We start from the raw sequence: 57,671 nt of genomic DNA on the forward strand, positions 1-57,671 counted from the left end.
GCATAGCTTTTTCTCCATCTGATAAGGAGTGAATGGAACTTCCTACCCTTAATTTAGGGAACGCCTTTTTTACAATCACTGGTTCTAAACTGTGAAAGGCTAATTGAACCCCTGCCACCCTTGTAACGAAAGCAACATCTACCCGGTCATTGATGATTATTTTTGATAGGGGAATATCTGTAGATAACAGGTCAACCGCTTCAAAAAGTTCTCTGGCTGTTTTTTGCTTTTCCCTTAAGTGAATCGACGTTACATAGGGGTATATATCGATTAAAATCTCTCGTAACTGCTCGATTGGCATTTTACCGTTCGAAATAATATGTAACTCTTTAGTTTTCGTTAAAATTCGCGTCACCCCTTAAGAAGATTCCGCTAATTGAAATAAGTGAAAAACAAAAAAACCACTTTCCATATATGAAAGTGGTTTGGTCATTTGAAATGAAATACATGCGTACTCAAATATCCCGTTTTCCACTTCCCTACGCTGGTATTAACCAGATCAGGTTCATAGAGTCCCGAAGTAGTACTTCAATCTCAGCCCTTTAAAAAGGCACCTCTAGCGGATGATTTATTCTCAATATTTATTTGTAATTATTACCTGCATGTTTAATATTAACACCAGTGTTTGAAATGTCAAATAATTTTCTAAATTAAATCTCAATTAAATTCAATATTTATGTTTTGCGACTTACCTAATTCTTTATGGTTTTGATCAAGCACATCACTAGTTTGAATGTCTATCCATTTTATTTCGGGAGTTGATTTTTTAACTATAAAACCAAGTGCTCCTTGCTTTGAGCCTTTTGGCTCCATTTCTCCGCCTAAATACTCTATATAAAAGTCATCCTCGAAAGTTCTTGTCTCACCATTACTTGTAGTTAGATGTGCAATTGGTCCAAAATGTACGGTTTGGTCTGATTTATTGACTAGCTCCACTTCCACCTTAATAAAATCGAATTTTTCATAGTCCTCGGTGTAATAATGAAAGTAATCCATTAACGAATAGGTCGGCATATTGTGAATGATCTTTACATTCTTGATTCTCATTTCAATTGGCCCAATTGTATAATTCTTATTTTGTGCGGCAATCTTTTTTAAGTTTATTGTCCCTTTACTATCTTTTATCGTTTGCCCTACTTGAAGGAGGTTGGTATCATCGGATACTTGTGGATTAGGGACATATATATCAGATAAAGTTTTAGCTCTACTTTTTTCATTATTTGAATTATCTTTCTTGTTGTCAGATACTTGTTCTTGTTTTTCAGTTGCTTTTGCAGTAGGTTCTATATTTTGAACGGCATTACAGCCAAACAAGAAAAGAGGTAAAACAAGTATGAATGGTGTCAATATTTTCATAGGATGGTCACCTTTCAGATAGGATAGTAGATTTCAAAAAAGTTCCCGTTGAACACCAAAGCCCAACGGGAAAAATAGATATTTTTTTTATCAAGATTAATTTCCATTTTTTAAAATATCAAAGATATGTTTAGCTTGGTCCGTATTATCAATATTTCCGGCAAACAAGTTGCTGCCAGGTCCATATGCGTACACGTTCACATCTTCACCCGTATGTCCGCCAGTTGTCCAGCCTGTCACGGAACGATTATCAAAAATAGTCTCAATCGCATTATCAATAGTGGTTACATTCTTAGATGCAGCTGCTTCCTTGACAGAATCGATTTCTTTAGATGTTAGTTGTAAATTAACATAGTTTTTTAGTGTTTGTTCTACATCTGCACCTTTGGCGATTTGTTCTGCCATAAAGTCAGGTGTGCGTTCTGCTGCGGCGATAGGTGCTCCAAACCAGTTATAATCGCCCCTAGCACCGATTGAGTATCCGCCAGTTGAATGGTCCGCTGTTGCAATAACTAGAGTATGTTTGTCCTTTTTAGCAAAGTCAACGGCCGCTTTAAAAGCTTTTTCAAAGTCTTCCATTTCACTCATAGCGGCAACAATATCGTTGTCATGTCCAGCCCAGTCAATTTGGCTTCCTTCTACCATCAAGAAGAAACCATTTTTATTTTGGCTTAATTTATTTAAGGCTGTATCTGTCATATCTTTCAAAGAAGGCATAGTTGCCTCACGATCAAGCATTTTTGGCATTCCGCCCGGAGCAAACAAGCCTAACATTCTTGTGCTGTCGTTTTTTTGCATTTGTTCTTTGTTAGTTACATAAGAGTAGCCATCTTTTTGGAACTCTTTTGTTAGGTCACGGTCTTGACGAACAAAGTTACTTAAGCCGCCGCCAAGCATAACATCAATTTTATGGCCGCCATTGATCATTTCATCATAATAATCATCAGCAATGGCATTCATGTTTTTACGGCTGACATCATGTGCACCGTAAGAAGCAGGTGTGGCATGGGTAATTTCGGAAGTTGCAACCAATCCAGTTGATTTACCTTTTTCTTTCGCTGCTTCAAGAACCGTTTTTACAGATGAACCGTCGTTATCTACACCAATGGCTGCATTATAGGTTTTAACACCAGCAGACATGGCAGTTGCAGCGGCGGCTGAATCTGTGACATTTTGATGCGGGTCCTCTGGATAAGTTTTCTGTTGTCCAACAAGATATTTATCAAATTCTGTTTGCTCAACTTCTTTTGTTGATGGATTGTCTTTTAAATAACGATAAGCAGATGTATAGGAAACGCCCATTCCATCTCCAATTAAGAAAATAACATTCTTGATTTCAGCATTGTTTTGTTTTACTTCATTTGCCTTTACATCATGATTTAGGGTACCAAGCAGTGTCCCAAATGCTACTGTGGACAGAACTGCAACCGGCAGAATTTTCTTTTTTAGTTTGTTTTTAAACACTATGATAACCTCCTAAGTTTTTAATTAAAATTAATGATTTTTTCATCAAATTTTAATTTTTGCTTACTACTAAACTATAAAAGGAGATTGTTAATCTAATATGAATACAATGTAAAGATTGGTTTTAGTTTTATGTAACTGAAGTCTTAGTAAAAATGCAGTGGTTTTTGTTCGTTCGGGTCTTTAAAAATAAAGGCTGTGTTAAATTAGGCTGTTGATTTTCGCTCCAATCAACATGCTAAAAGTCAACAAAAACCTTTAACACAGGCAAAATAAAAAGGGCATGGAAATTTTCCATGCCCTTTTGGTTAATGATAATGAACTTTCTTTTTTAGTTTAGAACGTTAATTTGTCTTAAAAGAAAGTTTGGAGTATTCAACTAGAAGGATTTGATATCGGTTTTTCGTATCTTGGATTTCGCAATAATCTGAGGAGTATCGGTAAAGTAGTACATAATTTTTCCCGTTATATTGAACTAATTGGTCTTGCATGATACCACTCCTTTAAATGAACTTTATCTTTATGTAAAATGAAAACCAATAGGGCTCTAACTTTGCCAAATACCCATGATAGACACTCTTGCTAGCCCCACTAATAATATATTAATTAAGAATTGTTAAGTAAATGCTAATTTAATGAAAAAGTTCTGTAAATTTTCATATAATCACTGCTAGAGGAGTAGATGTCCAATGAGGAGAAATATATTTTTAGAAGCAGTTTAAAAAAAAATTTTATTTTTACAAAAAAATAACAAGGATATTTATCATAGCTGACAAATTCTATATATAAGAAAAGTAGGGGAAGGAAGTGGAGAGAATGAAACGCCAGAGAACTTTCTTTATTATGCATAACCTTATTTTTGAAGTCCAAAAGCCAGAAATAACCGTTAAGAAAATAAAAGTAGCAATGGTTAAAATAGAAAATGAGGAATATAAAGTCTTGAGAAAACAATTTGATGAAGAGGTTTTTAATATAGAAAGAAAATCTGGTGGATGGTTTATTACAGAGAAAGATAAGCCAATCTAAAGTAAATAGCAATCTTACAATAAAACAAATTATGCCAATGGAGTGAATACACATAGCAGATTTTTTTAAGGATATCGAACCATTACCTCAGGAGTTTTATGAACAGCCCACACTTGAACTTGCAAAAGCTTTACTCGGTTGTCTCCTTGTAAAAGAAACAAAGGAGGGAGTTACGGCAGGTTATATTGTAGAAACAGAGGCATACATTGGTCCAGGGGACAGGGCGGCTCATAGCTATCAAAACAGGCGTACGAAAAGAACAGAGGTTATGTTCCATCGTTCCGGTCTTGCCTATACTTATGTAATGCATACTCACTGCCTTTTCAATGTAGTTAGCGGAGGTGAAGAAAAACCAGAAGCCGTTTTGGTCCGTGCTCTTGAACCTGCGTTCGGTATTGAGTTAATGAAAATTAGAAGAGGCATTGAAGAACTAACAAAATTAACGAACGGGCCTGGCAAACTAACAAAATCAATGGGCATTTCAATGGAAGACTACAGCCGCGCCCTGACCTCTCTACCTTTATATATTGCCAAAGGTATCTGCCCGGAAAGCATATCAGCCGGAAAAAGGATTGGAATTAACAACTCCGGTGAAGCCCGAGACTATCTTTGGCGTTTCTGGGTTACTAATAATAAATATGTTTCAAAACAACAAAAAACCTGATCCTATNNATAGGATCAGGTTTTTTGTTCTAAAATGTATCCGTTTACATAAATTTCGAAGAAAGGCAGCAGTTTTTAAATCGATGCCAAAAAAATTTATGGACCCCTTGGAACGTTAGAAACCGTGAATTAACAATTGCTATAACATAATGATGATCTTCACAATTTGTTAACTTTTCGTAAATTATATGCATGAATTACTGGAGAGGACCTTTAGAACAACTATGTAGTAATATTACCGCTTTCCTAATTAATCTGTCAGGTTATCTTACCATATAATGGAATGTTGTCAGAATAAGAAAGATAATCAATCTAGGGTTTTATAAAGACATATAAAAAACATATAAAAGACATTGGTTTGCTAGAGCTTAGCGATTAGGAAGAGGTCGGCTGCTTAAGAAATAATAAAGGTACATTGTCTACACCAAAAAGAAATGAAAGGGGAAGATAATAGATTATGGAACAACAAAAAATTATTATCAGCGGAGAACGATTACAGGCCGCGCTTGAACAATTTGCAAATTTCGGACGTACAGAAAACAATGGTGTAACACGTTTGGCCCTATCTGCAGAAGATCGTTTAGCAAGGGATTATTTTTGCTCTTGCTGTAAAGCGTTGGGGATGTCGGTCGAAATTGATGATATGGGAAATATTTATGCGAAATTACCTGGGGTGGAAGAAAAGCCGCCTCTCGTGATTGGTTCCCATTTAGATTCCGTTAAAAAAGGTGGACGGTTTGATGGAGTGTTAGGCGTAGTAGCTGGTTTAGAAGTTGCCCGTGCATTAGTTGAAAATAACATTAAGCCTCGTATTCCTCTCGTAATCGCCAATATCACAAATGAAGAAGGAGCAAGATTTGAACCATCCATGATGGCCTCAGGAGTATTGTCAGGTAAATTCGATAAAGCTGCAATGGTAAAGAAAAAAGACGTGGCTGGTATTTCTTTTGAAGAAGCGTTACATTCAATCGGCTACGCTGGCAAAGAGGAATCCCGATTAAAAGAAGCAGCAGCATTCTTGGAATTACATATTGAACAAGGGCCGATTCTAGAACGGGAGTCCCTATCAATCGGTGTAGTGGAATGTGTGCTTGGGATGGTTTGTTATGAAATTCAGATTACAGGGGAATCCGACCATGCTGGTACCACTCCAATGGACATGAGAAAGGATGCTCTCTTTGCTGCCAATAACTTGATCGGCGAAGCCCGTCAAAAGCTTAGTGCTCTTGATAAGGATTTAGTTTTTACCATGGGCCGAATGAATGTCCTTCCTAACATTCATACCGTTATTCCGAATAAAGTAGTTTTTTCATTAGAGGCTAGACATAAAGATCCATTGGTCATTAAGCAAGTTGAAGAAATTATCTTAAGTCTCAAACACTCTCAGGCTAATGAGGGCTGTGACATCCAAACTGAAAAATTGTGGGACCGCTCAACCGTTTTATTTGATGAAAAAATATGCGATTTATTAGAGAAATCTACTAAGTCATTAAACTACTCGTATAAAAGAATGGTGAGCGGTGCCGGTCATGATGCGCAATTCCTAGCAAGCTATATACCAACTGCGATGATTTTTGTTCCAAGCATCAATGGAAAAAGTCATTGTGAAGAGGAGCTTACCACCTGGGAGGATTGCGCAAAAGGAGTAAATGTCCTGTTAGAGACTGTACTCTCTTTTTAATTGCTTTGTAAAAGGTCTTGAGGATTTTATAACGATGTTGATGGAAGCGCCTGGAGCGGAAATTAACATCCAAGATTAACAAGCCTTTAAATTAATTATTTATTCAAATGAAGGAGGTTTTGGCAATTGAGTGCGGAAAATCATTCAAAAATTTCATCTAAAGATTTAAGTCGGAATTTCCAAGAAATAATCCCTGCATTAACAAAGCATGAAGCAATGGAAGAGTCGAATCGCTGTCTTTACTGCTATGATGCACCATGTGTTAAAGCATGCCCAACTGGGATTGATATCCCATCATTTATCAAGAAAATTGCTTCTGGCAATTTAAAAGGATCTGCCAAAACCATTCTAACGGCAAATCCAATTGGGGCTAGCTGTGCACGCGTCTGTCCAACGGAGGAATTATGTGAGGGTTCCTGCGTTTTGAACCATTCTACCAAGCCAATCATGATCGGTAACCTTCAGCGATATGCGACGGACTGGGCAATCCAAAATGAGCAATCCCTGTTTAGACCTGGACAGAAAAATGGGAAAAAGGTTGCAATTGTCGGCGGGGGACCAGCGGGCTTGTCGGCTGCAAGGGAACTAGCTTTGCTGGGTTATGAAGTTACTATTTTCGAAGCAGAGGAAAAGGCCGGAGGATTAAACACATATGGAATTGTGGCGTTTAGGCTTCCTCTCCACATCTCCTACTGGGAAGTGAAGCAAATCGAGAGCTTGAATGTAGAAATTCGAACAAACACTAGAGTAGGCAAAGATATTTCAGTACAAGAAATCTTGAAAACCTATGATGCTATCATTCTCGCGATTGGCATGTCCAAAGTTCCGGAATTGGGGATAAGCGGCGAGGATTTATCAGGCGTATTTGACGCAATCGAATTTGTAAGAGAAACAAAAACAAAACCAATTTCTAGTCAACTTCTTGGAAAGAAGGTTGCCGTAATTGGTGCAGGAAACACCGCCATCGATGCAGCAACGAGTTCTGTTCGTCTCGGGGCCGACAATGTCAAAATCCTTTACAGAAGAACATCGGAGGAAATGACCGCTTACGAATTTGAATATGATTTCGCTAAACAAGATGGGGTTGAATTTCGATGGCTTACGGCGCCAGTAAGGATTTTAGGCGATGAGCATGGGAATGTAAACGGGATCGAATGTATCAAAATGGAGCTGGCAGAACCAGGGGAAGATGGACGCCGGAATCCTGTTCCAATAAAAGGAACTGAATTTATCCTTGAAGTTGATGCCGTTATAAAAGCTAATGGTCAATCCAGATATGTGGAACTGATCGAACAGTTTCATTTAGAGCATAACGGTGGAGTGGTGAAGATTAATCCAGCTAATTATCAAACATCCAATCAAAAGGTGTTTGCATGTGGAGATGTCATATTTGGAAAAGGACAACAGGGAGATGCAATGGTTGTATCTGCCGTACAACAAGGGAAAGAAAGTGCCTATTCTATTCATCAATTACTTAGTCCTTCGATTGTTGAAACAGCTTAGGCTCACTAAATAGGAATAAAAAGGAGGTAGGATTATGGCGGATTTATCGATTAATTTAGCTGGAATAAAATCACCAAATCCATTCTGGTTAGCGTCAGCACCCCCGACAAACTCAGGATATCAAGTCCAACGCGCCTTCGAGGCAGGATGGGGCGGTGCCGTATGGAAGACACTGGGTGAGCCGATCATCAATACTTCTTCACGATTTGCAGCCGTCAGCTTTAACGGACAAAAAGTAGCCGGCTTTAACAATATTGAACTGATTACCGATCGCCCACTAGAGGTGAACCTTAAAGAAATAGCCGAAACTAAGAAGCGTTTCCCAAATCACGCCATCATTGCATCGTTAATGGTCGAGCCAAAACAAGAAAAATGGCATGAGATTGTAAAAAAAGTAGAAGCGGTGGGCGTAGATGGACTTGAATTAAACTTTGGGTGTCCTCATGGAATGGCAGAAAGAGGGATGGGATCTGCATCAGGGCAAGTACCGGCACTTGTTGAAAAACAAACATTTTGGGTAAAGGAAGTAGCTAAGACTCCGGTAATCGTAAAACTCACTCCGAATATAACCGATATTACGACTACAGCTGAGGCGGCGGTACGTGGTGGTGCAGATGCCGTTAGTATGATTAATACGATTAATAGTTTAGCAGGGGTCGATCTTGATACTTGGAACACCATTCCACATGTTGGCGGGAAGGGGGCACACGGAGGGTACTGCGGGCCAGCGGTGAAACCAATTGCTTTACATATGGTCGGGGAGTGTGCTAGAAATCCTAGGATTAATATCCCGATCTCTGGAATTGGTGGGATATCGAACTGGCAAAATGCAGTCGAATTCATGTTAATGGGGGCAACCGGTGTCCAGGTTTGTACGGCTGCCATGCACCATGGCTTTAGAATCGTCGAGGATATGATTGAAGGGTTAAATAACTATCTAGATGGAAAAGGCATCGCTTCTGTCATGGATCTTATTGGTAAATCTGTACCGAAATACTCTGACTGGGGCAACCTTGACTTGAACTATAGTATTGTTGCAAGAATCAATAATGATGTTTGCATTAATTGCAATAAATGCCATATTGCCTGCGAGGACACATCCCATCAATGTATCGATATGCTGAAAGATGAACAAGGAAACAGCATTCTCAAAGTAAGGGAAGAGGACTGCGTCGGCTGTAATTTATGTTCCATCGTCTGTCCGGTTGATGGTGCAATTGACATGATTGAAGAACCAAGTGAACTTCCGCCAATGACATGGAATGAAAGACAAGCGGCACTCGGAGCACTTTCTTGTGAAACTGATATTGTAAAAAAATAAAGAGACTGAATTTTCAAATGAGACATGGAGGGTTAGCATGAAAAAAATCATTAAAAACGGAACCATTGTAACGGCAGCCGATACCTATCGGGCCGATGTTTGTATTGAAAATGGAGTTGTTACTCAAATTGGAGCGAATTTGCCCGCCGTTGGAGCAGAAGTGATTGATGCAAAAGGCTGTTACTTGTTCCCTGGAGGAATAGATCCACACACCCATCTCGATATGCCGTTTGGCGGAACGGTTACAAAGGATGACTTTGAAACTGGTACGATTGCCGCTGCTTTTGGCGGAACCACAACCATCATTGATTTCTGCTTAACTACAAAAGGGAAAACATTAAAAAGTTCCGTTGATACATGGCATGCCAAATCAAAAGATAAAGCGGTTATTGATTATGGTTTCCACCTTCAAATTGTAGAAATGAATAATGAAAAACTAGCCGAGCTGCCTAAAATGATTGAAGAAGAGGGTATCACTTCACTAAAAGTATTTATGGCTTATAAAAATCAGTTCCAAGCCGATGACGAAACACTATTCAAAACATTGATTGCCGCAAGAGACCTTGGCGCCCTCGTCATGGTTCATGCGGAAAATGGTGATGTGATTGATTATTTAGTCAAAAAAGCCTTGGAAGAAGGTAATACTGATCCCATTTATCATGCCCTGACAAGGCCGCCAGAAGTTGAAGCAGAGGCAACTGGCAGAGCTGCCACATTAACAGGACTGGCAAAATCTCAACTTTATGTGGTCCATGTATCATGTGCGGAAGCTGCCCGTAAAATTGCCGAAGCAAGGAGCAAAGGCGTCGATATCTGGGGAGAAACTTGTCCACAGTATTTGGTTTTGGATCAATCCTACTTAGAAAAGCCAAATTTTGAAGGAGCAAAATACGTTTGGTCTCCGCCTTTACGTGAGAAATGGAATCAATCCGAGTTATGGAATGGCTTAAAAACAGGACAATTGCAGACCTTAGGTTCTGATCAATGCTCCTTTGACTTTGTTGGTCAAAAGGACCTTGGGAAAGGTGATTTTTCAAAAATTCCGAACGGAGGACCAATCATCGAGGACCGTGTTAGTATTCTTTTCTCCGAGGGGGTTAAGAAAGGAAGAATTTCGATTAATCAGTTTGTCGATATTACTTCCACAAAGGCCGCTAAATTATTTGGTTTGTATCCCAAAAAAGGGACCATTGCTATTGGTGCAGATGCTGACATTATTATTTTTGATCCAACTGTGGAACGCGTCATCTCGGCTGAAGCGCACCATATGGCCGTTGATTATAATGCATTTGAAGGAATGAAAGTAACAGGAGAGCCAGTATCCGTTCTTTCACGAGGTGAATTTGTTATCCGTGAAAAACAGTTTGTTGGAAAACCAGGTGCCGGACAATTTTTAAAACGAGCGAAGTATAGATCTGATAAAAAGTCCGAACAAGAAAGTACTCTAACATTTTAAGAGATTACAAGAGAAGCCGGGTTATAGAAAGATGGATTTTTACCCCTTCTCTAATAAACTAGAGGAAGGAGTAAAGGCATAATGTCCGAATATCAACAGTTTCTAAAAGAACGAGATTTAGTTGATTATTACATTCAAAAAGGATTTCAAATTAAAACGATTACGGAAAATTTAAGCGGAGCATATGTTTATTTTGAGAAAAAGGACAGCAATGGTGCAAAGGAAACGGAAACAATTCACCTATTAACACCTGCGGCCCGAAAGTATTTTTCCGTGAGATTGATTCAACAACAAAACTGTCAACCTTGAAAGCGGAAGAAAGATTAGCATATCCAGATTAGAAATAAGGAGGGAATGACAATTTTTACACAAGGAATCAAGCGTTTAAAGAACTACATTGGAGGAGAATGGGTCGACTCAAGATCTGATCAAACAGAATTTGTAGTGAATCCAGCAACAGGCCAGACAATAGCGGAAATCCCGCTTTCTACAAAGGAAGATGTCGATCAGGCAGTTGGAGTTGCGAAAGAGGCCTTTAAAACATGGTCCCAGACAGCAGTTCCAAAACGGGCACGGATTTTATTTAAGTATCAGCAGCTGCTTGTTGACCATTGGGATGAACTGGCCAAGCTTGTCACAATTGAAAATGGTAAAGCTCTTTCGGAAGCAATGGGCGAGGTACAGCGTGGAATTGAGTGTGTTGAATTTGCAGCAGGTGCACCGACATTAATGATGGGTAAACATCTGCCCGATATCGCTACGAATATAGAATCTGGTTTGTATCGCTATCCTCTGGGAGTGGTAGGCGGGATTACTCCATTCAATTTTCCCATGATGGTTCCATGCTGGATGTTCCCGATTGCGATTGCGTGTGGAAATACATTTGTTTTAAAACCATCAGAACGGACACCACTCCTTGCGGCTCGCCTAGTAGAATTAATGGCTGAAGCCGGCCTGCCAGACGGAGTCCTTAATCTTGTCAATGGTGCCCATGATGTGGTCAATGGGCTGCTCGAACATAAAGATGTCAAAGCGATTTCTTTTGTCGGTTCCCAGCCTGTTGCAAAATATGTTTATCAAAAAGGAACCGCAAATCTGAAGCGGGTCCAATCCCTGTCTGGTGCCAAAAATCATTCGATCGTATTAAAAGACGCGAACCTGGATTTGGCCGCAAAAGAAATTACTAACGCAGCTTTTGGGTCAGCTGGAGAACGTTGTATGGCAGCCGCTGTTGTAGCGGTGGAAGAAAGTATTGCAGATGAATTGGTCAAGCGATTATCTATTTTAGCGGATGAAATAATCATTGGGAATGGTCTTGCTGATGGTGTTTTCCTTGGACCAGTCATCCGTGAAGGGAATAAGACACGGACTATAGACTATATCGAGTCCGGTATTGCTCAAGGTGCTACCCTTGTGCGAGACGGTCGTAAGGATGAAGCCATTAATGGACCAGGCTACTTCGTGGGACCTACTATTTTTGATAATGTTACGAAAGATATGAAAATTTGGCAGGAGGAACTTTTTGCACCGGTTCTCTCGATCGTTAGAGTAAAAGGTTTAACGGAAGCCATTGATGTTGCCAATGCTTCGAGATTTGCGAACGGTGCCTGCCTGTACACCGACAGTGCCTCAGCCGTGCGTCAGTTCCGGGAAACAATTGATGCAGGGATGCTTGGGGTTAATGTTGGGGTGCCAGCTCCAATGGCATTCTTCCCATTTTCCGGTTACAAAGATTCATTCTATGGTGATTTACATGCAAATGGTACAGACGGCGTCGAATTTTATACGAGGAAGAAAATGCTGACTGCTCGTTATGAATAGGATGAGAGACAGTGTTGCTTTTCTTTAAGGATTTTCTTCTAGAAGCTGGTTGATTATCCAAAGGCCTCACGCAGGGTCAATGAAAAAAAGTTTTCATTGACCGATAAGGGGAATGTGAACCTTCCCGGGTCAATGAAAGAGCGGTTCATTGCCCGAATAAAGGCAATAGAGCTATTCTCAGTCAATGAAAGAGCAGTCATAGAGCGATATGAAAAATGGATCCTCCCCGGGTTAATGAAGGAGTGGTACACCTTATAAAATTTAGTGGAAAAAACGTTCCCGTTTTCATTAATTTTAAACAAAAGCCTGAAATTTTGAAACAGGAAGGACGAAGGTAAATGTCCATGATCAAAAATAAAGCAGAAGAATTGCTTGAAAAAGACCGGCAATATCTATGGCATCATATGTCTCCATATAAAGAAAAAGCAGCCCCAACCGTTGCAGCAGAAGGAAAAGGATCCTGGATTACGGACATCAATGGTAAAAAATACTTAGATGCCATGTCTGGATTATGGTGTGTAAATGTGGGATACGGAAGAGAAGAGTTAGCCCAGGCAGCGTACGAACAATTAAAAAGCCTTTCCTATTTCCCACTTTCACAAAGTCATATCCCGGCCATCCAGCTAGCAGAGAAATTAAATGAGTGGTTAGAAGGGGATTATGTCATCTTTTTCTCCAACAGTGGCTCTGAAGCAAATGAGACCGCTTTTAAAATTGCTCGTCAATATCACCAGCAAAATGGGGAACCAACTCGTTATAAATTTATTTCGCGTTATCGAGCCTATCATGGGAATTCAATGGGGGCTTTGGCTGCCACTGGGCAGGCTGTTCGGAAGTTTAATTACGAACCTCTTGCTCCAGGCTATATTCATGTTAGCCCGCCGGATAGTTATCGTCGTCCAGAAGGGCAGACGGTTGAACAATTTAATCTGCAATGCGCTTTAGAAATAGAAAAAACCATCATATGGGAAGGCAAGGAATCCATTGCTGCGATCATTATGGAACCAGTCATCACCGGGGGAGGTGTCCTGGTACCGGATCCTATTTATATGGAAAAAGTAAAGGGAATCTGCCAAAAGTATGAAGTCCTCCTCATAATGGATGAGGTAATTTGCGGCTTTGGCCGAACGGGGAAAAAATTTGGCCATATGCACTTTGACCTTAAACCTGATATTGTCACAATGGCGAAAGGGCTTACCAGCGGTTATCTTCCACTATCGGCCACTGCTGTTCGCCGTGATTTATATGAAAGATTCAAGAGTGCAGATGAATTTGGTTATTTCCGGCACGTGAACACGTTTGGCGGAAACCCTGCAGCATGTGCGGTAGCACTAAAAAATATAGAAATCTATGAAAAAGAAAATTTAGTAGAGCGTGCTCAAGCTTTAGGTGCACAGTTAAGGCAAGGACTAAATGAATTAAGTAATCATCCGCTTGTTGGTGATATTCGCAGTTTTGGTTTGCTGCTAGGGATTGAACTAGTTGACAATAAACAAACCAAGGAGCCAGTGGCTCCTGCTAAAATTGATCAGATTATCGCCGAATGTAAGAATAAGGGATTGATTATTGGTAAAAACGGCGCAACGGTTGCAGGATATAATAATATTCTTACGCTTTCACCACCATTATCCTCAACAGACGAAGATTTAGAGTTTATTGTGAAAACGTTAAGGGAAGTTATTTATAAGGTAGATTAAGTCATTGTAAGCTAGAGATATTTATGTAACTCTTTGAAAATAAAAAGAACTTAATCTCATCGGAATGTCACTCCGAAAGGTGAAGTACTATAATTGTTTAACCAATAGAAATCTAAAGGGACTTAACTCCGCGGTTAAGTCCCTTTTATCAATTAATTAGCATATTTCTCTAAAAAATATGCTGAGAACCAATTACTCACTTCCTTCAATATTTTAATGGGTTTTTATGTCGAAAAGGATTATCTATTAATCCTTTTAGTTCGACTTTAAAAAAATATGAAGTTTTTGAATCCATAATGGACAAACCTTATCCACACCCCCTCATGATTAAAGTAGATTGATTCTGATCACCTGGACCGATAAAATCTAATGCGGCAGGAGAGAATACCTTAACTTTTCTTTTACCGGCCTCCAAAAGAATTCGGATTGGATTAATAACTACTATATTCTGAAAGATTCTGTCTCCTGAGAATATCTCCTTTTTGGCACCCCTGCTAAAGACAGCCTTATATTTATTACTGAGAGTTTTCACAGCTACACGATCTTTCGTGTTCTCCTTATGTTGCCACGATTCTTGCTCTAACTGTAAAACTACTTCTTCAATCATAGCGACGATTCCTATTTCACGTTTATTTAACATCAAAATGAAGTTAAATCCTGTTTCCGATTTCTTTTGTACAATTTTCACTTCATCTGTAATAACCGTGACTAAATCCTCTTTTGAGTGTGAGTCCTGAGCGTTTTCTTTTTGTTTAATGACACGATAATAGGCCTTTGCACCAATTCCCTCGTCAGTGAAGTCAAATGGTTTTATACTTTGTGATCGGACAAAGTATACTTGGTTAACCTTTTCCTTACTGTCTAATTGGACACATAAAGCCACATCTTCTTTTACCGCATTTCCCTCACCGTTTGAGAGCATAGGGACATTCATTTCCATTCCTGGAAATTGAACGAAGATGTAGCTGAAGTTTTTCTTTGGCTGTAAATCTGAAAGTCTCATCCACTCACAACCTTTCCGATTCATTACAAGGGTATTTTCCTTGTAAGAGTATAATTCCATATCGGTTTTAATCTTCCTGTATAAGTATGAGGAGTTTTCATCGTCACTTTCTTATGAAATGCGATGCTTCCTCCTATTTGTTGAGTATTTATGAGTAAATCTTCTATCGAAAAACAAAGAAGGAATATTTTTTGTCGTTTGATTGATAGGCCTTTTTTATTGTTTGAGGATTTTTTAAATAAATTAATAGAATTTGTTAATCAATAATAAAAATTATTCCATCAGCCAATCTATTGCCAGTTCAAGATTTTAAATGATAGTATGAATACCAATAAACCTATATGTTTACTAGGATTTGAAGGAAGGAGAAGATAAATGAGAAAAATTAGTTTGAATACCTATATGAAGTTTATCGCACCATGGATTTTACCTGCACTAATGATTTTGTTTTGGCAAGTTTTTACATCTGCAGGACTTATAGCCAAAGATACTTTGCCTTCACCAACAGATATATTGGACAGTGCCTTTCGCATTATCGGGACAGGAGAGTTGTTTACCCATATTCAAGTAAGCTTTAGCCGTGCATTTTCAGGATTTTTAATTGGAGGAGGGCTTGGCCTTATTCTTGGTGTTGTCAATGGGGTATTTCCAATAGCTGAACGGCATGTAGATACCACTATTCAAATGTTTCGGAATATTCCGCATTTAGCATTAATCCCTCTAGTTATTCTATGGTTAGGAATTGGAGAGGAAGCAAAAATCTTTTTAGTATCAATTGGCGTGTTTTTTCCAATATACGTTAATACCTATTATGGGATTATCACAGTTGACAAAGGGCTCATTGAAATGGGAAAAGTCTATGGCTTACCGAGGAGCAAGCTATTGATCAGAGTGATTTTTAAAGGAGCTCTTCCATCGGTACTTGTGGGTGTACGTTATGCTCTAGGTATTATGTGGTTAACATTAATTGTGGCGGAAACAGTTGCTGCTGATTCTGGGATAGGGTATATGGCCATGCACGCCCGTGAATTTATGCAAATAGATGTGGTTATTGTGGCCATTCTACTGTATGCAGTACTTGGAAAACTTGCAGACTCTGCTGCACGATTATTGGAATCAAGATTATTGAAATGGAATCCGAGTTATAACAAGTCGTAAATAAAGGGGAGAAAACGCAATGGATATAAAACAGGGAGGCATAAAGTTAGAAATCAAAAATTTAACAAAAACTTTTGGAAAAGTTGACGTACTAAAAGGGATTAATTTAGAGATAGCACCTGGTGAGTTTGTGGCCATTGTAGGACAAAGTGGATGTGGCAAAAGTACATTATTGAGGCATATTGCTGGGTTAGAGCAAGCCAGTAGTGGTGAAATCCTTCAAAATAATGAAAGTCTATCTTCCTTAAATAAAATGGCACGTTTTATGTTCCAAGATGCACGTCTTCTTCCATGGGAAAAAATAGTGGCAAATGTTGGAGTGAGCTTAGGGCTTAAAGGTAATTGGAAGGAAGAGTCTTTACTTGCATTACAGCAAGTGGGCCTAAAAAGTCGAGCATATGATTGGCCAACCGTTTTATCAGGTGGGCAGCGTCAAAGAGTTGCGCTTGCACGAGCATTAGCAACAAAACCAAAATTGCTTTTATTAGACGAGCCGCTTGGGGCACTAGATGCATTGACAAGAATTGAAATGCAGGAATTAATAGAGGGAATTTGGAAAACACATCAGTTTACTGCCGTTTTAGTTACTCATGATGTAGCGGAGGCCATTACTCTTGCTGATCGTGTTGTATTAATCGAAGATGGAAAAATTGCAATGGATTTACAAATCCCATTATCGAGACCTCGTGAAAGGGGAAGCAGTGCCTTTGGGAGATTAGAAGGGAAAGTCTTATCTCGTGTCATGAGAAAAGAGTACCAATCACTAAAACAAGTTCAATCTTAGGTTTATGAGAAAAATTTAGAAAGAAAAAGGGGAATTTACTTATGGATTTTTTTTACAAAAGTCACAGAATTCACAAAAAGAAATGGTACTTGCCTATTCTGTTTGCAGTCATTATTTCCATCATTTCGGGCTGTGGCAATGACAAAGCAAAAGAGGCAGATGCAAATGGTAAAGTAGACCTTTCAGATGTGACTCTAGTGCTCGGTGATCAAGCGGGATTAACGAAATCAAAAGTGGAAGCATCCAAAGTTTTAGAAGGAACGCCATATAAAGTGAAATGGGCGAGCTTTCAAGGGGCTGCTCCATTATTTGAGGCAGTTAAATCAGGATCAGTAGATACGGCTCCTGCTGGAGATACTCCTATCCTAACAGCAGCTGCCTCCGGAGTTCCAATAAAAATTATAGCAACGAGTGTTTCTTCCACTGAGTCACTTGGTATTCTCGTTCAAAAAGGTTCTGCAATTAAGACAATTAAAGATCTAAAAGGGAAGACCATTGTAATTTCTTCTGCTCAAGGAAGTATTGCACAGCATTTAGTGATTGAGGCTTTAAAAGAAGAAGGGCTTACCACAAAGGACGTTACGATTAAATTTGTTTTGCCAACAGATGCAGCTGCTGCATTTAAGGCTGGTGAAATTGAAGTTTGGGGTACATTTGACCCGTATATGACCATTGCCGTAAACAATGGAGCACGTGTGTTAAGAACTGGTAAAGGTATTAGCAGCGGGGTAGGTTTCCTTACTGTTTCAGAAGCAGCTCTTAAAGATCCAGGAAAAAAAGAGGCATTAAAAGATGTGGTAAAACGGTTCGAAAAGGCTTGGGAATGGGAGCATGATAATAAGGATGAATACGTAAAACTTTACTCGAAAATAACAGGCTTATCGGAAGATGTTTCTAGAGAAATTAACAGTAAAGTAAATTCTAAATTCCGCCCAGTTTCAGAAAGTGATATCCAAGCTGTTCAAAAGGTAGCAGATTCATTTGAAGAGGCGGGCGTCCTACAAAAATCAGTTAATGTTTCTAATCTGGTTGATAATGAGATTTTTGCAAAATAAAAAATGTAAAAAGTATATAGCTACTATTACATAAAAGGAGAATCGATACATGGTTAAACAACTACAAAACTATCAATATGCGAAGTATCTTCCTTCCTCTCCTTCAATTGGAGGGACAACAGTTACGGATCCATTCCATGTGCATTTATCATTTGGATATCCTAGTACTCATTTGTTTCCTATAGCTGAACTAAATCATGCTGCTTCAAATGCAATACTGAATCATGGGAAACAGGCCCTCCACTATTCTGGTGGGGATGGTCCAAGAAAAATAATTGAATGGATTAGGAATCGATCGAAGATAAGGTCCATTTATGTAAAGAATAAGCAAATTATAACCACTGCAGGTGCTATGCAGGCCATTGATTTGGCGGCCAGAGTGCTTGTAAATCCCGATGATGAAGTTTGGGTAGAGGGCCCGACATATTTCAATGCCCTTCAATCATTTAGGATGGCTGGTGCTAAGATAAAATCGTTTCCGATTGATGAACAAGGAGTTCAGGTCGATTTAATAGAGGAGGCACTTGTAAAGGCTAGGCAATTAAATAAGAAGATACCCAAAGTATTCTATTGTATGCCAAATTTCCACAACCCAAGCGGGGTAAGTCTTTCACTGGAAAGAAGACAAAAGCTCGCACAATTAGCGTATGAGTACAACTTCTATATTCTGGAGGACGATGCCTATTCTGAATTGAGTTTTAAGAACAGCTATCCCCCTGCCATTTATTCTTTTGCGGAAGAAAGGGTCATATATGTGGGAACCTTTTCAAAAATTATTGCCCCAGGTATAAGGTTAGGATGGATTATTGCGAATGATGAGGTTTTGCAAAATATTCACTTATTGATGCTAGGGAGTCAAACGAGCCCATTCACCCAACAAATAATTGCTAGTTTATTAGAAGGAATTTCTTTTGAGGATCATTTAGAACAATTGATTTCAACGTATCGCCAAAAAAGGGATATTATGATCGAAAGTATCGAAACGTTTTTCGGTGATGATGTAACTTTCGAGATTCCAGAGGGTGGATTTTTCCTTTGGCTTAGTTTCCGTCCAGAAGTGGTTACAACAAATTTTGCAGATGAGGCGTTTCGAAGAGGAGTAAGTATTGTCGAAGGAAAGTCCTTTTTTGAAACGAATCAAGGTTCAAATCAACTAAGACTTTGCTTTTCCTATTGTAATGAAGAGCAAATTAGACGTGGGATAAAAATCCTGGCAGAGTCTTATTATGCTTCTTATCGATAAAAACAATCACTTTAAGCATCACTTTGTTCTTAAATTGACAAATACATCTTGTATTAAAGAGGAGGCAAAAAGGATGTTTACTATTAATACACCTGAAAAATATATTAATGAAGAAAATAGTATTTTATTGGTAGGAAAATATATTTCCGATATTAGTAAAACAGCGATTGTAATTGGAGGAAAAAAGGCATTAGAACAAGCAGGCCCAAATTTATTTACAAGTTTAGATGAAGCTGGCATTTCCTATCAAATCGAATTATTTTCTGGGTATTGTACAAAACAAGCTATTGAAAAATATACTTTACTTACTAAACAGACAAAGGCAGGTATTGTGATTGGAGTAGGAGGTGGAAGGGTTCTCGACACAGTTAAGGCAGTTGCAGAAAACATTGATCTACCAGTTGTGACCATTCCAACTATTGCAGCAACATGCGCAGCTTGGTCATCCCTGTCCGTTGTCTATAACGAAAATGGGGCGGTTACGGAATTTATTTCATTAAATAAATCTCCGAAATTGATTTTAGTAGATCCGAAAATCATTGTGGAAGCACCGGTAAGATATTTACAGGCAGGTATTGCAGATACCATTGTGAAGTGGTACGAATTTGTACCATATGTCAGAAATGAAGAATATGATTTCCCTTTGCAAATTTCCTTAAACACAGCCAAACTTGCATTAACCATTCTTGATGAAAACTCTCTGCAAGCAATAGACGACAATAAAGAAGGACGCGTTACCCGGCCCTTTAAGGAAGTGATAAATGCGATCATCGCCTTGGCTGGTTTAGTTGGAAGTATAGTGGGAGAAAGACATAAAACGGCGATAGCACATTCCATTCATAATAGTATGACATACCTTTCAGATACACATGAAAGTCTTCATGGAGAGAAAGTGATATTTGGATTGATTGCTCAATTTATTTTAGAGGGTAAACCACAGTCAGAAATAAATGATTTAATTACAAAGCTTAATAAATATAATCTGCCTGTCTCTCTAAAACAACTAGGTTTAGAAAACAATTTAGGGAAAAAAATAAACGAAATAGCAACCCGTGTAAAAGTAAACCCAGATGATGTAGATAGTCTATCATTTGATGTAAACAATCAATTGATTGAAAATGCGATAAAAAAGGCGAATGAGATAGGGGAAAAGAGTTTGAATGTAACAGCTATATAAGATGACTTCCGGTTACCCCATGTAAGTGGGTGTAAAGCGGTTATTAATACACAGAATGGAGAGGAGGAAAAGCGAATGAATAGTGATCTTATTAGTAATATTATTGTAGAGGAATTAGCGGAAGAAGAAAAAGGAAATGTGCAAGAATTATTGATTGCTAGCTATCAACAGTATGAACATTCTTTTTCAGATCCTGAGTTTTGGAAAGGATATCTGGAGGATATAAAGACGTCTCTTGATAATCCGTATGTAGATCGAATTTTAGTTGCGAAGCATGGCTCAGATATATTAGGCACAGTTCAGCTCTTTAAGACAGCAGAAAAGGCATATAAGAGAATGGCGGTTCCTATTTATGATCCTTTTATCCGATTGCTCGCTGTTCATCCAAAAGCAAGGGGACGCGGGATAGCAATAGAACTATTAAAAGCATGTGTAAATTATGCAAAAGAAATAGAAGCAAAATCTATTTATTTATTCACAGGCAATGAAATGGCCAATGCCATTCGCCTCTATGAATGGTTTGGGTTTAAGAGAGATTTTACAAGAGAATTCGTGAACAATGATAACTCTCCCAAATGCTATCGATTTGATATCTAGATTTGAGAAAAATTAGATTAAAATATTTCCCCTTAGTAGACCGTTTAACAGTCCATGATATCACATTGGATTTTTTACACCTGCTAAAGGGGATTTTTTTTGTTTGAAAGGGGATTCGATAGATATACCGATATTTGTTAATGATAAAAATGAATATTCTAACAACATTTTATAGACTTGCTGTTCATTTATATATTAAAATGTAATTTATAATTATTATTTCACAAATATCGGATGGAATTATGATTTTGGCATTGTTAATGAGTATTCAGTTAAGGCAGATTATTCCAAGGGTAATATTCAGAAAATTACAAATCAGTAAGAAAACACATTATATTAAGTTGAATATCCTCGTTACCTAAATATTTCGTCTAGATGGTCATACTATAAATTTTTACTTGGAGGAAGATTATGAACTTTGTTAGTACACGCGGAAACGTAAGTAAAATTGGATTTATTGAAACTGTATTAATGGGTCTGGCAAATGATGGGGGACTTCTAGTGCCAGAGAAAATCCCACAAATCCCAGCGGAGAAGTTAAAGGCAATGTCTAATCTCACTTATCAGGAATTAGCTTACGAAGTTTTTTCCTATTATGTTGATGGTGAAATTCCAGACAACGAGCTAAAGGCTTTAATCGAGAAAAGCTATGCAACCTTCCGCCATCCGGAGGTAACACCTGTTCAAAAAGTGAAAGATAATATGTATGTGCTCGAACTGTTTCATGGTCCAACATTTGCTTTTAAAGATATTGCTCTGCAATTCTTAGGAAATTTATATTCCTACGTGTCAAAGAAGACAGGTGAAACCATTCATATTCTTGGCGCTACATCTGGTGATACGGGTGCCTCTGCCATCGAGGGTGTTAGAGGAAAAGAAGGCATTCGCATTTGTATTTTGCACCCACATGGTAAAGTGAGTAAGGTGCAAGAATTACAAATGACGACTGTTGATGATAAAAGTGTCTTAAATTTAGCCATCAAAGGAACATTTGACGATGGTCAGCGAATCATCAAGGAATTGTTTGCAGATGTAGAATTTAAAAACAAATATCATCTTCGCGCGATTAATTCTATTAACTTTGTTCGTATTTTGGCACAGACTGTTTATTATTTCTATGCGTATTTCCAAGTTCAAAAGGAAAAAGACATAAACAGTGTTAACTTTAGTGTGCCGACTGGAAACTTTGGAGATATCTTTGCCGGTTATCTTGCCAAGAAGATGGGTCTTCCTGTTGGAAAACTAATCGTTGCAACAAATGAAAATAATATTTTAGAAGGTTTTATCCAAAATGGGGTTTACAAGCCAGGTGAGTTCCGCAGCACCTTTAGCCCTTCAATGGATATCCAGGTAGCTAGTAACTTTGAGCGCTATCTCTATTATCTGCTTGATGAAAATCCTAATGCCGTTTCTGACTTGATGGAAACATTCAAGACCGAGGGGAAAATTGTTGTGAACGAGGAGCTACTAAAGCAGGTTCAAAAGGATTTTGCTGCACATGGGGTTGAAGGAGAAGAATGCTTGCAAACGATCAGCAAATATTATGCTGAAACAAGCTATTTATTAGACCCACATACTGCTTGTGGTGTGGCCGCATACGAAACGTTTAATGATCCGAGAGAAGTTTGCGTCACTCTGGCCACAGCTCATCCGGCAAAATTTAATGAATCGATTGAGCGTTGTGACATTGATCAAACATTCCCTGAGGAAATCAATCAACTGTTTGAAAAACCACAGTACCTAGAAGTTGTTGAAGCTGACAAAGATGAAATCACTCGGAAGTTAGAAAAGCTGTTTAGTTATTCAGTTCAATAAACCTAGAATTAGATTAATATATTTCCTTAAAGTTATCCTCTTACGTTTTTAGCGTAAGGGGATTTTTATTGTACTTAGTCTTAGTAAACAATTTGCACTAAAAACTTATTATTTCTTTTGTGCATTTTGCCCATTTATTGAAAGATTAAAATAACTTAAACTTTAACAGATGAAAAGCGCTTTCAAGTGCTATGTGAATACTTATTTACATAAACTACTTATTCGTTTTTTAACTTTTGGCTCTGTTAAATTTGACTGTTGATTTCCACTCCAGTCGCTCGCTTTCCGCGGGCGTGCCGGGGAGCCTCCTCGGCGCATTAGCGCCTGTGGGGTCTCCCCTGCCCCGTACTCCCGCAGGAGTCGAGCGCCTTCCGCTCCAATCAACAGAGTAATAAAAACAATAATATCGTTTAACAGAGCCTAACTTTTAAAAAGACCGGTGGGATGAAATGAAATTAGTTAAGGAAATTCTTCGTTTGGCTATTCCATCGATTGCAACCTTCTCATCGATGACCGTTACAGGTTTGCTTATCTTGATGATTGTAGGAAAGTTGGGGGCTACAGCAATTGCAGTCGTAGGGATCACCAATGTTTTAATGTACAATTTATGGGCATTGTTTTCCGGTAATCAAGGAGCCATCAATTATTTGGTTGCTCAAAACTATGGGTCAAGAAATATGAAGCTGGGCAATCAGCGAATGCAAATAGCGTTGATCTTAGCGGCTTTACAAGCCATTCTCTTATTTGTTGCTAGTTATGTGGTTCCTCATTTTATTCTAGAAGTCATGGGTTCAAACGCAGCAATTTTAAAGCTTGGGGTTCCATATGTTCAAGTGCGTATGTTGGCGATGATGTTCACCGTTTTTAATATTATTTTTTATGCGTATATGCGGGCTACAGGGGATACTCGTACTCCAATGAACATCTCATTAATTAACAGTGCACTAGTGGTGTTCTTAACCTATACATTGGCATATGGAAAGTTTGGTTTTCCAAACTTAGGATTACAAGGAGCAGGATGGAGTATGGTGGCAGCCGAAGGGATTACGTTTCTCCTCAATCTGCTTGTTTATTTCCGATTCCTAAACGAAAAATATTTTACTCGTTCCTGGATTCCGATTGAGCGGCATCAGGTTCAATTACTTCTGTTTGAAAGTTCGAAACTAGGAATTACAGAGTTGTCCAATAGTATGGGTATGCTAGTGTTTACCGCTTGTATCACTCGGCTTGGTACAGTGGCGATTGCTGCCAATGAAATTGCCCTAAACATTCTGTCCTTTGGGTTTATGCCAGCAAATGGATTTGGCGCTGCGTCTACCGTTGGTATTGGGCAGGAAATCGGCAAAGGGCGACCGCTAGAAGCGAAACGGTTTGGGTTGGTAACCGTGTACCTTGGTTTAGGGTTTATGTTTTTGATTTCAATCATATTGTTTGTTTTTGCCTTACCAGTTGCCAAATTGTACACCGCAGATTCTGCCGTGTATTTAACATCTGTTTCCCTGATCCATTTAGCTTCGTTCATTTTATTGTTTAGCGGATCAGGTATTATTCTTGCAGGCGGGTTAAGGGGAGTAGGAGATACAACCTTCTTGTCCCGAACTTCTTTATTGTTAAACTGGATTTTCTTTGTTCCGAGCACTATTTTGTTAACTCAAGTTTATCATCTTGGACAGACGGGTGCTTGGACAGCTTTTTGTAGTTTAATTGTTCTTCAATTTTTAACAAACGCTTGGCGATTTAAGTCTTACAATTGGACATTGGCAAAGAGCAAATCATCTACGATCGCTCAAAGCAAGTCGGTTAACGTTTAAAATTGGTGGCGATGAATATTCATATTTCGATTACCATAAAGGTTTCCCCTTATGCTAGTAAGTAATAGCATAAGGGGATTTTTTTTTGTCTATTGTGTTCCTATAATTACTTTTGACATTTCTCTAATTGAAAGATAAGTTAAATAAAAGAATATAAGTGAAAAGGAAAAATACTATGTTGAATATTAGAAGACTCCCGAACCGTGTTCGGAATTATTTACAGCAAAAAATTCTTCGGAAAATAGCAGCAAATATTCGATATAAATTAATGTTCCTGTTGTTATCTGTCATGATTGTCCCGTTACTAATCCTAATAATTTTCTCAATCAATGTATCACAACGTAATTATGAAAAAGAAGTAATCAGTTCAAATGAGTCGAGAATCGTTTTAGCTGGTAAATATGTGGATGAAAAATTAAAAGAAAGTGACAAAATTTTATTTGCTAGTTTAATTGACGAGAAATTAATACCCAGTATAAGCCAAACGAATGATGAAAATGTACCAATGAATTTTAGTACATTAAACTACATAAAAGACAAATTATATTCAATTTATTATAGGAATGAGCATCTTGATCGTTTCTCGATTTATGCTAAAGAAAAAAGTACAGTCTACTCTATAACAGAAGAAGATTTTAAAGTTTCGAAAATAGCAAATCTTAAGGGAACAAACTGGACTAAGTTAGGGGTCAATCCACATTATATTTTTGATAGCGGAGGTCCTGAACAAAATTTTTCACTAACAAGAAGTATTATTCGGTTTGAGGATCGAAAAATGGTAGGCGGAGTATCAATAGATGTTAATTGGAATATAGTCGACAGTGTTATTGAGATGTTGAAATCAGAAAAAGAAAGCTCTGTTTATTTATTAAATAACCAAGGACAAATCGTTTATAACCCCAACACTAATGAAGCACCAGCTGTTGATTTACAAAAAATAACGAAGCAAATCAATAACAGTAAAAAGGATGCTTACTATCTTAAATCTAAAAATGGTTATATTTTCTTTCAAAAGGCATTTAACAATCAAGTGGCAATTGTTAAGGTTATCCCTAAAACAATGATTTTGAATGGTGTAACAAAGACATTGGTTTATGCCATTATCATAGGTGTTTTTTCTATTATACTAACAGTATTTTTATCTATTTTTATCTCATTAAGAACGACTAAGCCCATTATTCAATTAGTGAATGCAATGCATGAAGTCGAAGAAAATAACTTTAATGTAAGAATTGAAACCGATCGTAATGACGAAATTGGCCTGCTTGAAAAGAGATTTACATCTATGGTTTTTCGAATTAATGAATTAATAGAAAAAGAGTACAAGAGTGAAATTGCAACAAAAGAGGCTCAGTTTAAGGCGCTGCAGGCACAAATTAATCCTCATTTTCTCTATAATACACTTCAGTTAGTTGGAGGAATGGCAGTGGCCCATAATGCGGAAAGGATTTACAGGGTCATCAGTGCACTAAGTGATATGTTCCGCTACATAACTGGAAAGCAAGGCGATATGGTTCTAATAGAAAATGAAATCGAGCATATAAAAAATTATCTATATATTCAAAATCAACGGTTCGATGGCAAAATCGAAACGGATATTTTTGTAGAGGAAGGTACCGAAGGATATAAAATCCCAATGCTGACGATACAGCCGTTGGTGGAAAATGCATTTAATCATGGGTTCCAACAAAAAGTTGGAAATTGGAAACTATCGGTTGAGGTGCAAAAAGTATTCGATGATATAGAAATAACAATTACAGATAACGGTGTAGGAATACCAGAAGAAAAATTGAAGTGTCTTATTGGGCAAATCAATAATTTATCTCAGCCCTTGAAAATAAAAGGAAGCATAGGAATTAAAAATGTTGCCGCCAGAATTGGATTGTACTTTGGAAATGATTACGGCCTTGATATTTTCAGCCAAGTCGACAATGGAACACAAATTGTTATTCGAATTCCCGCTAAGACGCTATTGGAGGTATAAAATGATTAAAACATTAATTGTTGATGATGAAAAATGGACAAGAGAAACAATTAAAATGTTTGGAAAATGGGAGCTCTATGGAATCACAGCTATAAAGGAGGCACCTGATGGACAAGAGGGGTTGAAGTTAATTGAACAATGGACCCCGGACATTGTCATTACTGATATGAAAATGCCAGGTGTGGACGGCATGGAATTACTTCGGGTTGTATCAGAACGTTACCCTCAGATTAAACTCATTGTGGCAAGCGGCTATGATGATTTTAACTATATGCGCCAGGCGATTCGCTCGAAAGTCAATGAGTATCTATTGAAACCGATCAATGCAGACGAATTAAATCTTACCTTAGAAAAATGTACGAAGGAGATTGAAAATCAACTAAGGTCCCATTTGAAACCTTTTTCGTTTTTAAATAAAGATATATCTACGTTAATTATAGATTATAAAAAAACGATTGTATCTTTTTTGGATGAATTAAATGCAGAGGGCTTTGAAAATATTATGCAGCGTTTTTTTAAAGAATTAATGAAATTCGATGTGATTGACAACAATGCTATGGCAAAGATTGAACACGAGTTTATTCTAATTTTAGAAGAGCTAATGATTAAGAATAATTGTAATGTCTTAGATGTGTATAAGAATGAAGAATTAATCTATGATAGCGGGCTATCACTGGATTTTATCTTGAAGAAACAACAGGAATTAGGAAAAAGATATATTGAATATATGCTCCAGTTTAAGAAGCGAAAAGGCAGAGTCGATTTGGAGGAAATTAAAGAGTATATTGAACGAAATTTTACAGAGTCCCATATCTCATTGGATGTCTTAGCCAACAAATTTTTTGTTAGTAAGGAATATTTAAGCAAAGCGTTCAAAGCTATGTATGAATGCAATATCACAGAATATATCGTTAGCCGGCGTATGGAATATGCGAAAAAATTAATAGAAGAAAATGAACTTCAAATCAAGAGCATTGCCCAAATGGTGGGTTATGAGGACCTTTCTTATTTTTATCGTGTGTTTAAAAAATACTACAAAATTTCACCTGGAGAAATGAGGCAAGGTTAAAAAAGTCCAAATGTAAGCGCTAATATTTTCAATATTCGTAAACCCTAGAAGTGTTTATGATTAAAGTGTAAGTTAAAACTTTAACAGGGGGCCACAAAAATGAAGAAAGCGATTTCATCGGTGCTAAGCTTAATGCTTGGAATTGGTTTGTTAGCAGGTTGCAGTTCAAATGATACTGCTTCAAGCCAAAATGACACAAAGGCGTCAAAACAAGTTGAACTTAAGGTTTTCATTGGACAACCACGATTCAAAAAGCAATATGAAACATATTTTGATCAGTTTGTTAAAAAAGAAAAACAAGATAAAAATATTGATGTCAAAATCAAATTAGAATTACCAAATGTAAACCAGGCATCACAACTATTAAAAACAAGATTAGCTTCTGGTGATAGCCCTGACATATTTAGTCTGCATGCAATAAATGATATCCCGCTTTTTAATAAGGCAGGTTATCTAGAAGATTTATCAAAGGAACCGTTTGCTGATAAGTTGTATGACACGGTTAAACCAGCTGTAACCACAACGGACGGAAAAGTAGTAGCAGTTCCACTAGAGACTCTTCAATGGGGATACTTATACAATAAGAAAATCTTTAGTGACTTGGGTTTAAAAATACCACAAACGATGTCGGAAATGAAAGAAACTGTTAAAGTACTAAAACAACATAATATCACACCGTTTTTGTTAACTTATAAGGATGCTTATATCCCGCAATTATTTTTGCCACTCACAGTAGGTGGGGATGTCAGTACTACAACTCCTGACTTTATTAAGAGCATGAATGAAGGAAAAGGTTCTTTCAAAGATGTTAAAGACCTGTTCAATATCATGGATTTAGTCAACGCAAACGGAACAAAGCGTGCCTTTGAGAACGGACAAGATCAAGGTGCATCTGATTTTGCAAATGGAAAGGCTGCGATGTGGGTACAAGGACCATGGATGGCTGATTCGATTGTAAGTGCAAATAAAGACTTTGAATTTGGGGTTGCACCACTGCCTATTAATGATGATCCAAAAGCAACTTTATTGAATTTGAGTACATCAACATCACTTGCTGTTTCCAAAATGAGTAAAAACAAAGCAGTGGCAAAGGATCTAATCAATTATATTCTTGATGATAAAGATTCCAGTGATTTCTATAAGAGCCTTGGATTTAATGCCGTCTCTAAAGTTCATACATTTGAACCATTTCCATGGTTAAAGGAATCATCTGATTATGTTTCACAAGGACGAGCTTATCAGGACCCTGCAATTCCATCTGCTGTTAAAGACGAGTCGCAAAAATTATTCCAGAGTTATCTTGCAGGTGATGCATCCAAAGCTGATGTCATCAAAGGGTTGGATCGTGCCTGGAATCAATTCAATAAAAACAATAAGTAGATTGATCATTATCAGCCAACGATAAAGGCAGCTCTTCAGCTGTCTTTATCATTATCAAAAATTAACAGTAAGTGGGGTGGGTGCAATGCCACAGTTAGGGAAACAAAGCAATCAAATGGCTATAAACCAGGTTCAACCGAAAATAAGCTCTAAAAGCACCTTAAGTTTGAAAAAACAAAAGGGTACTCTTAGTCTACTATTATTTGTTCTTCCGGCCTTTATCTTTTATTTTGTGTTTTTGTTGATTCCAACGGTTGGGGCAGGTTTTTATAGCTTTACCGATTGGAATGCATTATCGCAAACCTTTCATTTTGTTGGTTTTAGTAACTATATTGAAGCGTTTAAAGATGACCCAGATTTTCGTCATTCCTTTTTCTTTACTTTAAAATATACGGCGTTCATGTTTGTTTTCCAAAATGTAATCGCGTTACTTCTAGCACTTTTTATTGAAACCAGGGTTAGGACGAAAGGATTTTTTCGAACCGTATTCTTTATGCCAAATATGTTAAGTTTGATTATTAGTGCGTTAATGTTTTCCTTCATTTTTTCAAATGTTCTTCCAGAACTATCAAAAAAAGCTATTTTTCATCTTCTTGATCAACCATGGATCGGTGACGCAAAAGTTTCCTTCTATTCAATCCTAATCGTCTCATTGTGGCATGGGATTGGCTATATGATGGTTATTTATATGGCAGCACTGCAGGGTGTTCCATCACACCTAAAAGAGGCAGCCATGATTGATGGGGCAAATCCTTTCCAAAGACTTATCCATGTAACAATTCCAATGATTATGCACGCGATTACCATTTGTGCTTTCTTAACATTGAATGGTGCCTTTAAAGTGTTTGATGTTGTTTATGCACTCACTGCAGGCGGACCGGGAAGATCGACACAGGTTATGGCCCTTAATATTTATGAAGAGGCATTCTCAAATAATTTTAGATATGGTTATGCCAATGCAAAAGCAATGATACTCTTTCTCATTGTTTTAGTGATTACATTGATCCAAGTCAAAGTGTTGAAAAAGAAAGAGGTGGAAGCATAATGAAAAGACTATACGGGGTAGCAGCTACTCTTATTCTAGCAATCTTTGCGGCCATATCGTTTTTCCCTATCTACATGGCTTTTATTAATTCCTTTAAAACACAAGGAGAAATTTTTAAATCAGTTTTAAGACTGCCGACTAAATTGCATTTTGAAAATTATACGGGTGTATTTGAGCAGCTAGATTTATTTCATAGCGCTTGGAATACGGTCCTTGTCACGGTAATAGGATTAGCAGGTATTGTTATTTGCGGTTCACTGGCAGGTTATAAATTAGCTAGGACTCCGGGGAAATTAAGTAATTTTATCTTTACTTTATTCCTCGCTTCTATGCTTGTACCTTTTCACTCAATTATGATTACCTTAACCAAAATTGCAAAAGGGTTACATGTACAGGGATCTATTTATGGATTAGGGCTCATCTATATAGGGCTTGGGGTTAACATGGCCATCTTTTTATATCACGGTTTCGTTAAAACCATTCCAAAAGAGCTGGAGGAAGCTGCAAGAATTGATGGATGTAATGACTTTCAAATCTTTACGAAAATCATTTTTCCTCTTCTAAAGCCAATCACAGCGACCATTCTTATTTTAGATATATTGTGGCTATGGAATGATTTCTTATTGCCATTGATTATGTTGACAGATGTAAATAATTATACCCTCATGTTGTCGGTTAACATGTTATTTGGGGAATACAACAGTGATTGGCCAAAGATTCTTTCAGGGCTTATCATTACAGCTCTGCCTGTTGTCGTGTTCTATGCGATTTTCCAAAAATACATTCTTAAGGGAATTGCAGATGGTGCGATTAAATAAATCCCTTGGTTTGCACAGATTAGGAAGGTGAAAATGCTATGAAACAATTATTATACGGCGTTGCGTATTATGATGAATACATGCCTTACGAACGATTAGAAAAAGATATTGATATGATGAAAGAGGCGGGGATTAATGTTGTCCGCATTGCTGAATCCACGTGGAGCACCCATGAACCGCAGAACGGAATGTTTGACTTTTCTTCTGTGGACCGGGTACTGAATGCCATGCACAGTGCGGGAATCAAAGTCATTGTTGGGACACCAACCTATGCGATCCCAACTTGGATGGTGAAAGAACATCCAGATGTCTTGGCAATCACCCCAAAGGGACCGGGAAAGTATGGGGCTCGTCAGATTATGGATATCACCAACCCTACTTATCTTTTTTATGCCGAACGGATTATCCGGAAATTAATTGGACATGTAAAGGATCACCCAGCTGTAATAGGCTACCAGACGGATAATGAGACAAAGCACTATGACACTGCGGGTCCGAATGTTCAGGTATTATTCGTTAAATACATGAAAGAAAAGTTTAAAACATTAGATAATATTAACAACCTTTTTGGTCTTGATTACTGGAGCAATCGCATTAATAGTTGGGAGGATTTCCCTTCAGTTGTTGGAACAATAAATGGCAGTTTAGGATCAGAGTTTGCAAGATTTCAAAGACAGCTAGTAACGGAGTTTCTTTCCTGGCAGGTTTCAATAGTTAATGAGTATAAACGTCAGGACCAGTTTGTTATGCAAAACTTTGATTTTGAATGGCGCGGTTATTCCTACGGGATTCAACCAAGAGTAGACCATTTTGAAGCGGCAAAGGCATTTGATATTACTGGAGTAGACATTTATCATCCATCACAAGACGATTTAACCGGAATTGAAATTTCTTTTGGCGGAGACGTAGCTCGTTCTACAAAGGGAACCAATTATCTTGTTGTTGAAACCGAAGCACAAGCATTTACCAATTGGGTGCCATATCCGGGGCAGCTAAGGCTTCAGGCATTTTCTCATTTAGCTTCAGGAGCTAACATGGTCGCCTACTGGCATTGGCATTCTATCCACAACTCGTTTGAAACCTATTGGAAAGGGCTGCTCAGCCATGATTTTGAACTCAATCCTGTATACAATGAAGCAAAAACAATAGGCAGGGATTTTGAAAGACTCTCTCCACATCTAGTAAATCTGAAGAAAAATAATAAAGTTGCTATATTGGTTAGCAATGAATCATTGACGGCTCTCGATTGGTTTAAATTTAATTTTTCTAGTTCCAAAAATTACAATGATATTGTTCGAATGATGTATGATGAGCTTTACAAAATGAATATTGGCTGTGATTTTGTTAATCCATCTAGTGATAATTTTGAAGACTATGAGATGATCATTGTTCCATCCTTGTATACGGCTCCTGACCGCTTGCTAGAGCGAATAAACAAGTTTGTTAAAAATGGTGGTCACGTAATATATACGTTCAAGAGTGGATTTACGGACGAAAATGTAAAGGTAAGAACGACTCCGCAGCCTGGTATTATTAATGAGGCATGCGGAATATATTACAATATGTTCGTTGAACCGAAGAATGTTTCCTTAAGAGATGATCCTTTCCAGGTGGGCCAAGAAAATAATACGGTGGAAACTTGGATGGAACTACTAACACCAACCACGGCAGAAGTATTAGCATTTTATGATCACCCGCATTGGGGAAAGTATGCAGCTATCACAGAAAATCAGTATGGCAAAGGACTAGCAACCTATATTGGTTGTATCCCTAGTGCAGCGATCATGCAAAAGATATTGGAGCATGCCATAAAAAAGGCGAAACTGTGGGGAGTAGACCAAGAGCTCGCCTTTCCGTTAATCGTTAAGTCGGGGATAAACCAAGAAGGAAAGCATGTTCATTATTACTTTAATTACTCAGATGTTCCAAATTCTCTAAGGTATCCCCATAAAGACGGTGTCGAATTGTTAACTGATAGTACTGTGACTATGGCGCAAACATTGGACGTAGAGCCTTGGGGAGTCCTTATAATTGAAGAGATGTAAAATATATGCATGGTTCTGTTGTTAGTGATTGATGTTTAATGAATTTAAATGAAAAAGGCATCTAACCTATTATTTTGGGTAGTTGCCTTTTTTGATATGTCAGTCCTTATTTTTAATATTGTTCTTAAGTTGAATCTCTTTTACCTTCTGATATTGTTCATCAGGCCACCATGCCCCGCAATCGTCAGATACGACACAAGCCGCACACTTTTCTAAATCATAGACTTTCATTCCAGTAATAGGAGGCGAATACAAATGGAGTGTGACCAAGTTTGTCTGATTAGAGGCCTGCATTTTATGAATGGCTTTTCTCGGGGCATAAAAATATTTCCCTTGATGGTGATACTCACGAAACAATTCAGCAGGTAATCCAGTCCCGCTCAACTCATAAACTGAATTAAGAGAAGTACCAGAAAGGACTTGTATCCAGCCATGGGAATTACCATGATCATGAGGGGCACATTCCAGCTGAGACCAATTCATTACGAGCATCTCTACTTCCTCATTTTTGAAAAGAAGTTTACGATTATATGGTTTCCCCAGGGATGGTTCTGGCAAGTCATCAAAATCTATAAGTTTTATATCTAGTGTTAATAGAGCATCCTTTAACTGCGCTTTAGAGGGGTTTTTTAAGGTATCTAACAAATTCTTTATTCTACATGTCAAAGTCATATGCTCTCCTCCTATTGACGATTATTCTTGAAGAAGCTGAACAACAGAGGCACTAGCTGACCATTAACAATAATGACTCCAATTATAATTATGATTCCTCCGGCAACACTTATGAATAAAACTTTTTCTTGTAAAAGCAGAACGGCAGCAACCAATGTTGAGACAGGCTCCAAATACAGAAACATCGAAACCTTGGATGCCTCTAAAACTTCCAGCGCCTTCCCCCAGTACCAATAAGCAATTCCGGAAACAAAAACACCCAGAAACAACAAATGTGCCCACTCTTTATGGTTCAAAAGTGAAAGGGATTCCCATCCATTGCTGCGTATGATAAGTGGTGCGGTCAGGATCAAGCCTATTAAACTCATATAAAATGTCACCAAAAGAGGCGGATAAGGAATTCGCAAGCTTTTTAATAGTACCGAATAAACAGCCCAGTTCAACGTGCTCATTATCATTAGGGAAAATCCTATATTTATGGAGAATTGGAAGGAATGTCCACTTCTTGTCGATGTAACTAGTAGGACTCCTATAATTGCCAGTACCATTCCTGCAGCCCTTGTTATGGTCATCTTTTCGTGCAAAAAAAGAATGGATAGGATGACCGTAAAGATAGGGGATAACGAAATTAGCCATCCTGCAGAAGAAGCATTGATGGTTAATAATGCTGTCGCCTGGAGTATTTGATGGACGAATACTCCAAGAATGCCAAGTATTATTAAATGTGGGAGATATTTAATAGAAACGAGTAGCCGAATACGCTTTAATACTAATAATAAAAGCAAAAACAAGGCTCCTATGCCAAAACGAAGAACAATAATTGAAAAGGGGTCAAGTTTTTCTAGCACCGCCTTCGTGGATACAAATGAAACTCCCCAAAAACTAATTGATATCAGTGCGTATAACGAAGCGGTTACTTTCGATTTATAATGACTCATAGCTGAACATTCCTTTCAGCAAAAGATATTATTTAATTTTATGCTTGTCCTGAAAGATGATGTTTGTTTATAGGGGAACAGAGGAAAGATAAGGGGAGATTTGGGAACTTGACCATTGTTTTAAGTCATGTTACCATTAGGTCACATGTTATATGTGACTATATATTCACATATAGTTTAGCTATATCTTTTGAAAGGATCTTTGGTATGGAAGACGAACTTTCCACACTTTTTAAAGCATTAGGACATCCCATTCGCAGACGAATTCTTGATATTCTGAAGGATTCACCTAAAACAACAGGCGAACTTGACGATTATTTTCCGGAAGTCACAAGGTATGCAATCATGAAGCATTTATCATTACTTGAGGAAGGGAACTTAGTCGTAGTGAGGCGTGAAGGAAAATACCGACGCAATTTTCTCAACGCAGTTCCACTCCAGAAGATGCATAACCGATGGATAGGAAAATATATGGAATTCACTGCCAATTCACTACTAAATTTGCAAGGAGTCATAGAAAACAAAGGAGGAGATTTTATAATGAAAGAAACAGAACGGGTTTTTAAGATTGAACAAGAGGTATTAATTAATGCTTCCCGCGAACAAGTATTCCAAGCATTAACAGAACAGGCTGGTGATTGGTGGGAGTTCCGCTTGGCACCAAAAGGGGAATCGTCGCATTTCACATTTAGCCCAGTACCAGGGGGACAATTCACCGAAAAATGGGGTGAAAATCAGGGAGCCGTATGGGGCAATGTTTACTATGTGAACGCCCCAGAAGAAATCCGCCTCCAGGGTCATTTAGGAATGCAAGGAGCCGTTAACAGTTCCTATACTTATCGTCTTACTGAGAAGGAAGGATCGACATTGCTGCAACTTTCCCATCATGCATCAGGCATCATTCGCGAAAACTGGGAACAAGAGCATTCTGAAGGGTGGAAATATCTTTTAGGCACCTTGTTGAAAAATTATGTAGAACAAAATCAATGAAAAACATCTTAGTTAGTATTAGGAAGTGTATGAAGTTATGGTAGACGTATTAACAGAAATAAATATCCACTCTCCTCTTAGACAAGTTGCGGAGTATGCAGCTAATCCTGACAATGCTCCTGAATGGTATGAAAACATCAAATCAGTAGAACGGCAATCACCAAAACCGCTAGCAATCGGTTCGCAAATTGCCTTCAAAGCCCATTTTTTAGGTAAAGAGTTAGCCTATATATACGAAGTTGTCGAATTTGTTCCAAGCCATAAGCTCGTGATGAGAACAGCTGACGGACCGTTTCCAATGGAGACAACTTACATTTGGGAATCGATTGATAACAATGGAACTAGAATGACACTGCGAAACAGTGGGAATCCGACTGGATTTTCAAAACTGTTTACTCCATTCATGGGCTCGATGATGAAAAAAGCTAACAAAAAAGACTTGGAAAAAATAAAATATATCCTTGAAAAAATATGTAGGGGAAAGGGAGGAACAACGTTTGACAGCTAATGTCCCAGATGAGTTAGGTAAACATGAAGGGTTTGAGGAAGTATTCAGTATTTTTATAGAAGTTGATAAACCGATTGTAGTGGGGCAGGATGACGTGGTTGGCAGGCGGCAGCTCATTCCCATTTTATCGGGTGAAGTAATAGGAAACGGCTTTAAAGGAAAAGTACTGCCTGGAGGAATTGATAGTCAAATTATTCGTCCGGATGGAAAATGTGAACTTTCCGCAAGATATGCCATTCAATTAGAGGACGGTGCTTCCATTTATATTGAAAATAATGGGGTACGTACTGTTCCGGCAGAATATGCAGAGGTGGTAAAAGCAGGCGATTTTATAGACCCTGAATTATATTATTTTCGAACGGTCCCCATTTTTGAGGTATATGATGAAAAATATAAATGGTTGATGAATCACCTTTTTATATGTTATGCCAATAGATTACCTGATAAAGTTTTATTAAAGTTCTATAAAGTTCTATAAAGTTTTTATTCTCAAAAAAAGAACTGTCCTAAAAAGGAACAGTACGAGTCTCTTAACCCATCATAAAATCAGAAGCATTTATACCTGCAACCAATGATTCTTTTGCAAGTTCTAACTCAAGTCTAATGAATAGAAGCTGTCCATTAAGTTTATCATTCTTACTACTTAACAATATAGCTTGGTTAATATTATTAATAGATTCGTTATTCTTATTTAAAGCCAGTGAAATTCGATTATCAGAAAGATTAATCAGTAAGTCATTATCTTGGATTTCAGGAGCTACAGGTATATTTGGAAAAAGGGGGTCACTTGGGAGATAAGTATCAAAGGGTAGAGACTTAATGGCCAGATAGGACTCAGTAAGACTATCAATCGCATCTTGGTAGAATTGTTCTTTTATCGGATTCGGAGGAAAAGGAAAAGCAGTCAGTTCCCGAAAAAAGATTAACGCACTTTCTGTATATCGAATGGCTTGTACCGTATAAGCCAAGGCAAATCTGACATTTGTCAACATGTTAGAAGACATATTCTTCACTCCTAATTGATGAATTCTATTTAGTGTATGTAATTAAGGCGAGCCCGTAATGGACAAGTAGGTAATTTATAAATATGTTGATTCAGCATTCTGTATATACGTTCAACCTCTTCCGTGAATTCAAGGAAAGAGGTTATTTTTTAGTTTTAAAGCATGATAATCCATGAAAGATGATGGGGAAATCCATTGTGATTGTTAGAAAGTTAGGATATCCTTAGCATATTCCTTTATGAAGGAGCGGTTACGATGAGAAATGCTTCCATCTTTAGAGAACATTTTTTGTTACATAAGTGGAGTTATTTACTTGGATCCATCCTTTTATCGATTTCACTCATACTACAGTTATGGGTTCCAATGTTACTAAAGGAATTCACAGATGGACTGCAAAATGAATCCATTAAAGTTTCGGAACTGTGGGGATTAGCCTTATGGTTTACAATTCTAGGAATTGGTACATTTTTGTTTCGGTCAAGTGGACGAATCTATATATTTCGAATGTCAAGAATCTTGGAACGGGATCTGAGGACTCAATTGTTTTCTCATTGGGAGAAAATGCAAGCAGAATACTTCCAGAATCAGCGAATTGGGAATTTGATGGCTCATGCCGTAAACGATGTAAATATTCTAAGGCAAATTGGCATGCAAGGTTTTTTTCAAATGGTAGAAGCAGCTGTATTAATTACGATTGCTGTAATTATGATGGCTGGAACGATTAATCTTTATTTAACGCTCCTTGTTTTATTACCTTTACCCGGATTAACGTATATTGCCTATCGGTTTCGGACTAAGATACAAACACATTCTCTAAAAGTACAAGAGGCGATAGGCACATTAACAAGCCGTGTCCAAGAATTTTGTTCCGGAATTAGTGTAATTAAAACATATGTTCAAGAAAATGAACAAATATTGAAGTTTGCAAAAGAAAATAAGTCAAACGTTGAGGTAAATAAACAATTAATTCGCTCAAACTCCCTTTTTACCTCACTAAGTCAAGGGATTATTGGACTTAGTTATTTATTGTCTATCGTAGTGGGTTCGATTTTGGTCATGAAAAGCACCATCACACTTGGGGATTTTGTCGCTTTTAATACTTATTTATCCATGTTGATAGGCCCAATTGAAAACATTGGTAAGGTCATTAATCTACTCCAACAAGGAAAAGCCGCAGATTACCGAATTCGTCATGTGTTATCCACTGAACCCGAAATTAAAGATGAAGAACAGGTGGTCCCTTTATCTTTTATAAAAGGTAATATTAGAATTAGAAATCTATCTTTTAAATATCAAGGGAACAAGGGCTATGCCTTGTGCAATATCAACGTTACAATACCGAAAGGAACCAGATTGGCCATTGTTGGGAAAGTAGGCAGTGGAAAATCAACTTTAGTCAATTTACTATTACGTTTATACAATCCTCCTAAAGATACAATTCTTATCGATCATCACGATATTCGCGATGTCCCATTAAAAACACTTCGTTCTTCCATTGCATATGTCCCGCAAGACAATTTTTTATTTTCCGAGACGATCAAAGATAATATTGCTTTTGACCCAAATTCTTACCAGGATGAGCAAATATATCATGCAGCAAGGCAAGCCCACATTTATGACGATATTATGGATTGTTCAAAAAAGTTCAATACGGAATTAGGTGAAAGAGGCCTTTCATTATCAGGCGGCCAACGGCAGCGCGTTAGTATTGCAAGAGCATTAATTAAATCATCACCTATCATCATTTTTGATGACAGCCTGTCAGCAGTAGATTCTAAAACAGAAGCGAATATTTTAAAGACACTTCGGACCGAAATGAAAGGTCGAACCTCCATCATTATTAGTCACCGAATATCTACCATTCAGGATGCTGACCAAATTATTGTAATGGATAATGGTGAAATCGTGGAACGGGGGACACACCTGACACTTTTAAAAGAAAATGGAATCTATAAAAAAATGTATGACCAGCAGACAACAGAGCACACACTAGTTCAGTCCAAGTTCCCTTCCATTCATGAGAGAAAAATTCTTATTAAAAGAAGGAGGGGCTAATGATTCGAAATAAAAAAGAGGGAAATCATCTGAAAATGGCTGACCGTCAACTTGTAAAAGGAATGCTATCGTTCGCTAAACCATATTGGAAACTGATTTTATTTTCGATTCTGTTAACTGGATTTATTGTTATAGCCAGCTTAGCGCAACCCTTTATACTGAAAATCGCGATTGACTCCCACATAAATGGATTATATGACCCGATGATTTCAACTCAGCAGTCAAAAGCCCACATAGTGAAAGAACTATTGAAAAAAAATGACATCTCATATAAGGAAATAGCTATCTTGGACCATAACGTTTATTTTAGATTAAAACCTTCTGCTTCTCCATTTCAACCGATCTCAGGAACTCAAAAAGTTGCTATTGTACCAATAAAAAATTCCTATTATCTTGTTCATGGTTGGAATAAAGGTTTCAATCAGAGTAAGGATTATCAAGTCAATTCAAGAGACAATGAAATTAAGATCAGCGGTCATTCATATCCAATTACTCTCTTACATTCTAAAGAGGTAAATTTATTTAGAACAAATGATTATCAAGGGTTAATCTATTTAGGAATCCTGTATTTATTATTGATTATAGGTTCTTCCATATGTACTTATTTTCAAAATAACTCTCTTCAATTTACTGGGCAATATGTGATTTACGATTTTCGGAAAGCACTGTTCCGGCATTTTTCCCGATTGCAGATGTCATTTTATAGACAAAATCCGATTGGAAGGTTAGTAACAAGGGTGACCCATGATGTCGAATCCCTTAACCAGCTCTACTCACAAGTCATTGTTAATTTAGTAAAAGAGGTACTTATTCTAGTTGGAATTCTTATCCTGATGCTTTATATGAGTGTTAAACTAACACTTATCTGCTTCTTAGTCATCCCTGTTATTGGAATCGTAACCTTTTATTTTAAAAAGGTGTTACGGACAACCCAAAGGAATCTGCGTACAATTCTTTCAAGGCTACTTTCCTTTCTTGCCGAAAACCTCTCGGGTATGAGTGTGATTCAGCTATTTGCTCGTGAGGAAAAACAATTGGAGCTGTTTAATGAATTAAATGAAACGCATTATCGGGCAGGAATGCGTCAAACTATTATAAATTCAATCTTTAACCCTTCGATCGGACTTTTTGGGAATATTTCGCTGTCGCTATTAGTATGGTATGGCGGAAGAAGTGTTTTAGATGGAAGTATTACCTTTGGGACCGTATATGCATTTACACACTATGTAAGGCAATTTTTTGAACCACTCAGAGGACTTGCAGACAGATTTAACCAAATTCAAGCGGCGCTTGCCTCAGCTGAACGAATATTTGAGACGCTAGAAACCAAACCGACTATTCTAAATCCCGCTCATGCTAAGTTCCTTCCTGACAAGGTCCATGGAAACATCGTTTTTCATAACGTTTGGTTTGCTTACGAAAAAGATGATTGGGTATTGAAGGATATCCATTTCACTATAAAAAAAGGTGAAACAGTGGGAATTGTTGGAGCAACAGGTGCAGGCAAGAGCTCGATTATTCAACTGGTTAACCGGTTTTATGATAACCAAAAAGGGATCATCACCCTTGATGGAATTAATATAAAGGATGTTCATTTAAATGATCTTAGAAAACACATTGGCATTATTCAACAGGACCCATTTGTTTTTTCAGGCAGTGTATATGAAAATATCCGCTTAAATCATCGGCATGTTAGTAATGAAGACATTATAAAAGCAGCGAAATCTGTAAACATTGATTCATTTTTTAAAATGCTTCCAGAAGGATATGAAACCATGCTTGGGGAGGAGGGGACCATCTTGTCGGCTGGTCAAAAACAGCTGCTCGCATTTTTAAGAGCGATGATTGCTGATAATGATGTACTAATACTTGATGAAGCTACAGCCAATATTGATACAGAAACAGAAATAGCAGTTCAAGATACTTTAATAGAGATGTCCAAGAATCGAACAACGATTATTATTGCTCATCGCCTCTCCACGATTCAACATGCAGATAAAATAATTGTTTTAGATAAAGGAAGAATCGTAGAAATTGGGAACCATCAACAGCTGTTAAGAAATCAATCAGCTTACTATCAATTATGTGTTAATCAGAAAAAAGGAACACGGGTTAAGGAAAAAGTATAAATAAACGCGAAAAAGGATGGTACCTCTTTTGAGTAAGCCATCCTTTTTTAATTTTTTAATGGAAAAGGGAATAATTTTTGTTCATCACTGAACTGAGTAGGGGAGACTCCTACTATCTTTTTGAAAATCCTGCTGAAATAGAGTTCATCCTCATATCCTACATTTTGACTAACTTCTTTTATCCTTATATCTGAATGGGCGAGAAGCTCCTTTGCTCGATCGATCCGAAGATGGGTTAAATATTCAATAGGGCTGTATCCGATATTTTTTTTAAAGAGTCTTGAATAATGACTTTTACTTAAGCCAGCCATCTTTGCCAAGTCTGTTAAGGTTATAATCTGATTATAATGATTACTTATGAAATCAATGGTTTTTTCAATTACTTGATTTGTATCCCCTGTAATGGTTTGAGAGTGAAAGTCTTGTATAAAAGTTAGGAGCAGTTCTTGAAAAAGAATCTTTTGTTTAAAGGCGATTGTTGCACCTCTTCGTTTTGTTAAATGATTTATTTCTTCTAATAGAAGGACAACACCAGCACTGTTTTTTATGGTATACACTCCATGTAATGGAAATGGAAGATCCTGTGGAAGTTTAAAATGCCATTGTTCCTGCTTCTCAAATGCCCCGGCATGCGTAAAACGTATAAAGTAAAATTCCAGAGGGTCGATTGGGGAGGTTTTTTTATCGCAGATCATCCCCGGTGTAAAAACGACCAATTTTCCTGGGGATAATGTATTTTTTTTACCGTTTATTACGATTTCACCAGTTCCTTTTGTAACAAACCAAAGAGAATGATAGAGAGTTTTTTTACCTTTTTTAGTCCAATTTGATGGACAAGTTTTATAACCTGCTAATAATAAGGAATACGTCAACTCATTAAGTTTTGATACCAAACAGCCAAGTTTCATAAATATTGAATCTCATCCTTTATTAATAGATTCCTATTTTAAGTTATTTATATGCAAAAATTGCAAAAATATACTTGGTTCTAAATAGGATGAGCTCTACTCTGTTTTAACGCTCATAAAAAATAAAACCTCAGATAGCTGAGGTTTTATTTTTTTATTGGGGGATTGTTTATATCAACATGAAAAGGAAGGAGGTTGTCCTCTTCAGTTTTCCCGTAGAATTGGTCCTGAATTTCTTGATTTGCCATACCTGCCTCGGAATTTACCTCGGAAGCTTCTCTTGCACCATAGTCTTTGAATTTTTCACTCATTTTTTGATTTGCTACCATAGCCGAATCTTTGTTTTGGTTATCTTTTAACAAATTTAATCCCTCACTTAATAATCAAAAATGGAAAACAAAAAACTGTATTCTTCTTAATTAATATAGATTTTTTTAAAAAATAAAATACACTTTTCTACTAATGAAAAAGACAAATTTCTTTAATAATTAAATCTTCGGAAGACATGATATAAAAGAGAAAAAATTTTTTCTAACAAAAATAAAGCACCGCTATATCCTTACATCGAATTCTACAAGTTAATCTTAAAGGTTCTTGATGAAACTGTAAGGCGGTCGAAAACAATAACAATAACCTATTCATGGGGGGACTTACAAAAATGAAAGATCTGAAAAAATTTACCAACTTAATGATAATCGTAACTTTAATGATGTTTGTTACTGCATGTGGCGGTGGATCTAAAGATAATACTACAGACACTGCTGATAAAGGTGGAAAAGAGGTTTCTGGTTCTTTAGTTGTTTCCGGCTCCTCTGCTATGCAGCCCCTAATAGCTGCTGCAGCAGAGGAATTTATGGCAAATAATCCAAATGTAGATATTCAAGTAAATGCTGGGGGTTCCGGGACTGGGTTATCTCAAGTAGCAGAGGGATCTGTTCAAATCGGAAACTCGGATGTTTTTGCAGAAGAAAAAGAAGGCATTCCAGCTGATCAATTAGTCGACCATAAAATAGCGGTTGTTGGAATCACCGCAGCAGTTAACCCTAATGTTGGCATTAAAGACATTTCAAAAGATAATCTTATTAAAGTTTTTACAGGGAAAATTACAAACTGGAAAGACGTTGGCGGCAAAGATCAAAAAATTGTATTGGTTAACCGCCCTGATGCTTCTGGGACACGCGCGGTGTTTAATAAATTTGGTCTTAATGGTGCTACACCTGCGGAAGGAATTACCGAAGATTCTTCCAATACCGTTAAAAAAATCGTTAATGAAACCGATGGTGCAGTAGGTTATTTAGCTTTCTCTTATTTTACAGATGACAAAGTAACACCACTATCTATTGATGGAGTAGAACCAACCGATGAAAACGTGCAGACAGGTAAATTCCCGATCTGGGCATACGAACATTCTTATACAAAGGGAGAACCAAGTGGAGCGGCGAAATCATTTTTAGACTATTTAATGTCCGGCGACGTTCAGAATACTTTGTTAAAGGAACAAGGCTACTTACCTGTGACGAAAATGAAAGTAGAACGTGATGCAAAAGGGAATCAAACCAATAAATAATCAACAGTCTTAGGTGTAACAGGGTAAATGTGATGAGTACACATTTACCCTTATGACGCATTAGGGGTGATTGTTACGTTATGGAAAAAATTGTTTCTGCAAAAGATAGATTATTAAAATCAGGTAATAATCGGTTGGATGGTGAACTAAGGGGGAAAATCCTTGTAATTTTATGCGCTGTGATTATGATATCTGCCACAATCGCTATCACCATTTTTCTAGGTATAAAAGGGCTGCAATCTTTTATTAAGAATGGTGTCAGCCTAATGGAATTTATAACTAGTAAGAATTGGAATCCAACGAATCAAGCTAATCCAGAATATGGAACTTTACCGTTCATCTTCGGTTCGTTTGCTGTAACCTTTCTTTCAGCTTTGGTAGCAGCACCTTTAGGAATTGGAGGAGCAATCTTTATGACAGAAATTGCTCCATCCTGGGGAAAGAAAATATTACAGCCAGTTATTGAGCTATTAGTGGGAATACCTTCCGTTGTTTACGGATTCATCGGGCTTTCAGTATTAGTACCGTTTATTAGGGAGAATGTAGGAGGTCTTGGTTTTAGCTTGCTTTCGGGAACCATTGTACTGTCCGTAATGATATTACCGACTGTAACAACCATTGCAACAGATTCAATGAGCTCTTTACCCAAGACCTTAAGAGAAGGGTCTTACGCTCTTGGTGCTACCCGATGGCAAACGATTCGAAAAGTGCTGATCCCAGCAGCATTGCCAACACTTTTAACCGCAATTGTACTAGGCATGGCAAGAGCATTTGGTGAAGCGTTAGCCGTTCAAATGGTAATCGGAAACGTAAAGGACTTGCCTTCGAGTTTATTAGATGCTTCTGCCACCTTAACCACTATTATTACACTAAACATGGGCCATACTACATATGGAAGTGTAGAAAATAATACTTTGTGGTCGATGGGATTAATTTTATTAGTCATGTCGTTCGCATTTATTCTCCTCATACGCTACTTATCTTCAAGGAGGAAGATGTAATGAATACCAAAACGGCTGACCGAATAGCTTCAGGTATCTTCTACTTAATAGCACTAATTATTATTTTGATACTTGTTGGTTTATTCTACTATATATTGGTGAATGGATTAAAAAACATATCCCTTAATTTCTTAACAGCCCCCTCAAGCAATGTTAGGGCCGGCGGGGGAATACGGGATCAATTATTCAATTCGTTTTATGTTCTGTTTATTACCATGCTGATCGCTGTACCTTTAGGTATCGGCGGGGGAATTTATATGGCTGAATATGCTAAACCAGGTAAAGTTACCGATACTATTCGTTCTTGTGTAGAAGTTCTAGCGTCACTCCCTTCCATTGTAATTGGAATGTTTGGTCTACTAATGTTTGTTAATTTAACAGGCTGGGGCTACACCATCTTAGGCGGAGCATTAGCACTAACCGTATTCAATTTACCAGTTATAGTTCGAGTAAGTGAGGACGCAATTCGTTCTGTACCAAGGGAGTTAAAAGAAGCAAGCCTTGCCTTAGGTATTACTCACTGGCATACGATTAAAACAGTTATATTGCCGAGTGCATTTCCAACTATTTTAACAGGTATAATTCTAGCGGCGGGTCGTGTTTTTGGTGAAGCAGCTGCGTTATTGTTTACGGCTGGTCTATCTACACCGCGACTTGATTATGCAAATTGGAATCCATTTTCACAGACCTCACCATTAAATATCTTTCGTCCGGCGGAAACTCTGGCAGTACATATTTGGTCTGTTAATACCCAAGGCTTAATTCCTGATGTAGAAGAGGTATCAAGCGGTTCTGCAGCCGTTTTAGTCATCTCAGTATTAATTTTTAATTTATTAGCCAGATGGATTGGAAGCATGATTCATCGGAAAATTACGGCAACTAAATAAAAGCAGGTGAGTTGGTATGGTGACAGCAACGAAAGAAAGACCGGTTGAATCGAAAACTGTACAAAGTAATAGGAAACAAAATATATTAAATGTGAAAAACTTGGAGATTTTCTATGGCGGAAAACGAGCAGTAAATGGAATAACAATGGATATTGATAAGAATTCAGTTACTGCGCTAATCGGTCCATCCGGTTGTGGAAAGTCGACTTTTCTACGCAGTATTAACAGGATGAATGATTTGATCCCTGGGGCAAAGGCAAAAGGGGAAATCCTTTATGAGGATATCAATATTTTATCAGATCAAATCAATGTTGTCGCATTAAGAAAAGAAATTGGAATGGTTTTTCAAAAACCAAATCCATTTCCAAAATCCATTTATGAAAATATTACCCATGCATTAAAGTTTGCAGGAATTAGAAAGAAAAGTGAGCTGGATAAAATCGTTGAGGAAAGTCTTCGAAAGGCAGCATTGTGGGAGGAAGTAAAAGATCGACTTCAAAAATCAGCACTATCACTTTCAGGCGGACAGCAGCAACGTCTTTGTATTGCTAGGACAATCGCCATGAAACCAACCGTTTTGCTTCTGGATGAGCCATCTTCAGCACTAGATCCTATCTCTAACGCGAAGGTTGAAGACCTAATAGTGGAATTAAAAAAAGACTATTCGATTATTATCGTTACTCACAATATGCAGCAAGCATCGCGTATTTCAGATAAGACAGCCTTCTTTTTAAGTGGTGATTTAATTGAATATGACCTCACGGAAAAAATATTTACAAATCCTTCGATGAAAAAAACGGAAGAATATATTTCAGGAAGGTTCGGGTAAGGGGGGGGAGCATGTCAAACATAGCGGTACATAGACAAGTTTTTCAAATAAACGATTTGAATCTATGGTATGGAGAGCATCATGCCTTAAAGAGTATAAACTTTCCTATAAACAAAAAAGAAGTAACCGCAATTATTGGACCTTCTGGTTGTGGCAAGTCAACCTTTATTAAGACTTTAAACCTAATGATTAATTATGTTCCAAATGTAAGGATGACTGGGGAAATAAATTATAACGGTCAAAATATTCTAAATGAAAAAATGGATCTTGTAGAATTGCGAAAAAATGTCGGGATGGTTTTTCAGAAAGGAAATCCTTTTCCACAATCCATTTTTGATAATGTAGCTTATGGACCAAGAATCCATGGAATTAAAAGAAAAACTCATCTTGATGATATCGTTACTAAATCATTAATGGACGTTGCTCTTTGGGATGAAGTAAAGGACAGGTTAGATGCCCCCGCACTCGGACTTTCTGGAGGACAACAGCAAAGATTGTGCATTGCCAGGGCACTTGCAACAAAACCAGATGTTTTACTCATGGATGAGCCCACATCTGCACTTGATCCTATTTCAACCTTAAAAATTGAACAATTAATATTAGAGCTGAAAGAAAAATATACGATTGTCATTGTGACACATAATATGCAGCAAGCCTCGAGGGTTTCAGATCAAACCGCGTTCTTTTTAATGGGAGAATTAATCGAACTGGATGATACCTCAAGGATTTTCTCAAACCCACGGAATGAACGTACTGAAGGATACATCACAGGAAGATTTGGCTAATAGGGGTGAAAAGGGTGAATACAAGATTTAATTTCGATAGTAATTTAAAACAATTAAAAGATATGCTGATAGAGATGGCTCGAAAATCGGAAAATGCTATTAAGGAAAGTATAGATACACTCATAAATCAAGATATTGAAAAAGCAAAAGAAATTATTAATAATGATACAATTATTGATGAACTTGAACATGAAATAAACAATAAAGCGATAATACTAATTGCTAAGGAGTCACCTGTTGCAAGGGACTTAAGAAAAATTATTGTTGCATTAAAAATTTCTTCTGAAGTTGAGCGTATTGCCGATAATGCCGTTAATATTGCCAAATCAACATTGCATATTGGGAAAGAAAAACATATTAAAGAAATTGTCGACATTCCAAAAATGATGGACCTTGCATTAGAAATGTTAAGTGATTCATTAAAAGCCTTCCTAACAGAGGACGTAGAGTTGGCAAGAAAATGTGCGGAGAAAGATGATAAAGTAGATGAAATGTATGGAAGGTTAATTAAAGAATTAATGGACTATATACAGAAATACCCGTCACAAACAAATCAAATTACGCAGTTAGCTTTTGTATGCAGATATATAGAAAGGCTTGGGGACCATTCAACTAATATTGCTGAACATGTTATTTACCTTGTAACCGGACAACGTCTTGATTTAAATGCATAATATCTCTTAATTTACTTGGATTAGATAAGATGATAAAAAGGCTGTCATACTTAAAATGAGGAAGGCAGCCTTTTACATGTGCATTAACATTTTGGCTCTTCCAATTTATAGCCAACTCCTCGAATAGTTTTTATATAAACTGGTTTCTTGGTTTCCTCTTTTATTTTTTCTCTTAAACGGGATATATGGACATCCACAATTCTTGTATCGCTAGAAAAGTCATTTTTCCACACAGCGTTGAGCAATTCATCACGACTTTGAACTCGTCCCTTATTTTTTGCCAGATAAACGAGCAATTCAAATTCCTTTAAAGTTAATTCTATGAGGTTTCCTTTGAAATAAGCTTCAAATTTCATGGGATAGATTATTAATTCACCAATTACAGATTCTTTTTCATCGATTTTTATGTCAGCCGCTTCAGTCTGAACCTGGGTTCTTCTAAGAATTGCTTTTATTCTCGCAATGACCTCTCTCGTACTAAAAGGTTTAACCATATAATCGTCCGCACCTAACTCTAGCCCTAATATTTTATCGAGTGCGTCATCTTTAGCTGTGAGTATTAAAATAGGAGTCAAGATCTTTTGTTGTCGAAGTTGCTTACACACTTCCATTCCATCTAACTTTGGCAGCATTAAATCTAATAGTATAAAATCTGGAGACTCCGTTTCAGCAAGCCTTTTACCTTCTTCACCATCCATGGCTATTAACACTTCAAAACCTGCCTGGCTTAAATTATATTGAAGTAAAGTAACTATTGATGGTTCATCATCAATCACTAGTATTTTATTTTTCATGATATCCCCCAGGGTTTAAGTAATATAGTAATAAATTTCGTAGTTAAATTGTGAGCTCTAAATAAATGATAATTTCAGTTACTGTTTTTTACAATTTAATATGGAGAAACTTTACAAGGAATTAACCTAACTTTACTAACCCTTAACAATCCGGAAACCCTAGGTTAATATTTTTTTTATTTAATAGATACGTTAACAAAAAGTTTCTAAATACCAGGGGGAGAACAATGGGAAAACATATTTTTAGCAAAAAAGCGACTACTATTGCACTAGGACTAGCACTAACTATTCCTGCATTAACACCTGCTGCAGCCGCAGGAAATGGTCATGTTACCATTGATTCCGTAAAGTTTAATGGGATGGAAGCACCGAAAACGATTGATAAAATGGTGCAAACTTATACGAACGCATCTATGGATGTAAAGTATAGTAATGGTGAAGTGAAGAATTTTCCACTATCGTATAAGAGGCTTTTTAAGTCTGAAGATAAGGTAGCCGAGAACAAGGGGAAAATGATTCCTGCAGGCACACCAATCGATGTCAATGGTGACCCAATTATGGATACGAGTGTGGAAGGAAAACCTACATATTATGTATCAGATGCTCCGGATTCTAATAGTTTATTGAAACCAATCCATGGACAACAATACATGGTTACCCATTATGAATACCAAACAATTGATGCTGCCGGTAAATCGGCATATGGTATTGTTCCTGCTTCCATGTCATTATCTACATTGGAACAAAATAAAGAAACTGGGGAATTAACACCTAAAGAGGTTAAGAAAATTGATTTTTCAAGTGTTAATGGATTGTGGATACCATGTAACGGTTCCCTTTCACCATGGAATACACATTTAGGTTCTGAAGAGTATGAGCCAGATGCACGCAGTTTTGAACTGGATCCAAATTCCTCTGCAAGAACAGGGGTAGAAAGTTTTGCTAAGCTTTATTTTGGGGACAAGTCAAAGGCAAATCCGTATTTTTATGGATTCATTCCTGAAATTAAAGTAGATAAATATGGAGAGGCTTCTGTTGCAAAACATTATAGTATTGGCCGTTTCTCTCATGAATTAATGAAGATGATGCCTGATCAGCGTACAGCATTCTTTGGAGATGATGGTTCCTATACAACTATGTTTATGTATGTAGCGGATGAAGCAAAAGATCTTACAGCTGGTACACTATATGCAGCGAAATTCCACCAAACCGGCACAGAAAATGGCGGAGCTGGTAATTTAGAATGGATCAAACTTGGTCATTCAACCGATAAGGAAGTTAAAAATATTATCGACAGCGGCATTAAGTTCAGCGATATTTTTGAAACTTCTGATGTTCCAAAAGAGGGCTTTAAAGCTATCAAGCAATATTCATATGGAAAAACAGAATACTTAAAGCTTAAGCCTGGCATGGAAAAGGCAGCAGCGTTTTTAGAGTCCCGCCGTTATGCAGCACTGCTTGGGGCAACATCTGAGTTTAACAAAATGGAAGGTGTGACCCTAAACGAAAAGGATAAAAAAGTTTACATTGCGATTTCCGATCAAAGTAATGGTATGGTCGAAAATGCTGCCGATCCAGTTGATGATATGAAACTACCAAAAATTAAATCAGGTGTTACTTATCAATTAGATTTAACTGAGGGTCAAAAAGACAGCACAGGTCAAAAGATTAATAGTAAATATGTGGCGGCTAGTATGTCTGGTTTAATCGCAGGTAAAGATATGCCATCTGCAGATGCTTATGGAAATACAGCAGACGTGAACTCGGTAGCTAATACTGATAATTTAAGCTATTCAGAAGCATTAAGGACCTTATTTATTGGCGAGGATAGCGGAATGCATACCAATAACTTTGTCTGGGCTTATAATGTGGATACAAAGGAATTATCAAGAATTTTATCTGTGCCATCCGGTGCGGAATCAACAGGTTTGTTTGCTGCAGATAACCGTAATGGATTCTCTTATATTATGAGTAATTTCCAGCATCCAGGCGATGAATTAGAAGGTAAGAAGATTACTGCAGTAGATAAAACTGAATTAGAACAGGCGATGGAAAAAGAAATCGGAATTGATCGTACTGGTGGAGTAGGTTATATCTCTGGGTTACCTTCTCTAGAAGACTTACAAAATACAAATCGAGATGTAAAAAGCGATTTAAGTAACAAATAAATCTTAAACAATTAACTCCGGTAATCAGGTTACCGGAGTTAATTGTTCATTAAAAGCCGCATTCCTTCTATTATATTATCAACTAGGAGCGTTTATATGAAAAAGCGATCGATTATTATATTTATTTGTATTTTTTGTTGTTTTGCAGCACTAGTGTTTTTCGTCTTAGGTGCTAAACTGAAAGCGGCCTCGGCCCAGCCAAATAAAGTTGAAACAAAGGTGTTTCATTTATACGCAGCAGATATGGAACAGGAAGTGGCTCAAGGAACAACACTATATTCTTGGGGCTTTGGTTTATGGGATCCTAAGAAAAATGCTCCGGCTTCTCCGCCTAGTGTTCCTGGGCCTGAAATACGTGTCAAAGTGGGCGATCACGTTAAGGTAGTGTTCCATAATCAGCAAAAAGAAGTACATACGATTCACTTTCACGGTATCGACAATAGTTTTGCAGGGGATGGAACACCTGATATGAGCCAACATCCAACCATGAAAGGAGATTCCTTCACCTACGAATTTGATGCTAAACATGCAGGTACTTATTATTATCACTGTCATGTTGAACCGGATCGGCATCCTGAAATGGGTTTATATGGAGCATTTATCGAAGAGCCAAAACAAGCCAAATATAAGACAGATGGGGAATTTACTTTGCTCCTTTCAGAAAGGGATCCACTTTTAAGTTTAGCCGAAGGAACAGAAGCGCATCAATATGTGGGTACGGCAGCTGAGCATCTTCACTTGGCTGGTGATTATGATACAACCGAACGAAAAGCAAAGTACTATATGATAAATGGTAAAGTATATCCAGAAATACCACCTCTTCATGTGAAAGAAGGAGGCACCTATTTGATCAGGTTAATTAATGCGGGTTCAGAGGTTCATACCTTTCACACCCATGGACATCATTTTAAAGTGGTAGCTTCTGATGGTCGTGACATCTCCAATCCGATGTCTAAGGATTCCATTACGATTGGGCCAGGTGAGAAATATGATCTATTGCTGAAAGCGGACAATCCTGGTATTTGGCCGATTCACTGCCATATGGGACCTCATGATACACATGGAATGCATATGATGATGGTTTACGATAAGTACCATGACAAAATGAATCATGGCAGCACAAGCCCTGTCAGTGATATAAAACACCATTTGGCATTACTTAAACAATATCAATTTGAAAAAAACTATGATTCAATGAAACCAGAAATAAAGGAAATTATTCAGGGAATACAAGGGTTTTATAGTATCGCATCGTCTGATCATTTTGAAGAGTGGACTGCGCTCGATAATGCAGCAGCTACAGTAAATAAGCTACTGAACAGTACTTTGAATCAAGCGGCTTTACAAGATTCAATTAATGACCTTGAGCAAAAGATAAATACCATGGAAATAGGTTTACAATCAGGAGATCAAAGCTAATCTTCTTAAAAGAAGTTATTATCATTTAAAAGAACTCAATTGATTTATTGGGTTCTTTTCTTTTATTAGTATATCTTTGACTGAGAGTTAAGGGCAAAAAAAATAACCTTAAAGTAAAGAGGTTATTTTTTAGACTTAATGAATTTGTTTAATGCCAGATAAACGAATAGAATGAAGGACTTGTTTTTCATCTATTAAAGAAATAACTTGTTTTTTGAGATTTAGATGATAGACCCGTCCTTTAAGGCTCCGTAAAATTCCATTTCGATAGTACTCAATCGTAATCATTCCACCTTGAGCTAACTTTTGTAGGAACATTTAGTATCCTCCTCCTTTTAGTATGGCTTTATATAGACCAATTATAAGGAAGGAATTTTAAGGAATGATGAAGCAATTGTTAAAAAAATATTAAAATAACGATGTAAAGATGACTAAACTACTGAAATTATAGAATTCAAAATGAGGGATAGTCTTAAAGATATAGATAAATAGTTTGAATTTTGTTTATTTATCTTTTACATTGCCTTGTTTAACTTTTACAATGGCTAAATTATAGCTTAATAAAAGAATAGTATCCTATTAGAGTATTAAGGAAGGGATGAGAGGAATGTTAAAAAAGCTTAGAAAAAAGAAAAAGTTGCTGGCGGGACTTACTTTAAGTACCATGCTATTGGGGTCAGCTGGGGCTTACGCTGCACAAGAAAGCGGGTTTGGAAGCAATTTAGTAGGTAATCAAGCAGATGGTTCTGTACAAACACCTGTGAATCAATTGATTACACCTGCTGGAAAGCAAATTGAATTTGGCGGTAACCCGATTACGGTTGCAGTTAATCCAAATGGGAAAACAGCTGTAACCATCGTTGGCCGAAGCAATTACGGCGGCAAGGGGATCAATGTTGTTGATCTTGCAACAGGAAAATTAACTGTCAAAGATTTATCTTTAGGTCTTTCTAGTATGTGGGGATTAGCGTATTCAAAAGACGGAAATCAGTTATATGCTACAGGATCTTCAGGCGGCAAAGGTAAGGTTGTGGTGATGTCTGTTGGTGTAGATGGAACTCCTGCTATCCAAAAAACTTATACTCTTCCAAATCCAGCTGTTGGTGGAAATATCAACCCGCTTGATCTAGCAGTTGGAGCACAAGGCCAGCTTTTAGTAGCACTTAACCGTGACAACAGCCTTGGTGTCATTGATCCTCAAACCGGAGCATTGACAGCAAAAATTGCTGTGGATAATGCCCCAACAAGCATTTTAGTAGATGGAAATACAGCTTACGTAACCAACCAGGGCGGAAGGAAAGCTAAGGCTGGAGATACGACTGTTGACTCATCTGGAACTCAAGTGGTTGTAGATCCAAAAACAGGAGCTACTTCTACTGGAACGGTATCCGTTATTGACCTTACTACCAACACCGTTACTAAAACGATTGAAGTTGGCGTACAGCCAGAGCGTATGACGCAGTCAGGCCAATACATATTTGTAACCAATACAAATAGTGACACAGTTTCGGTTATCGACTCCAAAACCAATACAGTTGTACAAACCATTGACATCGAACCATATCCAGATGCTCATAAAGGTGCGGCTCCAAACGCTGTCAAAGTAGTTGATAATAAATTAATGGTCAGCCTTGGCCGCGATAACGCGATTGCGGTTTATGATTGGCAAGGCCCTGATAAGACACCTGAATTGCAAGGTCTTTTACCCACTGCTTGGTTCCCTGTTGATATTGCAGTAGACAATAAAAATAAAAATTTAGTAGTAGTAAATGCCGATGGTATTGGTTCACAAGGTCCGGCCCGTGATTTAACGATTCAAGGGGTCAAAGTAACTGGACACTCTTCTTACGCTCAGGTTGGATCGTTATCATTGATTCCTTTCCCTTCAGCGGAAGACCTTGTTAAAGGAACAAAGCAAGTATATTCAAACAACAACTGGTATGGCATAAAGAACCGAAATGCCGAGGCTCGAAATAACAAAAAACCAGTTGCAATGCCAGAGCGTATTGGCGAGCCATCTACTATTAAACACGTATTCTATATTGTAAAAGAAAACCGTACGTATGACCAAGTGCTCGGAGACTTAGGTAAGGGCAATGGGGAAGTGGGATTAACGCAGTTCCCAAGAGCTGTTACTCCAAACTTCCATAAATTAGCTGAAACTTATCCACTATTAGATAATTTCTATGTTTCCGGTATTCAGTCTGCCAGCGGACACCAATGGGTAATGCAGGGTACAAACACAGATTATGAAGATAAAGAAACAGATGCAGCGAACGTTCGAAGCTATCCGGGTGGAGCTGGAGACCCAATGGCCTATGCACCTACCGGACATTTATGGGATCAAGCAATCAAACAAGGTTTATCCGTAGAAAACTTTGGCGAAGACACTACTGATTTTACCGGTACAGCACCGCGTGGAAGTTGGACTGATTGGTATAATGATTCCTTAATCCTTTCTGGTCAAAAGCAAGGCCAGTTGCATGTTCCAATTGGCAACTATGAGGCGAAATATGATATTCCGTCACTCGGGCCAATTACACATAAGCCGTTCCCTACATTTGATATGGGCATTCCAGACCAGTATCGTTTTGAAATTTTCAAGCGTCAGTTTGAACAACATGTAAAGAATGATGATTTACCGGCATTGAACCAGTTGTGGATCACAAATGACCATACAAACGGTACTGCTACAGGGTCTCCTACACCGCAGGCAATGGTAGCGGATAATGATTTGGCTGTTGGTAAAATTGTCGATTTAATTTCTCACAGTAAATATTGGAAAGATTCTGTTATTATTGTTACTGAAGATGATGCACAAAATGGTCTTGACCACGTGGATGGGCACCGTGAACCTGCGTTTGTCATCAGTCCATGGGTGAAAAAAGGTGTGACAAACAGCCACTATTGGACAGTTATTAACATGGTTCGCAGTATTGAACAAATCTTGGGACTTCAGCCTATGAATCAGAACGATGCAGCTGCGGAACCAATGAGCGAAATCTTTACAAATGAACCAGACTTTACTCCATATAAAGTAGAGCAAAACCAAATACCGCTTGACACCTTAAATGGCCAGCCAAATGCAAATACGGCAGCACTAGCTAACACAGAAAAGGTGACACCAGAGGCTCAGGAACTTTCGAAAAAATGGACAGAGTGGTCCAATAAAAACAAAGAAAAGTTAGTAGGTAGAAATGCATCACCGGATGAAACCAACGCTAATATGCTTAATCATGCCGTTTGGTATGCGACCAAAGGTTTTGATAAGCCATATCCAGGTGAGAAAAAGGTTCAAGCACCTGAAGAGGTAGAGAAGCAGCCTGAAAGCTTTGCTCCATCACCTGCTGACAATGATTAATAGCTTATTCTACTATTTTAATAGGGATTGCTGTAAAGGTATGTAGAAACACAAAAATAGCTATCCGAGAGGATAGCTATTTTTGTTAAAACCTACAGATTTTTCACTATGCCAATCGTGGTAGGTGGTAGTTACTGAATGAAACCATTCACCAATGGCACCATCAAATCCTAGAAATTCGCTACATTATAATACATATAGAGGGGGAACGTTTTCGGGCGAAATTTTGCCTGGATAAGTTTATATGAAACGATTGATAAATGAAACCATGAAGCGTGCGATTTTGATTGTAACCTTAATTGGTCTGATACTTGTATGGGGTGGTATGTCTGCATGGCAGATCCAGAGGGATTATTTACCAGAAATTAATAATTCCACCCTGTCGGTGACAATTCGTGCAGATAATTATCAGGCGGAACAAGTAAAAGCCCAGATAACAGGACCGATACAGCAGGCAGTCCGGGTAGTAGAAGGTCTTGAAGATGTGGAAACCACCTCCTTTAACGGTGGGGCATTAATCAGTTTAAACTTTCCCATGAGTTATGACATGGAACAAGCCGAAGAGCAGGTATCACAAGCCTTAGATACGATTAAACTTCCTGCTGGGACTGAAAAACCGTTAGTAACACGTCTTAGTACCCATTCCATGCCGATTATTCGTATGAGTCTGATGGGGTCTTCTGCCAATATTACAGAAAATACACTTCGCACGGCGATTCAAGAAGATTTTGTTAATCGATTAAAAACCGTTCCAGGGGTAAAGGATGTGCGGGTATCCGGAGGTGGAACAGCGGGATATGCTGTTAAACTAAGGCTCGAGGATTTAAAAAAAGCCGGGCTTTCTGTCAATGATGTAAAACGCTCACTTGCAGAAAACTACACAACTGGAATAGAGGGAAAGGTATCAAATAATCAGGTATCGATTCCTGTTCAAGTGACGGGCTGGGGATTCAACCAACAGGATCTCATGCAGCTTCCTATTGGTAACGGAGAAGGCAAATCCGTTCAGCTTTCTAATGTGGCTGACATCTCAAACTCCATTGTGAACCTTGAGACCATTTCAAGGACGGACGGAAAACCAAGTGTTCTTTTGGATGTGTTGAAAACTTCTTCATCCAATATCACAGATGTATCTAGTAGGGTAAAAAGTACAATGAAAGATATTCCTGCTTTGAAAAATAAGGATATCCAAGTTTCCATCCTTTTTGACCAAGGCGAGCAGGTTAATGCTTCATTAAAGGGTCTGATCAAGGAAGGTTTATTAGGCTGTTTATTTTCAATGATTTGTGTATTTCTATTCTTCCGTAAAGTCCGTTCTACTTTACTAATTGCCCTTTCACTGCCCATTTGTTTATTAGCGACAACAGGATTATTAAAGACGATGGGAATCAGTCTCAATCTACTGACCGTTTCAGGACTGATTGTTGCCATGGGAAGAGTGGTTGATGACTCGATTGTTATTCTTGATAATATGAACCAGAAGGTCAATGAGGCTCATGGCAAAACCAGTGTTCAATTGCTAACTGATGCAGTTTGTGAAATGATTCCGGCGATTGTTTCGTCCACTGCTACCACCGTTGCTGTTTATGTTCCGATTGCCTTGATTGGAGGATTGGTAAGTTCAGCGTTTTCCGGATTTGCTTGGTCAGTGGTGATTGCCTTAGTCATTTCCTTACTTGTCTCCATCTTAGTTGTACCCGTTCTTTACAACTTTTTTTGGCGGGGAAAACCAGTTTCGAGGGATGATGATTTTGAGGGAATATCTCATAAAGTTCTATCCTGGGTGTTCAATCGTAAAAAAATAGTGGTGTCTGTTTGTCTTGCATTATTTATGATAGCGTCAGCCGGGGCCGCCTTTCTTCCAGTGAACTTTTTACCAGCGGCGAGCAGCAATAGTCAAATTGGGGTACAAGTAGAAATGCCGCAGAATACTTCTCTAGTAGAAGTCGACACTGAAGTGAAAAGAATCGAATCAATTCTGGAAAGTAATCCAAAAGTGAAATCCTTTTC

Annotated in this window: 50 protein-coding genes and 1 riboswitch (2 of these 51 cut by a window edge); of the genes, 38 read left to right on the forward strand and 12 right to left on the reverse strand. The window is 37.7% G+C overall.

Annotated elements, in window-relative coordinates:
* The 4 genes from COD92_RS10890 to COD92_RS31915 all read right to left on the reverse strand — a co-directional run.
* Positions 1-355 carry the 5' portion of a thiamine phosphate synthase gene (locus tag COD92_RS10890; protein WP_255295273.1) on the reverse strand. Its footprint begins 287 nt before the window's first position, so only the first 355 of its 642 coding nucleotides appear in the window; it begins with the start codon at positions 353-355; its stop codon lies beyond the left edge, outside the window.
* 104 nt (positions 356-459) lie between these two features.
* Positions 460-568: riboswitch (TPP riboswitch) on the reverse strand.
* An 89-nt stretch (positions 569-657) separates the two neighbouring features.
* Positions 658-1,356 (reverse strand): DUF4352 domain-containing protein, encoded by a 699-nt coding sequence (locus COD92_RS10895; RefSeq protein WP_098996304.1) that lies wholly within the window; start codon positions 1,354-1,356, stop codon positions 658-660.
* Between the two features lie 96 nt (positions 1,357-1,452).
* Complete coding sequence (locus COD92_RS10900) at positions 1,453-2,820, reverse strand: alkaline phosphatase family protein (protein WP_098996305.1); 1,368 nt, start codon at positions 2,818-2,820, stop codon at positions 1,453-1,455.
* A 344-nt stretch (positions 2,821-3,164) separates the two neighbouring features.
* Complete coding sequence (locus COD92_RS31915) at positions 3,165-3,311, reverse strand: hypothetical protein (protein ID WP_176541210.1); 147 nt, start codon at positions 3,309-3,311, stop codon at positions 3,165-3,167.
* Between the two features lie 325 nt (positions 3,312-3,636).
* Between COD92_RS31915 and COD92_RS10905 the strand changes: the two genes are divergently transcribed.
* From COD92_RS10905 to COD92_RS10945, 9 genes are all read left to right on the forward strand, one after another.
* Positions 3,637-3,846, forward strand: coding sequence for a hypothetical protein (locus tag COD92_RS10905; RefSeq protein ID WP_098996306.1), 210 nt, complete (start codon positions 3,637-3,639; stop codon positions 3,844-3,846).
* A 73-nt stretch (positions 3,847-3,919) separates the two neighbouring features.
* Positions 3,920-4,510, forward strand: a complete 591-nt coding sequence (locus tag COD92_RS10910; protein ID WP_176541216.1) for a DNA-3-methyladenine glycosylase — start codon at positions 3,920-3,922, stop codon at positions 4,508-4,510.
* A 456-nt stretch (positions 4,511-4,966) separates the two neighbouring features.
* Positions 4,967-6,190: a Zn-dependent hydrolase gene (locus tag COD92_RS10915; RefSeq protein ID WP_098996308.1), complete on the forward strand. Its 1,224-nt coding sequence runs from the start codon at positions 4,967-4,969 to the stop codon at positions 6,188-6,190.
* 126 nt (positions 6,191-6,316) lie between these two features.
* Positions 6,317-7,693, forward strand: coding sequence for an NAD(P)-dependent oxidoreductase (locus COD92_RS10920; protein ID WP_098996309.1), 1,377 nt, complete (start codon positions 6,317-6,319; stop codon positions 7,691-7,693).
* 34 nt (positions 7,694-7,727) lie between these two features.
* Positions 7,728-9,014, forward strand: a complete 1,287-nt coding sequence (preA, locus tag COD92_RS10925) for an NAD-dependent dihydropyrimidine dehydrogenase subunit PreA (RefSeq protein WP_098996310.1) — start codon at positions 7,728-7,730, stop codon at positions 9,012-9,014.
* Positions 9,015-9,051: 37 nt separating this feature from the next.
* Complete coding sequence (hydA, locus tag COD92_RS10930) at positions 9,052-10,470, forward strand: dihydropyrimidinase (RefSeq protein ID WP_098996311.1); 1,419 nt, start codon at positions 9,052-9,054, stop codon at positions 10,468-10,470.
* Positions 10,471-10,551: 81 nt separating this feature from the next.
* The gene (locus COD92_RS10935; RefSeq protein WP_098530570.1) at positions 10,552-10,779 is read left to right on the forward strand and encodes a hypothetical protein; all 228 of its coding nucleotides are present in this window, start codon (positions 10,552-10,554) and stop codon (positions 10,777-10,779) included.
* Positions 10,780-10,824: 45 nt separating this feature from the next.
* Positions 10,825-12,291, forward strand: a complete 1,467-nt coding sequence (locus tag COD92_RS10940; RefSeq protein ID WP_098530571.1) for a CoA-acylating methylmalonate-semialdehyde dehydrogenase — start codon at positions 10,825-10,827, stop codon at positions 12,289-12,291.
* Between the two features lie 344 nt (positions 12,292-12,635).
* The gene (locus COD92_RS10945) at positions 12,636-13,988 is read left to right on the forward strand and encodes an aspartate aminotransferase family protein (RefSeq protein ID WP_098530702.1); all 1,353 of its coding nucleotides are present in this window, start codon (positions 12,636-12,638) and stop codon (positions 13,986-13,988) included.
* Between the two features lie 307 nt (positions 13,989-14,295).
* Here COD92_RS10945 and COD92_RS10950 read toward each other — a convergent pair whose 3' ends face one another.
* Complete coding sequence (locus COD92_RS10950; protein WP_141561094.1) at positions 14,296-14,991, reverse strand: hypothetical protein; 696 nt, start codon at positions 14,989-14,991, stop codon at positions 14,296-14,298.
* 375 nt (positions 14,992-15,366) lie between these two features.
* Here COD92_RS10950 and COD92_RS10955 point away from each other — a divergent pair, with 375 nt between their 5' ends.
* The 14 genes from COD92_RS10955 (at position 15,367) to COD92_RS11020 (ending at position 32,972) form a co-directional block, all read left to right on the forward strand.
* Entirely contained in the window at positions 15,367-16,149 is a 783-nt protein-coding gene (locus COD92_RS10955) for an ABC transporter permease subunit (protein ID WP_098530573.1), read from the forward strand.
* A 19-nt stretch (positions 16,150-16,168) separates the two neighbouring features.
* Positions 16,169-16,933 (forward strand): ATP-binding cassette domain-containing protein, encoded by a 765-nt coding sequence (locus tag COD92_RS10960; RefSeq protein WP_098996313.1) that lies wholly within the window; start codon positions 16,169-16,171, stop codon positions 16,931-16,933.
* Positions 16,934-16,974: 41 nt separating this feature from the next.
* Positions 16,975-17,988, forward strand: a complete 1,014-nt coding sequence (locus COD92_RS10965) for an ABC transporter substrate-binding protein (protein ID WP_098996314.1) — start codon at positions 16,975-16,977, stop codon at positions 17,986-17,988.
* Between the two features lie 49 nt (positions 17,989-18,037).
* Positions 18,038-19,231 carry an aminotransferase-like domain-containing protein gene (locus COD92_RS10970; protein WP_098996315.1) on the forward strand — a complete coding sequence of 398 codons (1,194 nt, stop codon included), beginning with the start codon at positions 18,038-18,040 and terminating at the stop codon, positions 19,229-19,231.
* Positions 19,232-19,304: 73 nt separating this feature from the next.
* Positions 19,305-20,408, forward strand: a complete 1,104-nt coding sequence (locus COD92_RS10975; RefSeq protein WP_098996316.1) for an iron-containing alcohol dehydrogenase family protein — start codon at positions 19,305-19,307, stop codon at positions 20,406-20,408.
* Positions 20,409-20,483: 75 nt separating this feature from the next.
* Positions 20,484-21,005 carry a GNAT family N-acetyltransferase gene (locus COD92_RS10980; protein ID WP_098996317.1) on the forward strand — a complete coding sequence of 174 codons (522 nt, stop codon included), beginning with the start codon at positions 20,484-20,486 and terminating at the stop codon, positions 21,003-21,005.
* Between the two features lie 411 nt (positions 21,006-21,416).
* Positions 21,417-22,820, forward strand: a complete 1,404-nt coding sequence (thrC, locus tag COD92_RS10985; protein WP_098996318.1) for a threonine synthase — start codon at positions 21,417-21,419, stop codon at positions 22,818-22,820.
* 449 nt (positions 22,821-23,269) lie between these two features.
* On the forward strand, positions 23,270-24,631 hold the full coding sequence (locus COD92_RS10990) for an MATE family efflux transporter (RefSeq protein ID WP_098996319.1): 1,362 nt from the start codon (positions 23,270-23,272) through the stop codon (positions 24,629-24,631).
* A 175-nt stretch (positions 24,632-24,806) separates the two neighbouring features.
* On the forward strand, positions 24,807-26,615 hold the full coding sequence (locus COD92_RS10995; protein ID WP_098996320.1) for a cache domain-containing sensor histidine kinase: 1,809 nt from the start codon (positions 24,807-24,809) through the stop codon (positions 26,613-26,615).
* 1 nt (position 26,616) lies between these two features.
* Positions 26,617-27,684, forward strand: a complete 1,068-nt coding sequence (locus COD92_RS11000) for a response regulator transcription factor (protein WP_176550428.1) — start codon at positions 26,617-26,619, stop codon at positions 27,682-27,684.
* 99 nt (positions 27,685-27,783) lie between these two features.
* Complete coding sequence (locus COD92_RS11005; RefSeq protein WP_098996322.1) at positions 27,784-29,064, forward strand: ABC transporter substrate-binding protein; 1,281 nt, start codon at positions 27,784-27,786, stop codon at positions 29,062-29,064.
* Between the two features lie 115 nt (positions 29,065-29,179).
* Positions 29,180-30,109 carry a carbohydrate ABC transporter permease gene (locus COD92_RS11010; protein ID WP_098530703.1) on the forward strand — a complete coding sequence of 310 codons (930 nt, stop codon included), beginning with the start codon at positions 29,180-29,182 and terminating at the stop codon, positions 30,107-30,109.
* Complete coding sequence (locus COD92_RS11015) at positions 30,109-30,927, forward strand: carbohydrate ABC transporter permease (RefSeq protein WP_098996323.1); 819 nt, start codon at positions 30,109-30,111, stop codon at positions 30,925-30,927. Before COD92_RS11010 ends, COD92_RS11015 begins: the two co-directional genes overlap by 1 nt.
* 38 nt (positions 30,928-30,965) lie before the next feature.
* On the forward strand, positions 30,966-32,972 hold the full coding sequence (locus COD92_RS11020) for a beta-galactosidase (RefSeq protein WP_098996324.1): 2,007 nt from the start codon (positions 30,966-30,968) through the stop codon (positions 32,970-32,972).
* 99 nt (positions 32,973-33,071) lie between these two features.
* Here COD92_RS11020 and COD92_RS11025 read toward each other — a convergent pair whose 3' ends face one another.
* Complete coding sequence (locus COD92_RS11025) at positions 33,072-33,644, reverse strand: cysteine dioxygenase (protein WP_098996325.1); 573 nt, start codon at positions 33,642-33,644, stop codon at positions 33,072-33,074.
* Between the two features lie 11 nt (positions 33,645-33,655).
* Entirely contained in the window at positions 33,656-34,582 is a 927-nt protein-coding gene (locus COD92_RS11030; protein ID WP_098996326.1) for a DMT family transporter, read from the reverse strand.
* 207 nt (positions 34,583-34,789) lie between these two features.
* On the opposite strand from COD92_RS11030, the gene COD92_RS11035 reads away from it, so the two are divergent.
* Genes COD92_RS11035 through COD92_RS11045 form a run of 3 tightly spaced genes read left to right on the forward strand, consistent with a single transcriptional unit; the run spans position 34,790 to position 36,558 of the window.
* Positions 34,790-35,572: an SRPBCC domain-containing protein gene (locus COD92_RS11035; protein ID WP_098530588.1), complete on the forward strand. Its 783-nt coding sequence runs from the start codon at positions 34,790-34,792 to the stop codon at positions 35,570-35,572.
* Between the two features lie 37 nt (positions 35,573-35,609).
* Entirely contained in the window at positions 35,610-36,080 is a 471-nt protein-coding gene (locus tag COD92_RS11040; protein ID WP_098530589.1) for an SRPBCC family protein, read from the forward strand.
* Positions 36,070-36,558 carry a DUF3237 domain-containing protein gene (locus tag COD92_RS11045; RefSeq protein WP_098530590.1) on the forward strand — a complete coding sequence of 163 codons (489 nt, stop codon included), beginning with the start codon at positions 36,070-36,072 and terminating at the stop codon, positions 36,556-36,558. The genes COD92_RS11040 and COD92_RS11045 overlap by 11 nt, the downstream gene beginning before the upstream one ends.
* Positions 36,559-36,610: 52 nt before the next feature.
* Here the strand turns inward: COD92_RS11045 and COD92_RS11050 are convergent, their stop codons facing one another.
* Positions 36,611-37,084, reverse strand: a complete 474-nt coding sequence (locus tag COD92_RS11050) for a hypothetical protein (protein WP_098530591.1) — start codon at positions 37,082-37,084, stop codon at positions 36,611-36,613.
* Between the two features lie 255 nt (positions 37,085-37,339).
* On the opposite strand from COD92_RS11050, the gene COD92_RS11055 reads away from it, so the two are divergent.
* Entirely contained in the window at positions 37,340-39,139 is a 1,800-nt protein-coding gene (locus COD92_RS11055; RefSeq protein ID WP_098530592.1) for an ABC transporter ATP-binding protein, read from the forward strand.
* Complete coding sequence (locus COD92_RS11060; RefSeq protein ID WP_098996327.1) at positions 39,139-41,268, forward strand: ABC transporter ATP-binding protein; 2,130 nt, start codon at positions 39,139-39,141, stop codon at positions 41,266-41,268. Before COD92_RS11055 ends, COD92_RS11060 begins: the two co-directional genes overlap by 1 nt.
* Positions 41,269-41,315: 47 nt before the next feature.
* On the opposite strand, the gene COD92_RS11065 is transcribed toward COD92_RS11060, so the two are convergent.
* Both COD92_RS11065 and COD92_RS11070 read right to left on the reverse strand, forming a co-directional pair.
* Positions 41,316-42,176 carry an AraC family transcriptional regulator gene (locus COD92_RS11065; protein ID WP_098530594.1) on the reverse strand — a complete coding sequence of 287 codons (861 nt, stop codon included), beginning with the start codon at positions 42,174-42,176 and terminating at the stop codon, positions 41,316-41,318.
* 146 nt (positions 42,177-42,322) lie between these two features.
* On the reverse strand, positions 42,323-42,538 hold the full coding sequence (locus COD92_RS11070; protein ID WP_098530595.1) for a hypothetical protein: 216 nt from the start codon (positions 42,536-42,538) through the stop codon (positions 42,323-42,325).
* A 296-nt stretch (positions 42,539-42,834) separates the two neighbouring features.
* Here COD92_RS11070 and COD92_RS11075 point away from each other — a divergent pair, with 296 nt between their 5' ends.
* The 6 genes from COD92_RS11075 to phoU all read left to right on the forward strand — a co-directional run bounded on the left by COD92_RS11075 (position 42,835) and on the right by phoU (position 47,919).
* A complete protein-coding gene (locus COD92_RS11075) occupies positions 42,835-43,743 on the forward strand; it encodes a phosphate ABC transporter substrate-binding protein (protein ID WP_098530596.1) in 909 nt (302 codons plus the stop codon).
* A gap of 80 nt (positions 43,744-43,823) precedes the next feature.
* Entirely contained in the window at positions 43,824-44,744 is a 921-nt protein-coding gene (gene pstC, locus COD92_RS11080; protein ID WP_098530597.1) for a phosphate ABC transporter permease subunit PstC, read from the forward strand.
* Positions 44,744-45,631, forward strand: coding sequence for a phosphate ABC transporter permease PstA (gene pstA / locus COD92_RS11085; protein ID WP_098530598.1), 888 nt, complete (start codon positions 44,744-44,746; stop codon positions 45,629-45,631). Before pstC ends, pstA begins: the two co-directional genes overlap by 1 nt.
* A gap of 16 nt (positions 45,632-45,647) precedes the next feature.
* Complete coding sequence (gene pstB / locus COD92_RS11090; RefSeq protein WP_098530599.1) at positions 45,648-46,460, forward strand: phosphate ABC transporter ATP-binding protein PstB; 813 nt, start codon at positions 45,648-45,650, stop codon at positions 46,458-46,460.
* Positions 46,461-46,471: 11 nt separating this feature from the next.
* Entirely contained in the window at positions 46,472-47,245 is a 774-nt protein-coding gene (pstB, locus tag COD92_RS11095; protein WP_098530600.1) for a phosphate ABC transporter ATP-binding protein PstB, read from the forward strand.
* A gap of 14 nt (positions 47,246-47,259) precedes the next feature.
* The gene (gene phoU / locus COD92_RS11100; RefSeq protein ID WP_098530601.1) at positions 47,260-47,919 is read left to right on the forward strand and encodes a phosphate signaling complex protein PhoU; all 660 of its coding nucleotides are present in this window, start codon (positions 47,260-47,262) and stop codon (positions 47,917-47,919) included.
* 83 nt (positions 47,920-48,002) lie between these two features.
* On the opposite strand, the gene COD92_RS11105 is transcribed toward phoU, so the two are convergent.
* Positions 48,003-48,713, reverse strand: a complete 711-nt coding sequence (locus tag COD92_RS11105) for a response regulator transcription factor (RefSeq protein ID WP_098530602.1) — start codon at positions 48,711-48,713, stop codon at positions 48,003-48,005.
* A gap of 227 nt (positions 48,714-48,940) precedes the next feature.
* Here COD92_RS11105 and COD92_RS11110 point away from each other — a divergent pair, with 227 nt between their 5' ends.
* Both COD92_RS11110 and COD92_RS11115 read left to right on the forward strand, forming a co-directional pair.
* Positions 48,941-50,881, forward strand: a complete 1,941-nt coding sequence (locus COD92_RS11110; RefSeq protein ID WP_098530603.1) for a PhoX family protein — start codon at positions 48,941-48,943, stop codon at positions 50,879-50,881.
* A 96-nt stretch (positions 50,882-50,977) separates the two neighbouring features.
* Positions 50,978-52,300, forward strand: coding sequence for a multicopper oxidase family protein (locus tag COD92_RS11115; RefSeq protein ID WP_098530604.1), 1,323 nt, complete (start codon positions 50,978-50,980; stop codon positions 52,298-52,300).
* A 135-nt stretch (positions 52,301-52,435) separates the two neighbouring features.
* Here COD92_RS11115 and COD92_RS11120 read toward each other — a convergent pair whose 3' ends face one another.
* The gene (locus tag COD92_RS11120; protein WP_098530605.1) at positions 52,436-52,618 is read right to left on the reverse strand and encodes a YolD-like family protein; all 183 of its coding nucleotides are present in this window, start codon (positions 52,616-52,618) and stop codon (positions 52,436-52,438) included.
* Between the two features lie 289 nt (positions 52,619-52,907).
* Here COD92_RS11120 and COD92_RS11125 point away from each other — a divergent pair, with 289 nt between their 5' ends.
* Both COD92_RS11125 and COD92_RS11130 read left to right on the forward strand, forming a co-directional pair.
* The gene (locus COD92_RS11125) at positions 52,908-55,661 is read left to right on the forward strand and encodes a bifunctional YncE family protein/alkaline phosphatase family protein (RefSeq protein WP_098530606.1); all 2,754 of its coding nucleotides are present in this window, start codon (positions 52,908-52,910) and stop codon (positions 55,659-55,661) included.
* A gap of 244 nt (positions 55,662-55,905) precedes the next feature.
* Positions 55,906-57,671: the 5' portion of an efflux RND transporter permease subunit gene (locus tag COD92_RS11130; protein ID WP_098530607.1), read on the forward strand. Its footprint extends 1,321 nt past the window's final position; the window shows 1,766 of its 3,087 coding nt (coding positions 1-1,766); its start codon is at positions 55,906-55,908; its stop codon lies beyond the right edge, outside the window.

The organism is Bacillus sp. AFS037270, assembly GCF_002585305.1.

Excerpts from the sequence above, each read along its gene's own strand:
- COD92_RS10895 (WP_098996304.1), bottom strand. The coding sequence starts at position 1,356 with ATGAAAATATTGACACCATTCATACTTGTTTTACCTCTTTTCTTGTTT.
- COD92_RS31915 (WP_176541210.1), bottom strand. The coding sequence starts at position 3,311 with ATGCAAGACCAATTAGTTCAATATAACGGGAAAAATTATGTACTACTT.
- COD92_RS10905 (WP_098996306.1), top strand. The coding sequence starts at position 3,637 with ATGAAACGCCAGAGAACTTTCTTTATTATGCATAACCTTATTTTTGAA.
- COD92_RS10915 (WP_098996308.1), top strand. The coding sequence starts at position 4,967 with ATGGAACAACAAAAAATTATTATCAGCGGAGAACGATTACAGGCCGCG.
- preA (WP_098996310.1), top strand. The coding sequence starts at position 7,728 with ATGGCGGATTTATCGATTAATTTAGCTGGAATAAAATCACCAAATCCA.
- hydA (WP_098996311.1), top strand. The coding sequence starts at position 9,052 with ATGAAAAAAATCATTAAAAACGGAACCATTGTAACGGCAGCCGATACC.
- COD92_RS10935 (WP_098530570.1), top strand. The coding sequence starts at position 10,552 with ATGTCCGAATATCAACAGTTTCTAAAAGAACGAGATTTAGTTGATTAT.
- COD92_RS10940 (WP_098530571.1), top strand. The coding sequence starts at position 10,825 with ATGACAATTTTTACACAAGGAATCAAGCGTTTAAAGAACTACATTGGA.
- COD92_RS10945 (WP_098530702.1), top strand. The coding sequence starts at position 12,636 with ATGATCAAAAATAAAGCAGAAGAATTGCTTGAAAAAGACCGGCAATAT.
- COD92_RS10950 (WP_141561094.1), bottom strand. The coding sequence starts at position 14,991 with ATGAGACTTTCAGATTTACAGCCAAAGAAAAACTTCAGCTACATCTTC.
- COD92_RS10955 (WP_098530573.1), top strand. The coding sequence starts at position 15,367 with ATGAGAAAAATTAGTTTGAATACCTATATGAAGTTTATCGCACCATGG.
- COD92_RS10960 (WP_098996313.1), top strand. The coding sequence starts at position 16,169 with ATGGATATAAAACAGGGAGGCATAAAGTTAGAAATCAAAAATTTAACA.
- COD92_RS10965 (WP_098996314.1), top strand. The coding sequence starts at position 16,975 with ATGGATTTTTTTTACAAAAGTCACAGAATTCACAAAAAGAAATGGTAC.
- COD92_RS10970 (WP_098996315.1), top strand. The coding sequence starts at position 18,038 with ATGGTTAAACAACTACAAAACTATCAATATGCGAAGTATCTTCCTTCC.
- COD92_RS10975 (WP_098996316.1), top strand. The coding sequence starts at position 19,305 with ATGTTTACTATTAATACACCTGAAAAATATATTAATGAAGAAAATAGT.
- COD92_RS10980 (WP_098996317.1), top strand. The coding sequence starts at position 20,484 with ATGAATAGTGATCTTATTAGTAATATTATTGTAGAGGAATTAGCGGAA.
- thrC (WP_098996318.1), top strand. The coding sequence starts at position 21,417 with ATGAACTTTGTTAGTACACGCGGAAACGTAAGTAAAATTGGATTTATT.
- COD92_RS10990 (WP_098996319.1), top strand. The coding sequence starts at position 23,270 with ATGAAATTAGTTAAGGAAATTCTTCGTTTGGCTATTCCATCGATTGCA.
- COD92_RS10995 (WP_098996320.1), top strand. The coding sequence starts at position 24,807 with ATGTTGAATATTAGAAGACTCCCGAACCGTGTTCGGAATTATTTACAG.
- COD92_RS11000 (WP_176550428.1), top strand. The coding sequence starts at position 26,617 with ATGATTAAAACATTAATTGTTGATGATGAAAAATGGACAAGAGAAACA.
- COD92_RS11005 (WP_098996322.1), top strand. The coding sequence starts at position 27,784 with ATGAAGAAAGCGATTTCATCGGTGCTAAGCTTAATGCTTGGAATTGGT.
- COD92_RS11010 (WP_098530703.1), top strand. The coding sequence starts at position 29,180 with ATGGCTATAAACCAGGTTCAACCGAAAATAAGCTCTAAAAGCACCTTA.
- COD92_RS11015 (WP_098996323.1), top strand. The coding sequence starts at position 30,109 with ATGAAAAGACTATACGGGGTAGCAGCTACTCTTATTCTAGCAATCTTT.
- COD92_RS11020 (WP_098996324.1), top strand. The coding sequence starts at position 30,966 with ATGAAACAATTATTATACGGCGTTGCGTATTATGATGAATACATGCCT.
- COD92_RS11025 (WP_098996325.1), bottom strand. The coding sequence starts at position 33,644 with ATGACTTTGACATGTAGAATAAAGAATTTGTTAGATACCTTAAAAAAC.
- COD92_RS11030 (WP_098996326.1), bottom strand. The coding sequence starts at position 34,582 with ATGAGTCATTATAAATCGAAAGTAACCGCTTCGTTATACGCACTGATA.
- COD92_RS11035 (WP_098530588.1), top strand. The coding sequence starts at position 34,790 with ATGGAAGACGAACTTTCCACACTTTTTAAAGCATTAGGACATCCCATT.
- COD92_RS11040 (WP_098530589.1), top strand. The coding sequence starts at position 35,610 with ATGGTAGACGTATTAACAGAAATAAATATCCACTCTCCTCTTAGACAA.
- COD92_RS11050 (WP_098530591.1), bottom strand. The coding sequence starts at position 37,084 with ATGTCTTCTAACATGTTGACAAATGTCAGATTTGCCTTGGCTTATACG.
- COD92_RS11055 (WP_098530592.1), top strand. The coding sequence starts at position 37,340 with ATGAGAAATGCTTCCATCTTTAGAGAACATTTTTTGTTACATAAGTGG.
- COD92_RS11060 (WP_098996327.1), top strand. The coding sequence starts at position 39,139 with ATGATTCGAAATAAAAAAGAGGGAAATCATCTGAAAATGGCTGACCGT.
- COD92_RS11065 (WP_098530594.1), bottom strand. The coding sequence starts at position 42,176 with ATGAAACTTGGCTGTTTGGTATCAAAACTTAATGAGTTGACGTATTCC.
- COD92_RS11075 (WP_098530596.1), top strand. The coding sequence starts at position 42,835 with ATGAAAGATCTGAAAAAATTTACCAACTTAATGATAATCGTAACTTTA.
- pstC (WP_098530597.1), top strand. The coding sequence starts at position 43,824 with ATGGAAAAAATTGTTTCTGCAAAAGATAGATTATTAAAATCAGGTAAT.
- pstA (WP_098530598.1), top strand. The coding sequence starts at position 44,744 with ATGAATACCAAAACGGCTGACCGAATAGCTTCAGGTATCTTCTACTTA.
- pstB (WP_098530599.1), top strand. The coding sequence starts at position 45,648 with ATGGTGACAGCAACGAAAGAAAGACCGGTTGAATCGAAAACTGTACAA.
- pstB (WP_098530600.1), top strand. The coding sequence starts at position 46,472 with ATGTCAAACATAGCGGTACATAGACAAGTTTTTCAAATAAACGATTTG.
- COD92_RS11105 (WP_098530602.1), bottom strand. The coding sequence starts at position 48,713 with ATGAAAAATAAAATACTAGTGATTGATGATGAACCATCAATAGTTACT.
- COD92_RS11110 (WP_098530603.1), top strand. The coding sequence starts at position 48,941 with ATGGGAAAACATATTTTTAGCAAAAAAGCGACTACTATTGCACTAGGA.
- COD92_RS11115 (WP_098530604.1), top strand. The coding sequence starts at position 50,978 with ATGAAAAAGCGATCGATTATTATATTTATTTGTATTTTTTGTTGTTTT.
- COD92_RS11120 (WP_098530605.1), bottom strand. The coding sequence starts at position 52,618 with ATGTTCCTACAAAAGTTAGCTCAAGGTGGAATGATTACGATTGAGTAC.
- COD92_RS11125 (WP_098530606.1), top strand. The coding sequence starts at position 52,908 with ATGTTAAAAAAGCTTAGAAAAAAGAAAAAGTTGCTGGCGGGACTTACT.